Origin of the sequence: Microcella sp. (assembly GCF_040286215.1) — a bacterium.
Classification (GTDB): domain Bacteria; phylum Actinomycetota; class Actinomycetes; order Actinomycetales; family Microbacteriaceae; genus Microcella.
Genome location: NZ_JAVKCK010000022.1, coordinates 1 through 46,077, shown reverse-complemented (window position 1 = coordinate 46,077; position 46,077 = coordinate 1). Strand labels below are relative to the sequence as shown.

Genomic DNA, 46,077 nt, shown 5'->3' with positions numbered 1-46,077 from the left:
TGTAGCCCCACCCCGCTCTCGGCCGCCTGGATGCGGGCTGAGCGAATCCGACCCACCGCCGACTCTCGACCGATAGCGTGGAGCCACACGACGAGGGAAGGTCACCGCATGCGCAAGTACATTCTGAACGGTGCCGTGGTGAGCGCCGTGTTCTCCGCCTGGAACGTCATCTCCACGACGCGGCATGGCCCGCGCGATTGGCGTCTCGCCCTCATGTGGGCGAGCTGGGGCATCAGCGTCGCGATCGCCGTCGGCACCGTCATGGAGGAGAACAAGGCGATCGACGCCCCCGGCATCGACGACTGAGCTGATGCCCTGACGAAGCGCGGCCTGCCGCGGCACGAGAAAACCCCGGCAGCTGGCGAGAGCGAACCGGGGTTTTCGTACACCCCCCGGGACTTGAACCCGGAACCCACTGATTAAGAGTCAGTTGCTCTGCCAATTGAGCTAGAGGTGCATGAGGCCTGAACGGCCGAGAGGAAACACTACCACCGCGGCGGGGCAGCCTCCACTCGGGATGCTCTCAGTGAGCATCCCGCCCGCATTCATACACTGGAACTCTCGCCGCGGAGCCGACCTGCGCCGCGCATCCCATTCACGCAAGGAGCCCCCATGGCCAGCACGCGACTCGAAGCGGGAGCTCCCGCCCCCGCCTTCACCCTGCCTGACAAGGACGGCACCCACGTCTCGCTCAGCGACTTCGCCGGCCAGAAGGTCGTGCTCTACTTCTACCCCGCCGCCTCCACGCCCGGGTGCACGACGCAGGCGTGCGACTTCCGCGACAACCTCGCCTCCCTTGCGAGCGCGGGCTACCAGGTGCTCGGCATCTCCAAGGACTCCGCGGATGCCCTGCAGACGTTCGCCGACGAGCAGAACCTCACCTTCCCGTTGCTGAGCGACCCCGACCTGACCGTGCACGAGGCTTACGCCGCCTACGGCGAGAAGTCGATGTACGGCAAGACGGTCACGGGCGTGATCCGCTCCACCTTCGTCGTCGACGAGCAGGGAGCCCTCCAGCACGCGCTCTACAACGTCAAGGCCACCGGCCACGTCGCGAGCCTCCGCAAGAAGCTCGGGCTCGACTGAGCAGCCCGAGCCTCGCGGCGATCAGCCCCGTAGTGACAGGTACTGGGTGATCGTCGGCGTGAGCGCGAGCACGATGCCCACGATCGAGGGGATGATGATCCACGACGCGATGTCGGGTCGTGGCACGAAACCCTGAAGACTGCCGACGCCGATCGCGAGCTGCAGGAAGTGGTAGACGAGGATGCTCCCGCGCGTCCAGGCGCGCGCCCGCCAGACCCCCGCCGTCATCGCGACAAGCCATATGGCGACGAGCGCCGTGAGTCCGACGAGAGTGAGAGCCGTCGCGGGAAAGTCCGCCTGCCGAACGACGAACTCGACCGTCAGAGCGGCAGTGAGGACGGCGACGAAGCCGGCCTCGAGCGCGAGCAGGATGACGAGCAGGATGACGAGGGGTGTCCGCCGGGTGTCCGACACGAGAACCGTCCTATACAAAGCTATTGATTTGACTCAGGCCCTGTGAGAGCCTATATGCGGTTGATCTGACGCCTACAGTGACGTGGGCGACATCCCTCTCAGTCTCACTCGCCCCCTTTTCGTCGGCGAGTTCACGATGTAGCGCGTCCTCAACCGTCACTCGACGTGCTACGGCAATGCACAAAGGAGCACGTCTTATGGATTGGCGCGACAAAGCCGCCTGCCTGACCGCAGACCCCGAACTGTTCTTCCCCGTCGGCAACACCGGCCCCGCCGTGGACCAGATCGAGAAGGCCAAGACGGTCTGCGGGCGGTGCACCGTGACCGAGACCTGCCTCCAGTACGCCCTCGAGACCAACCAGGACTCTGGTGTGTGGGGTGGCCTCAGCGAGGATGAGCGTCGCGCCCTGAAGCGTCGCGCCGCCCGCGCCCGCCGCGCCTCCTAGTCGCCCGAGCGACCCGCCGAACGGGGCGTCAGCCGAGATCTCCCGTCCACTCGTCGAACGAGTCCCAACCGCCGCGCGGAGAGAAGACTCGGCCGCTGACCAGTAGGGCCGGACCGTCGCCCCCCGGCTTCACGACGCGCCCGATCACCCTGAAGCCTCCCGGAAGCGACTGCCCGGGGGCTGTCGCCGGCGGAAAGGTCGCGAGGAGGGAGTGATCCTCCCCGCCCACGATCACGGACGGCAGCAGGGAGGCATCCACACCGGCCGCCATGCAGACGGCGGCAGCATCGAGGTCGAGACTCACCCCGCTCGCCAGCGCGATGCGCCGTGCGTCAAGCGCGAGACCGTCGCTCAGGTCGAGCATCGCGGTAGCCCCCGCGAGTGCGGCGGCGACGCCGTCCGCGATCGGCGGCCGCGGCGCGAGTTGGGCAGACACGGCGTCAGGATGCTCGGAACGCAGTCGAGCGGCGGCCCCAGCATCCGGTGCCCCGTCGTCATCGACCGCCCGCTCGAACAGCAGGGCCAGCCCCCGCGCGGCTCGACCGAGCGGGCCTGAAACCGCGATCACGTCGCCCACGCGCGCGCCATCCCGCCGCACGGCATCACGGCCCTCCAGGTCGCCGAACGCGGTCACGGCGATCGTCAGGGTGGGTGACACGCTCAAGTCTCCGCCGACGACTCCGCAACCCGGTGCCAGTTCGACGCACGCGTCGCGCAGCCCGTCGGCCAGAGCTTCCAGATCGACGAGGGGCGTATCGGCTGGTGCCGCCAGCGCGATGACGAGCGCCGTAGGGCGGGCCCCCATCGCCGCCACATCGCTGAGGTTCGTCGCCGCAGCCTTGAACCCCAGGTCGTGCATGCTCGACCATGCCAGACGGAAGTCCGGGCCATGGATCATCATGTCTGTCGTCACCACATAGCGGCTGTCCGGTGCCGCAAGCACCGCGGCGTCGTCGCCGGGGCCCAGCACTGCCGCCTCGCTCGACGGCAGTCGAGGGATGATGCGTGCGAGAGCCTCGAGCTCGCCGACCACGCCGAGCACGTCGCCCTCGCCGTTCACACCGCCCTGGCCGCGTGAGGCTCCCGCGGCGTTGCCTGCACGCTGCGCGCTGGACTCGGCTTCGCTCATGCGCTCAACGGTAGCCTGAACGACGATGAAGACCCGCTCCCGCCCCCTCGCCCTCGCGGTCGCCGCACTCGCCGTCGCACCCCTTGCAGCCTGCGCACCGACCGTGCCGCTCGACGCGGCGCCCGAGGCAAACTCGGTGGCTTGCGCGGAGATCTCCGTGCGCCTGCCGCCGACCATCGGAGACCTCGACCGTCGCACCACGAACGCCCAGGCCACCGCCGCCTGGGGTGAGCCTACGGCGGTCATCTACCGTTGCGGTCTGCCCGACATCGGCCCGAGCGACCTGCCGTGCTTCGATGTCGACGGCGTGGACTGGCTGCTCGACGAGAGCGACGCCCCCCGGTACGTCTTCACCACCTACGGGCGCACGCCCACGACCGAGGTGATCGTCGACATCACGTACATCGCAGGGGCGGACGCGGTGCGCGCGGTCAGCGGTGCGGTCGCGGCCACCCCGGCCGAGGCCCGATGCCTCTCCGCCACGGACGTCTTCGGCGGTGGCACAGTCACCCCCGAGTCCGACTAGCGCCCGCTCACACGCGCAGATCTGACGCAGATCGGCGATATGGCGCCAGGCAAACGCCCTTCTGCGCCAGATCTGGCACGAAAGGGCGCGGCGGTTAGGCGCGCGGGCCGTCGAGGCCGACGAGCTTGCCGGCGATGCCGCCTGCGGCTCGCAGCGCGGCGCCTCCGCCGAACCCGGCCTGGGGGAACACGATGCGCCGGTCGCGAGCCTCGGTGAGAGCATCCACGAGAACGGTCGCCGCCGGCTGCTGCGGTGCCCACAGGTACAGAGACAGCGCGCCGGGGATCGAGTTGACCTCGTTCACGAACAGCTCGCCGCTCGCCTCGTCGAGCAGCAAGTCGACGCGCACGATGCCGGTGAGCCGCGTCACGTCGGCGACGAGCTCGGCGAGCTCCCGGGCCCGTGCGTGGACGGCGTCGGGCACCTGCGCCGGAAACTCCCTCGGCGCGCTCGTGAGTCCCGCGTCGTCGCCGGCCCCGCCTGCCAAGTACTTCTCGGCGTAGCTATACAGAGCACTGCCAGCCTCGCCTCGTAGCGGCTTCTCGAGCTGGGTGATCTCCAGACCGGGATAGGTGCGGAAGGCGATGTTCAGGTCAACGAGCTCCGGCCGGTACGGCTCGAGGACGGCCCCCGTACGCAAGTGCACGCTGCTCGCCGCGAGCGCGCGCGCCGCAGCAATGTCCTCCGCGATCTCGATGCCGATCGACGACCCGCCGAAGCGCGGCTTGACGATGTAGGGGCCGTCGAAGGCGGGCTCGGTGAGCGTGGAGACTGCCTCACGGGCAAGGCTCGGGATGCCCGAAGAAGACATGAGGCCGCCGAACGCGAGCTTGTCCATGCCGACCGCGCCCGCGAAGAGCGTGGACCCGGTCGCCGGAACGCCGAGGAGTGAGAACACCGCAGCGGCGCCGCCGCCCTCCCCGACGCCGCCGTGCAAGCAGAGCAGCGCCGCCTCGATCTCGAGTCGCTCGGCGCCGAAGGTCTTGCGACGGTACAGACCGGGGTCGCCGGAGACCCGGGCTTCGAGCGCTGTCGACTCGCGGGGCGCACCCTCCAGGTAGTCTTTCGCCTCGGTGCCGGCGGGAACCCGGAACCAGTCGCCCGTGGGCGACCAGTAGATCGCGACGACGTCGTGGCCGGCCGCAGTCAGCACCCGCTCGGCCTGCAGGCCCGTCAGGATCGAGATCTCGTGCTCGGGGCTCGGGCCGCCGAACACGACGGCCCAGGGGGCGGTTCCAGCCATATGAAGTGGGTTCCGGGTTCAGGGGTAGTGGTCGGGCAGGTCGTTCTCATAGAGGATAACGCCCCGCTCGCCCGCGACCGCGACGGCCTCGGCGACCGCGCGCTCGCGCGAGCTCACAGCATCAGCACCGAGGGCCTCCGACGTGGCCGTGCTCGCGTAGCCGCTGAGCAGGGCGGCGCGATTGGTGCGCGCAACCGCGAACAGCCGTGCTCCGACCGCACCGATGGCCGCCCCGAAGGCGTGGTTGCGCTCCGCCTGCACCGGGCCGAGCTCGACCATGCCCGGCGTGACGACGACGAGCGGCCCGCCACGCTCGGTAGCCAGCGACGCCGCACTCTCCAGCGCCCGCAGCGACCCAACGGGGTTCGCGTTGTAGGTGTCATCGATCACGAGCGCACCGACGGGGGACTGCTGCACTTCAGCTCGATGCTGCGACCCCGGAAGCGCATCGAGACGGGAGGCGATGACGGGAGCCGGCACACCTGCGGCAAGGGCGATGCCCGCGGCGACCGCGACGTTGACGCCGTGGCCCGTGCTCGCAATGGTCACCGGCACTGGTGCAGCGTCGCGGCCAAGCACGATCGTCGCCGACGCATCGCCTTCCCCGGGGGCGAGCACGACGTCTGCGTCGGTACCCGGCACGCAGCTGACCGTGACGACCCGCTTGCCCGACAGCCGATCGGAGGCCGCGAGGGCGGCCAGTCGCGCGTCGTCGATCGGCAGCACGACGGTGCGCGCCCGATCGGTGATCGTCGACTTCTCCTGCAAGATCGCCTCGGTCGTGCGCATCCGTTGCAAGTGCGCCTCCCCGATCACGGTGATCGCGGCGATGTCGGGCGGGAAGTGCTCGCAGAGCTCCGCGATCTGGCCGGGAGCATCCATGCCCATCTCGGCCACGAACATCTCCGTACCCGGTACGAGCTTGTCGTTGACCGACCTCGACAGGCCGAGCCTGTTGTTGAAGGATGCGGGGCTGGCGACGGTCGCGAACGTGCCGCTCAACAGGTGCGCGACATAGTTCTTCGTGCTCGTCTTGCCGTACGAACCGGTGATCGCCACGACGGTGGGGCGAACCTGGGTGAGGCGCTTCTTCGCCGCTGCGACATACCGCTGCGACGCCGCCTTCTCGATCGGCGCGGTGATCGCGAGCGCGAGATCCGTGAGCGGGGCGCTGAGCAGGAGCGTCAGAGCAGGCCCAGCGGGCCCCAGCAGCGCCGTGAGGGCCGCGCCGACAGCGAGATGAACGATGACCCACACCACGAGCAGCCGCTTCACCCGCGACGTCACAGCCAGAGGCTTCGACGTGCCTCGGACACTCAGGCCGAACGGCAGCAGTCCCAGAAGCACGATCGCGGGCAGCGGCAGCGCCTGCAGTACGGGCACGGGCACGAGCACGGAGGCGGCGATCGCCACGACCACGACCGCCGCCGCAGGGCCCGACCCCGGCTCGCGGCGCACCCACAGCCACGCCATGCGCGTTACCGACCCGGGAACGTAGTGCTCCCGCTGCGCCACGCGCACCCAGCGCGCCGCGACGGCGATCGCCGCGATGGCAGCAAGCACGATCGCGCTGACCGTGAACGGCAGGATCAGAGCCGACGCGACGGCGCCGACCATCACTGGTCCCCCGCCGTCTCGGCGATGAGCGCGAGAAGCTCTTCGCGCACGGCGAGCTCCAGGTCCCCCTCGAGCAGGTGCGCGCTGCCCGGTACGACGCGGAAAGGCGACCCGACGCGCTCCGCGGCCCTCCGCCCGGCCTCCGTCGGAGCCGCGGTGTCGTGCTCGCCCCACACGAACCGCACAGGCACAGTGCCTGCGGCGAGCGCGTCCAGCTCGTCGTCGTAGGTCTCGTTCACCACCCGCACCAGGATCCCGCGCAGCGTACCCTGAGCCGCGCGGTAGTCGGCCGATCCGCGCGCGTTGCGCAGGGCATCCATACGCTCGTCGCTCAGCAGGCCGCGGCGATTCGCCCAGCGCGCGAGGCGATAGCCCAGAGGCGGCGCGGCAGGGGCCTGCAACCGCACCAGCGGAACCCCCGTGAGCACCAGTCCCCGCACAAGCTCTGGGCGGCGAGCAGCCACACGGGCAGCGACGCGGCCTCCGAAGGAGTGGCCGACGATGATCACCGGGGCGTACGCGGCGATGGCCTCGGCAACCAGCTCGGCGTAGTCCTCGGTTCCCCACACGTCGTCGGGCACCGGAGCCGGGCCGAACCCGGGAAGGTGCAGGCACACCGCATCCAACCCCGAGACGATCGTGCCGAAGTCGGTGCCGTCGCGCGCCCATCCGTGCAAAGCGACAACAGCCGGAGGGGTCGCCCCGTGCTTCTCGGCAAGGACGCGGCCGCCGGCGAGGGTCGTGATCACGAGAGTCAGCCTACCGAGGCAGCACACCGGGTGCGGCTCGAGCGCGCCTCCGCCCTACTCGCCCTGCGGCTCGTCGGAATCCGTGGCGAGGTGCGGGGCGAGCTCGCGAGGGTCGAGGGTGCCCTCGAGCACGCGCGCCACCTGGGCCACGATCGGCATCGACACGCCCTTCGTGGAGGCGAGCTCGAGAATCGGTCCGACCGAGGAGAGCCCCTCGGCCGTCTGGTTCATCTGCGAGATGACCTGCGCGAACGCGTAGCCCTGGCCGAGCAGTCGGCCTGCTGTGTTGTTGCGGGACAGCGGCGATTCGCACGTCGCGATGAGGTCGCCGAGCCCGGCGAGCCCCGTCATCGTCTCCGACCGCCCGCCGAACGCGACAGCGAAGTCGGTGATCTCGACGAGCCCGCGCGTGATGATCGAGGCCTTCGTGTTTTCGCCGTAGCCCACGCCGTCGGCGATCCCCACGGCGACCGCGATGAGGTTCTTGAGCACCCCGCCGAACTCGGTGCCGACGACGTCGGTGTTGACGAAGCAGCGGAAGTACTCGTTGGAGGCGAGCTGCGCGACGGCGACGGCGGTGTCGCGATGGGCGCTCGAGACGACGGCCGCGGTTGGCTGGCGCTTCGCGATCTCCAGGGCCAGGTTGGGGCCGCTGACCACGGCGATGCGCTCGACGTCGATGCGCAGTTCGTCACGGATCACCTCGCTCATGCGCAGGGCGCTGCCCTTCTCGACCCCCTTCATGAGGCTGACGACCGGCACATCAACCGGAACGATGTCGCGAATCGAGGCGAGATTGGCCCGCAGGCTCTGGCTCGGCACCGAGAGGTAGACCTGCTCGGCTCCCGCGAGCACATGCTCGAGCGAGTCGTGGCCGCGCAGATTGTCGGGCAGATTGATGCCGGGCAGGTAGCCGCTGTTGCGGTGCGTCTCCGTGATCTCCTGCGCGACCTCGCGGCGGCGCGCCCACATGACCACATCGGCGCCGCCGTCGGCGAGAATCTTCGCGAACGTCGTGCCCCACGATCCGGCGCCGAGAACCGCGACGCGGGCAGCATCAGCATCGAGCTGCGGCAACGGCAATCGCACCGCTTCCGTCAGCGGCGGATGCTCGCGCGGAGCTCCCGCGTCACTCAAAGCGGCCCGTCTCGGCCTGGTTGTTCTTCGACGGATCCCACCGCTCCGCGGGCGGGACCTCGTCGCGCAGGTCTCCGAGCAGGCCAGCGACCGCGGCCATCACGCGCTGGGTGCCCTCGGCGAGCGTCGCCGAGTCGAGCGGTCGCCCCTCGAGGTCACTCAGGTCGACGGGGTCGCCGATCTTGCAGTAGACCGTCTTGCGCGGGAAGAAGCTGATCTTCTTCGAGTACCGAGCCATGATCTTCTGGGTGCCCCAGTGTGCGGCCGGAATGATCGGCACACCGGCGGTGAGCGCCATGCGCACCGCGCCGCTCTTGCCGCGCATCGGCCACAGGTCGGGGTCGCGCGTGAGCGTGCCCTCGGGATAGATGATGATCGCGAGTTCGCGATCGACGAGCTGCTGCGCCGCCTTGAGCGGGGCATCCGAACGGCCGCGACCCTCGCGCTCCACCGGGATCTGACCCGACCAGCGCAGGATCGCGCCGAGCACCGGAACGCGGAAGACGGACGCTTTGGCGAGGAACCGGGGCACGCGGCCGAGCTTCCACATGAAGCGGCCCATGATGACGGGATCGATCTCGCTGTAGTGATTGGGGGCGAGGATGAAGGCGCCCTGACGCGGCAGCTTGTGGCCGTCGATGACGGGGTAGCGCGCCATGAGCGTGAGCAACGGCAGGCACAACGCCGCGATCGCGTACCAGAGGGCGGTCTTCTCGCGGCGTCGACGGCGCGCGGGTCGGCCGTGCTCGTCGACGGTCGCGGGGGTGGCGTCAGTCACGGGTACAGGCTAGTGCGTGACGAATTCCGGCGCAGGAATGGTCAGCGCGCAGTGTCGGACGCGACTGCCGAGGGCAGCTCGAAGTCGGCGCCGAGCTGGCGCAGCTTGTCGATGAAGAGCTCGTAGCCGCGGCTGATGATGCCCACATTGCTCACCGTCGACGTGCCCTCGGCCGCGAGTGCGGCGATGAGGTGGCTGAAGCCGCCGCGCAGATCGGGCACGCGCACGTCGGCGCCGTGCAGGGGGGTCGGCCCCGTGATGACGGCCGCCTGCTCGAGCGGTCGACGGGGCACGCGACGCGTGATGGAGGCGAGCCCCGACTGGTGCACGACGATGTTCGCGCCCATCTCGTTGAGGGCCTCCGTGAATCCGAACCGGTTCTCGTACACCGTCTCGTGCACGACCGACTCGCCCTCCGCCTGGGTCAACGCCACGATGAGCGGCTGTTGCCAGTCCGTCATGAAGCCCGGGTGCACATCCGTCTCGATCATGACCGGCTTGAGCGGCCCACCGGGATGCCAGAAGCGGATGCCGTCCTCGAGCACGTCGAACTCGCCGCCGACCTTGCGGTACACGTTGAGGAAGGTCATGAGCTCTTGCTGCGTGGCGCCGCCAACCGTGATGTCGCCTCCCGTGGCGAGCGCCGCGGCCGCCCAGCTCGCAGCCTCGTTGCGATCGAAGATCGCCGTGTGGGTGTAGCCGCGCAGCGTCTCGACACCCTCGATGACGATGACGCGGTTGGGCTCGACGGAGATGATCGCGCCCATCTTCTGCAAGATCGCGATGAGGTCCATGATCTCGGGCTCGATCGCGGCATTCTTGAGCTCGGTGGTGCCCTCTGCTCGCACCGCCGTGAGCAGCACCTGCTCGGTCGCCCCGACGCTGGGAAACGGCAGCTCGATGTCGGCCCCGACGAGCTTCTGCGGCGCGGTGAGGTGGATGCCCTGATACGACTTCTCGACGACTGCGCCGAAGGCGCGCAGGGCGTTGAGGTGGAAGTCGATGGGGCGATCGCCGATGCGGCAGCCGCCGAGGTCGGGGATGAAGGCCTCGCCGAGCTGGTGGAGGAGGGGGCCGCAGAACAGGATCGGGATGCGGCTGGAGCCCGCGTGCGCGTCGATCTCGGCGAAGTGCGCGCCCACGACGTTGCTCGGGTCGAGCGTGAGCACGCCGGGTGCGGACGAGTCGATCGCGACGCCGTGCGCCTTGAGCAACCCGCTCACGACGGCGACGTCGCTGATCTCCGGCACGCCCTTGAGCGTGCTCGGGGTGTCGGCGAGCAGCGAGGCGACCATCGCCTTGGTGACGAGGTTCTTGGCGCCGCGCACCTCGACACGCCCACGCAGCGGCTTGCCGCCGTGGATGGTGATGCTGTCGGAGACAAGACCGACGCGCGCGGCGGCCTTCTGGGAATCCTGAGCGAGCGAGTTCATGCGCCCTTTCCTGATGCGTTGTCGCGTCGCGCCCGCGTCAGCGAGCGGGCAGAGTGGTCGGCCGCCAGCTATCGCGGCGAGCCTCGAAGTCGGTGATGGCCTGCTCGTCGCGCAGGGTGAGCGCGATGTCGTCGAGCCCTTCGAGCAATCGCCAGCGTGTGTAATCGTCGATCTCGAACGTGGCCGTGATGCTTCCGACCCGCACGGTGCGCGCCTCGAGGTCGACCGTCGCCTCCATGCCGGGGCTCGCCTCGAGCTCCGCCCAGAACTGCTCGACCGTCGCTTCATCGACCTGGCCGGCGAGCAGGCCCTGCTTGCCGGCGTTGCCGCGGAAGATGTCGGCAAACTTGGGGCTGATGACGGCGGCGAACCCGTAGTCGCGCAGGGCCCATACGGCGTGCTCGCGGCTGGAGCCGGTGCCGAAGTCGGAGCCGGCGATGAGGATGCGAGCGCCGGCGAACTCCGGCCGGTTGAGGATGAAGTGCGGGTCCTTCCGCCATTCGTGGAAGAGCCCGTCGTCGTAGCCGGTCTTCGTCACGCGCTTGAGGAACACCGCAGGGATGATCTGATCGGTGTCGACGTTCGAGCGACGCAGCGGCACGGCGACTCCCGTGACGGTCGTGACCTTGTCCACTACGCGCTCACCCCCTCGATGCCCGTGAAGGCAGAATCGACGGCGATGCCGTCGGCCAGCAGATCGGCGGGGCTGGAGAGCGTACCGCGGATCGCCGTCGCCGCCGCGACGAGAGGGCTCACGAGGTGGGTGCGTCCGCCCTTGCCCTGGCGACCCTCGAAGTTGCGGTTGCTCGTCGAGGCGCAGCGCTCCCCCGGGGCGAGCTGATCGGGGTTCATGCCGAGGCACATAGAGCACCCGGCGAAGCGCCACTCGGCGCCGAACTCCTCAACGATCTTGTCGAGCCCTTCGGCCTCGGCTTCCAGGCGCACACGCGCCGAGCCGGGAACGACCATGACGCGCACGCCCTCGGCCTTCTTCTGGCCCTTAATGATCGAGGTGAACGCGCGCAGGTCGTCGAGTCGACTGTTGGTGCAGGAGCCCATGAACACAGCATCGACCGGAATCTGCTTCATGGGGGTGCCCGCGGCGAGATCCATGTACTCGAGCGCCCGCTCGGCGGCGGCGCGCTCGTTGGCGTCGATGATGGTCGCGGGGTCGGGAACGCTCTCGTTCAGCGAAACGCCCTGGCCCGGGTTGGTACCCCACGTGACGAAGGGCTCCAGCTCGTTCGCGTCGAGGTAGACCTCGGCGTCGAACACCGCGTCATCGTCGGTGCGCAGCGTGTTCCAGTAGTCGACCGCCGTATCCCAATCGGCGCCCTCAGGGGCGTGCGGGCGGCCCTTCAGGTAGGCGTACGTCGTCTCATCGGGCGCGACCATGCCAGCCCGGGCGCCCGCCTCGATCGACATGTTGCAGATCGTCATGCGGCCATCCATCGAGAGCGCGCGAATTGCGGAGCCGCGGTACTCGAGAACGTAGCCCTGGCCGCCTCCCGTACCGATCTTCGCGATGACGGCGAGGATGATGTCTTTGGCCGTGACGCCCGGCTTGAGCTCGCCCTCGACCGTGATGGCCATGGTCTTGAAGGGCTTGAGCGGCAGTGTCTGCGTCGCGAGAACGTGCTCGACCTCGCTCGTGCCGATGCCCATGGCGAGGGCGCCGAACGCGCCGTGGGTGGAGGTGTGGCTGTCGCCGCACACGACCGTGATGCCGGGCATCGTGAGGCCCAACTGCGGGCCGACAACGTGCACGATGCCTTGCTCGACGTCGCCGAGCGAGTGCAGGCGGATGCCGAACTCCTTCGCGTTGGCGCGCAGCGTCTCGATCTGTTTGCGGCTCGTCGGCTCGGCGATGGGCTTGTCGATCGCGAGCGTCGGGGTGTTGTGGTCCTCGGTCGCGATCGTCAGGTCGGGTCGGCGCACCGGGCGCCCGGCGAGGCGGAGGCCGTCGAAGGCCTGAGGGCTCGTGACCTCGTGCACGAGGTGCAGGTCGATGTAGAGCAGGTCGGGCTCGCCCTCCGCGCCCTCGGCGACGAGGTGGGAGGCCCAGACCTTCTCGGCGAGAGTGCGAGGCCGGTCTGTCGTCGTGCTCACGGAATCGGTCGTCATGGGTTGGCACCCTTCTGGCAGTTCGAATCGAAGCGGCCGCGTCGAGACTCCGCGGCGAGAATGCGACCTGGGGTGATCAGGACTCGCCGCGGCGACGAAGGAGAAGGAACCGCTCGCGCTGCATGGAGCCAGGCTACCACCGGGGGATGCGCGGCTCAGCGCTCCCGCGGCTCGGAAGACGGCACGCGGCGCGAGTCAGAGACGTCGTCCTCCTCATCGCCGAGGCCGGCGCCGATCCCGGAGGTGGGAAGGTACCGACGTTCGCGGCGGATCTTGAGGAGGCTCGCGAAGACCGCGATCGCCATCGCGACGACGATGACAATGAGGGAGGTCCAGGTGTCGATCTCGGGCACGGGCACGTTCTCGCCGTTGTTGATAAAGGGCAGCTCGTTCTCGTGGAACGCGTGCAGCACGAGCTTCACGCCGATGAACCCCAGGATGAAGGCGATGCCGTACTTGAGGTACTCGAGCTTGTCGACGAGGTGCCCGAGCAGGAAGTACAGCTGACGAAGGCCCATGAGCGCGAGCACGTTGGCTGTGAAGACGATGAAGGGGTTCGTCGTGATGCCGAAGATCGCCGGTATCGAGTCGATGGCGAAGATGACGTCGGTGATGCCGATCGCGACGAGCACGATCAGCAGCGGCGTGAACATCCGACGACCGTCGATGCGCGTGCGCACCTTCATGCCGTCGTACTCCTCGCTGATCGCGATGCGTCGGCGCAGGAAGCCGATGAGCCTGCTCTCGCGCTCCTCGTCGTCGTCGCGTCCGCTGAAGGCCTGCTGCGCGGCTGTGACCAGGAGGAACGCGCCGAAGATGTAGAAGATCCAGCTGAAGTTCGCGATGAGTGCCGCGCCGAGCAGGATGAACACGCCGCGGAACACGAGCGCCAGGATGATGCCGATCATGAGCACGCGCTGCTGCAGAAGCCTCGGCACCCTGAACTGGCTCATGATCAGCACGAAGACGAACAGGTTGTCGACCGACAGACTCTTCTCGGTGAAGAAGCCGGCGATGAATTCACCGCCCGCGTCGGGCCCGGAGACGAGGAAGAGCAGGAACCCGAAGACCAGGGCCAGCCCGACGTAGAAGGCCGTCCACAGCCCCGACTCCTTCGGCGTGGGAACGTGCGGTCGTTTGATGATGAGCAGCAGATCGACGATCAGGATCACGCTGAGCACGATGAAGGAGGAGATCTCGAACCAGGCGGGAATCACGTAGTCGCTCATGGTGGCCTTTCGAGGGAGGGGTCAGCGGAGTCCGACGGTCTCTCCCCCACCGCTCAGCGGCGGCGCCGCGCCCGGACCTGACATCGGAGTCGGTCGTGATGACGATCGCGGCGAAACGGGATACTCCCCCTCGCGCGTGACAGCCTAGCGACTCAAGTCGTGCGCGTTCGACACGCGCAGCGAGCCCGCTCTACTGAGGCGCGATGGTGAGGGTCCAGAGGGCGTTGCCCTGCTCCCCATCGAGGTCGATCGTAGAGTCGCCCGCGGCGTACGGCCCCGTCATCGTGGCGATGCCATCGTTGAACACGATGGAGATCGTCAGTATCGACCCGACCACACTCCACGTGTCGCTTGCGTCGTCGTAGCTGGCATCGTTGAAGGCGAAGCCGAGTGTGCGGTCCTCCTGGAATTCCAGCACCCAACTGTCACCGTCCGAGTCCACGCCTTCCCAGGTTGAGCCCGCGAGCGCATCCTCGGCGCTCGCAGTGCCTCCCGTAGTGGGGTCGGTTGCACCCTGGTTGAGAAGGCCGCCGGGGAAGCCGAAGCAGCCGCTCAGGCTGATCGCGAGCGCGACGGTGAGAGAAACGAGCGAAACATCCCGAAGCCTTGTCATGTGCCACACAGTAGACCTCCCGCAACCGCAGAGGAAGAGGGGGTGGGCAGCAACGCTTCGCGCGTTCATAAGAAGAGACCGCCCAGACGATTCCGGGCGGTCTCAGATACGTGACCCCAGCGGGATTCGAACCCGCGTTACCGCCGTGAGAGGGCGGCGTACTAGGCCGCTATACGATGGGGCCGTCACGCAACCAGTCGAGTATGCCATAGCGCGAACATCCCGGCCAAACCGGTGCGGCGACCGCTAGGCGAGCACCCTGAGCGTGCTTTCCTGCATGTGGATGTCGACGGGCAGCGGCGCGATGCGCTCGCCGTCCGCATAGGCGACCACCCCCGCTGACTCGATGCGCACCGACCGGGCGCGATGCACGACGACTCGGCGATCGGTGACGTGGGTTCCCGCGAAGACGCGGGGGTAGATGCGCAGGAACGCGAGCCTCCCGAGGGGTCGCACGAGCACCACGTCGAAGAGTCCATCGTCGAGCAGCGCCCCGGGTGCGACCTTCATGCCGCCTCCGAACGAGAGGTTGTTGGCGACGGCGACGAGCAGTGCCCGCTCGACGTGCTCGACGCCGTCGATCGTGAGCCGGTACTCGAGGGGTCGCAGCCGGGCGAGTTCGATGAGCAGCGCGACGGTGTACCGGCTGCGACCGCGCGGCCAGCGCAGGCGGTTGGCGCGCTCGTTGACGAGTGCGTCGAATCCAGCAGAGAGGATGCACGCGAACCGGGCCCGACCGCCGTCGAACACGATGCGCCCGGCGTCGATGATCCGCGGCGGCCGGTGCAGCGCCGCGGCGAGCGCGGTGATCGCCGCCTCGGTGTCGTCGATCGGGATGCTCAGCCCTCGTGCCATGTCGTTGCCGGTGCCGCTCGGCACGATTCCGAGGGGGATGCGCGTGCCCTCGAGCGCCGTGACGCCCAGGCTGACCATGCCGTCGCCGCCGACGACGACGAGCGCATCAGGCGAGTCGGCGAGCGCGGCGCGCGTCGCGTCGAGCAGTTGTGCGAAGTCGGGCTCGATGAGGCTCGTGACCTCGTGGCCGAGGCCGCGCAGCGTCGTGACGACGGCGGGGCCGATCTCGCCACCGCGGCCGAACGACGCTGCTGGGTTGATGGCGACCACGATGCGGCGCGACGACGATGTCATGCGCTGATTATGGCGCGAAACCGTCGAGCGCCGCCGCCGCGCGCTTTCCCGGTTTCGTGGGTCAGCCGCGGCGCAGCAGTTGAGCGTTGAGCGCGACGACGATCGTGGAGACGCTCATGAGCACGGCGCCGAGAGCCGGCGAGGGCAGGAAGCCGACGCCCGCGAGTACTCCGGCGGCCAGCGGAATGCCGACGACGTTGTAGCCGGCCGCCCACACGAGGTTCTGCTGCATCTTCGCGTACGTGCGTCGGCTGAGCTGGATCGCCTCGTCGACGCCGCGAGGGTCGCTGGAGGCGAGGACGATGCCCGCCGACTCGATCGCGACATCGGTACCGGCGCCGATGGCCACTCCGACGTCGGCACGAGCGAGGGCGGGTGCATCGTTGACGCCATCCCCGACCATCATGACGCTCGTCCCGCCGCGCTGCAGCTCGGCGACGACGTCGGACTTCTGGCCGGGAAGCACTTCGGCGTGCACCTCGTCGATCCCGAGCTCGCGCCCGACCCATTCGGCGACGGGTTGCGAGTCACCGGTGAGTAGCGCCACCCGCACGCCGCGCTTCTGAAGCGCCGCCACGGCCTCGCGGGACTCGGGCCGAATCACGTCGGCGATCGCGAAGAGCGCGAGCACGGCATCCCCGTCGAGGAGGTAGACGACCGTCTGCCCAGCCTCGCCCGCCTCGCGAGCGGCCGAGACGAGGGCGCTCGGCGCTTCGATGCTCTGCTCGGTCACCCAGCGTCCGCTCGCGACCGACAGGGACCGATCGCCGACGCGAGCACTGACACCCTTGCCGGAGACGGCCTCGAACTTCGCACCGCGCCGCTTCTTCAGCCCGCGATCCTGCGCCTCGGCGAGGATCGCGCGGGCGATGGGATGCTCGCTCTTCGCCTCCACAGCGGCGGCGAGCGCGACGGCCTCGTCCTCGTCGACTCCGTCGCCGACGACGACGCGCTCGACACCCTGGCGGCCTTCGGTGAGCGTGCCGGTCTTGTCGAACAGCACGACGTCGATCGAGCGCGCCGCCTCGAGCGCGGCGCGCGAACGGATGAGCAGGCCGCGCTTCGCCCCACGCGAGGTGGAGATCTGCGCGACGAGCGGTATCGCGAGTCCGAGGGCGTGCGGGCACGCGATGACGAGCACGGTCACGACGCGCGCGAGCACGAAGTCGGGCTCTCCCGGGCGGACGATGACCCAGACGATGGCGGTGATGATGGCCGCGGCGATCGCGAGGTAGAACAGCAGCGCGGCCGCACGATCCGCGAGCAGCTGGGTGCCCGACTTCGAGCTCTGCGCGTCGGCGACGAGCTTCATGACGCCGGCGAGCGCCGTGTCCTCCCCCGTCTTCGTGACCTCGACCGTGAGGGAGCCGCCTCCGACGACGGACCCTGCTACGACCGCGTCGCCGGTCTTCTTGGCGATCGGCTCTGACTCCCCGGTCAGCAGCGACTCGTCGACGTCGCTCTCGCCGTCCACGACGGTCCCGTCGGCGGGGATGGCGGAGCCGGGGCGCACGACGACGCGGTCGCCGACGGCGAGATCGGACGCCGCCACGATGCGCGTGTCGTCACCGTCGACGAGCTCGGCCTCGTCGGGGATGAGCGCGGCGAGCTCGCCGAGCGCGTTCTGCGCGCCCATGACAGCCGACATCTCGAGCCAGTGGCCGAGCAGCATGATCGTGATGAGGGTCGCGAGCTCCCACCAGAAGTCCATGCCGTCGAGGCCGAGCGTGACCGCGGCGCTGTAGCCGCAGGCGACGATGATCGCGAGCGAGATGAGCGTCATCATGCCGGGATGCTTCTGGCGCAGCTCGACCCAGGCGCCCTGGAGGAAGACCCACCCGCCGTAGAAGAACAGGAACGCGCCGAGCCCCGCCGAGATGAACTCGCTGCCCGGGAAACGCGGGCCGTCGAGGCCGAGCAGGTTCTGCAGCCCCGGCGAGAAGACGAGGATGGGGACGGTGAGCGCGAAGCTGAGCCAGAACTTGCGCTGGAACTGCGCGGGGTCGTGCCCCGTGTGGTCGCCGTGCGCCCCGTGGCCGTGCGGAGCCTCTTTCGTGGTGGTGTCGCCGTGGTCGTGCGCCACGGTCACTCCCCCCGGTTGTTCTTGAGCTCGAAGACGGCGAGCAGCTCGGCCATCGCCTTCTCGCGCTCGTCTCCGCCGGCGTCGAACATGTCGGTCACGTGCGTGCGCAGATGGTTCTCGACGAGGAGCTTGTTGAGGCTGCGCAGGCTCTTCTGCACGGCGAGGGACTGCGTGATGATGTCGACGCAGTAGTCCTCGTTCTCGATCATCTTCTCGATGCCCCGCAGCTGACCTTGCAGGATGCGCGAGCGGTGCAGCGCCCTTTTCTTGATGTCGTCGATCACACCGTCGACAATACCCCCCTGGGGTATTTGCGGTCAAGGGGTCGCGGACTCCCGGTGAGTACAGTGTGCCCATGATCCTCACCAAGCGCGAGCACGCCTGTCTCGTCCTCGAGCACGAGGGCGCGAGCCTCGTCATCGACCCGGGCGGCTTCACCGCCCCTTTCGCTGTCGAGAACCTCGCCGCGATCATCGTCACGCACGAGCACGCCGACCACGTCTCCCCCGAGCACCTCGATCGACTGCTGGCCGCCGCGCCCGGGCCCGTGGAACTCTTCGCGCCTGGCGGGGTCGCGGCCGAGCATCCCGGTTATCGCTGGACCGTCGTCGAGGCCGGTCAGATGCGCGCGGCCGGCCCCTTCGCGCTCGCGTTCTCCGGCGGGCGCCACGCGATGATCCATCGCAGCATCCCCATCGTCGACAACCTCGGGGTCTTCGTGAACGAGACCCTCTACTACCCCGGCGACTCGTACACGGTGCCCGAGCGGCCCGTCGACGTGCTCGCCGTGCCGTCGAGCGCGCCGTGGTTGAAGATCGGCGAGGTCATGGACTATCTCGACGCGGTACGGCCACGGCGCGCGTTCGCCACCCATGAGCGCGTGAACTCCGAGATCGGCCAGAGAATGGCCAACCAGCGCATCCAGCAGGTGACCGAGCAGCACGGCGGCACCTTCGTCGCTCTGGAGGCAGGGGATTCGCTCGAGCTCGACTAGCGACGCGCCCTATCGACCCTGAGTGAGGCCGAGAGCGGGAAGCCGGTGCAGGCCGAACTCGTGCCGCAGGGCGCTGCGGGCTGCGTACGCTCCACTGAGACCGTGCACCCCCGGGCCGGGCGGCGTCGCCGAGGAGCACAGGTAGAGGCCGGGCACGGGCGTGCGCCACGGTTCGGCGGACAGCGTCGGGCGTGCGATGAGCTGGCGCACCGTCGCGGCACCCGCAGCGATGTCGCCCCCGATGTGATTGGGGTTCTCGACCTCCATCTGCGCCGCTGTGGCGCTCGCAGAGGCGAGAACCACATCACGGAAGCCCGGCGCCCACCGCTCGATCTGGCGTGTGATCGCCTCCGTCTGATCGACCGTGGACCCGCTGGGCACGTGCGTGTACGCCCACAGAACGTGCCGCCCCACCGGCGCCCGCGAGTCATCGATGATCGACGGCTGCGAGACGAGCACGTAGGGGTCATCCGAGTGGTGTCCGCGCGCGACCAGCGCCTCAGAGGCGGCGATGGCCGCTCTCGTTCCCCCGAGGTGCAGAGTCGGGGTCTTCCTCAACTCGGAATCGACCCACGGCACGGGGCCGCTGAGGGCGAAGTCGACCTTCGCCACGCCCGGACCGTAGCGGTAGTCGAGCAGCGCCCGCCGATACCGGTCGGGCAGGGCATCCCCGGCGAGGCGCTCGAGCGCGCGGGGAGTCAGATCGAGCAGCACGGCGTCGGAGGGTGGCAGCTCGGCGAGGGAGGTGATCTCGACGCCGGCCTCGATCGTGCCGCCGTGGGCGAGCAGGTCGTCGACGAGCGCGTCGACGATCGACTGGCTTCCGCCCACCGGCACCGGCCAGCCACCCGCGTGTCCGGCCGTTGCGAGCGCGAGAGCTGTACCGGCGGTGCCGAGCGACGGCATGGGCTGAACGGAGTGGGCGGCCACCCCCGCGAGCAGGGCCGGCCCTGCGTCGTCGCGCCAGCGCAGGTTCCACGCCGCCGTACCCTGCTCGAGGGCACGCAGCCCGAACACGGCGGCCGCGATCAGGTGGTCAGGAACGCGCACGAGGCTCGATCCCGTGAACTGTGCGACTTGGGCGGCGCGCTTCACGAGCGGGGCGAAGAACCGCGCCCACGCCGGACCGTCGACACCGAGGGTGTGGGCCGTGCGATCGAGACTGCGGTAGGCGATCGCCGCCGGGCGACCATCGAGCGGATGCCCGTACGACCGCTCGGGAGTGCGCAGCTCGACGCGCTTCGAGAGCTGGAAGCGGCGGAAGAAGCCCGAGGAAACCGCGAGGGGGTGCACGGCCGAGCCGACGTCGTGACGGAAGCCGGGCAGCGTCAACTCGGCTGTGCGCGCCCCGCCGCCCACGTGTGCGGACCGCTCGTAGACAGTTGTCTGGATGCCCGCGCGCGCCAGGATCACGGCGGCCGCGAGCCCGTTCGGGCCCGAGCCGACGATCGACGCGGCGGGAGGTGCCATGCCTCGAACCTATCGGGCCACCCTGCGGGCCGACGACGATGAGCGCCGCTGGTCAACTGTGAGGTACTCGAGTATCTCGTCGATGTGATTATTGATTGTCGAGAAGTGGCCGCCATCCTCCACACGGTGGAGTACGGCCCGAGGAACCTTACCGGCCCAGTACTCTCCCATCGCCACCGGCACGTTGCGGTCGACACGGCCGAACCAGAGCCCGAGTTCGCCGGTCAAGTCGGCGATGTCGAACCCCCAGGGTCGGTTGTACAACTGCCACTCGAGAACATCCCCGTCGACGCCATGTCGATGCGCTTCGCCCGCGGCAGCCGAGAAGATCTCGATGATGGCCGGGTCGCGTTCGATGAGCTGCACGTCGGGTTGTGGGAGCGCCTGAGTCATGCGTCTCTGCATCGCCACCGGATCGGAGTAGAACGCGCTCATCTGCCTGAGCATGATGGTCAACAATCGCGGTGACCGCCGAGCGGCCCAGAAGATCGCACGCAGGGGTGGCCAGGCTCCCGCGAGCCGCTTCGGCATCTCGGGCGGGGCGACTCCACTGACGATCGCGGCTCGCGTGACCCGCTGGGGTAGCTCGTGCATCACGGCGGCCACGTGCGGAGCGCCGCCCGACAGCCCGAGCACGGCGAACTGGTCGAGGGAGAGGCCGTCTGCGAGCTGGGCCACATCGAGAGGCCAGTCGAGGAAACGACGGCTGGGCTGGTAGTCCGAGAGTCCGAAACCCGGGCGGTCGGGCACGATCAGATCGATTCCTTGCCGCTCCACTGCGTCGGCGAACCATCGCCCTTCCAGACGGGAGCTATTGCCACCCGTGAAGTACAGAACCGGGCTGCCCCCTTCTGGCCCATACCGCGCAAAGCCGAGCTGGCGGCCGTCGGACAACGTCTGCACCAGACTCTCGCGCTCATTCATGACGGAGAACCTGCGTGCTGAGGAGTCGACTGGCTGGCAGCCGCCCGTCGCTGACGTCGCGCTCCCGAGGCGACAACCGCCAGGGCGGCGGCGAGCGCAAGCGCGCTGATCGCGGCTCCGATCGCGAGAGTCACGACGTCGGGCGCGATGATGGACTGGGCTCGAAGAGCCTGCATCGTCACGAGACCCACTACCGCGAGATAAGCGAAGGCAGCCACAAGCACAAGGCCACGTCGCACGAGGGCGTCACGCAGGAGCGCGATGCGGCGAGCGCCGAGCTCCAGCAACAGCGCGAGCAGCGGTATTGCCTGCAGGGCGTGCATGCCGATGAAGTGTGGGATGCGCAGGTCGCCCGCCTCCGTGCTCCAGCCGAAGAACGGCAGCCCGGGGCCGCCATCGGCGACGCCCACGGCGTGCGCCCCTGCGATGCCCTGGAAATCGGCGAGTTGGGCGGCGTTGGGGCTGGTCATGAGGAAAGCGAGGCCCATGCCAAGGAGTGAGATGCTGACGCCAGCCCGGATGGCGGCGCGGCGAGCAGGGTCGGCGCCCCCATGCCGCCACAGGACGATCCCGGCTATCAGCGTCGCGATCCACAGCGTGGTGATGGCCGCGCCCATGATGGAGAAGGCCAGGCTGTTGAGCGGCGTGGACACATTGAAATGACTCGTCGAACCTCCCGCCGCGAGCCCCACGATCAGGATGAGTTCAATCGCGAGCGTCGCCGTGATCACGGTGCCCGCCCACCAGGCAAGGCGGCGCATCCGCTCGAAGTGCCCGATAATCCATGCCCAGGTGACCGCGTACAGCACGCCCGAGATGCCGAATTTGAGTGGCTTCTCCCACAAGTTGACGCCGAGCACCTCACGATCGTCAACGATTCGACCGACGACAGTCACCACGGTGAGCAACGCGAGCGCCACGGCGAGAACGAGCAAAGGTCGGTGCCAGCGATTCGCCGGCAGGTCGAGGCGCCAGTCGGGGTCTCGGGTCTCGGGGCTGCGAGTGAGATCGGTCATCACGACTCCTTGGGATTGTGTGGGCTGAGAAACTCGGCGCCATTGACGGGGTATCGGGTGCCCTCTGGCGAGGGGAAGCGTCGTGCCGATTCCGCTTCTTGCGCAATACGGCGTAACCCTGCGAACAGTGCATCGCCGAGCACGGTGCCGATGACGACCACGTTCGTCATCTCGGCCTCATCGGGTGCTGAGGCGACGGCTGCCAAGTCGGCGGCTGCCACGAGATCAGCGGCCTCGGCGTACTGATCTAGCGCGGCATGGAGTCGGTCCTGACCAAGGCTGGAGTAGGTGTCGAGCACCCGGGCGGCCAGTGCGAGGCCAGGGTTGCGCAATTCGACGTGCCACGCGCGCCTGGCGCAGAGTTCCCCGATCAGCCTCTCGCCCTCCGTCATGCCCGCGTCATCGCTGCCGTCCGAATCCGCAGAGTCAGAGACGAGCGACGCCGGAATCGTGACGGCCCGCTGCGCGACGCCGAAGACCCAACCGAGCGGTATGGACTCATCGTCTACAGCGGCCACCACGGTGCGAGCACGGGCGACATCGAGTCCGCCGACGTCGAGCAAGGCACGCACGAGCCGGACGCGCTCGACATGCGTGTCGTTGTACCGCGATTGGTTTGGGCTTGTGCGCTCGCCTGCAGGCAGCAGCCCCTCGCGCATGTAGTACTTGAGAGTCGGGATGGAAACCCCCGTACGCGAGCTCAATTCGGACATCCTCATGAATGGATAGTAGCACTATCGATAGTGTCACTGTCTATAGCGGATGCCCGGCGGCCGCACGGCTCGGCCCTGTTAGGCGGGCCCGTCGAGCGCGTCCATGTACCGCAGCACGATGCCCTCGCGCAGCGCCCATGGCGAGACGATGAGCGTCGAGACGTCGAAGACTTTCATGGCGGTGCGCAGCAGAACGGCGCCGGCGAGAATCTGGTAGCCGCGCTCGGGCGTGATGCCCGGCAGGTACTGCCGCACCTCCGAGGGCATCTCGCGCAGGGTCGGCTCCCACTCGCGAAGGCCGGTGTAGTGCACGGGGGCTAGCGCGCCGGTGTGCGGGTCCGCAGGGCCTCCGACGAGGCGCGCGAGCGAGCGGATCGTCTTGGAGGTGCCGACGACGCGGGTGGGCGCCGGGCGCTCGGTGAACCTCTCATCGCGCACCGCTGTGAGCTCCGCCCGCGCGTGCTTGCGCAACGCGGAGACCGCCTCGCGGGCGGGCGGGTCATCGCTGAAGAAGCGCAGCGTGCTGCGGGCGGCGCCGAGCGGCAGCGAGACCTGTACGTCGGGATACTCGTCGGCGCCCTGCGCGATCTCGAACGAGCCGCCGCCGATGTCGAACAGCAGGATCTCGCCCGCGGACCAGCCGAACCAGCGGCGCACCGCCAGCATCGTCACGCGCGCCTCCTCGTCGCCGGAGAGCACCTGCAGCTCGACGCCCGCCTCACGAGCGATGCGAGCGAGAACCTGCTCGCCATTGGCCGCCTCGCGGAGCGCCGAGGTCGCCGTCGCCAGCAGGTCGTCGACCCCCATCTCCTCAGCGGTCTGGGCCGCCTCGCAGATCGCGTCGACGAGGACGCGCTGCCCCCGCTCGACGATCGCACCGTCCTCGTCGAGGAAGTCCATCAGCCGCAGAGTGGAGCGTTGCGAGTGGTTCGGCACCGGGCTCGCGCCGGGGTGGGCGTCGACCACGAGCAGGTGGACGGTATTCGAGCCAACATCGATCACACCGAGGCGCATTTCTCGAGAGTACGCGGGTGCGGAGGTCAGGTCGCGTGTGGCTGGGGTACCTGGACTCGAACCAAGAACAACTGAACCAGAATCAGCCGTGTTGCCAATTACACCATACCCCACCGGCGCCAGCCGGAGCCGGGCCGAGTTGCGAGTTTACCCTACCGCCGGAGTGACGAGGTACGAGACCTGGCAGAAGCCGGCACCGAAGCACGTCAGCTCGGCGACCACGTCCATCCCCGCCGCGGATCCCGTGTCGCTCCTGACGACCTCCGCACGACCGCTCTCGCGCGCGTCGGAGATCGCCTGCGCGAGCTCGCGCGCGGGGGGAGCGGTGAAGCCCAGGTCGGGCACACGCTCGCTGACGGCGAGGAAAGCCTCGGTGTAGGTGAGCGATCCGCGCTCCTCGACACGCACCGCTGCGAGCTGACCCGATGAGGTCGTCACCGTGAACTGCGGCGTCGTGAAGAGCGCGCCGTTCGGCTCGGCCTCGGTTGCGATGAGCACGAGGCGGTAGTCGAGACCCGTCGGGTGCGGCCCCACGGTCAGGGCGCCATCTGCGGGCAGCCCGAGCTCTGCGGCATCGACCGGCGGTGAGCTCAGATCGATGCGCGGGGTTCGCGCGGCATCGATGTAGCGCAGGCCCCGCTCGGTGAAGACCGACCAGTTGAGGTCGGTCACCTGGTCGTCGTCAGCGGGGCCAGGGCCGGCGGCCAACCGAGGTCCTGCGATCGCCGCCACGAGCACAGCGCCGACGATGATCAGCAGCAGCAGCGCGGCCGGAATCCAGCGCACCCATTCCGGGCGATGCGGGTTCAGGGTGGCCATGCGTCATTCTCCCACTGAGGATGAGGCCACGCGTCGACACGGTGCCGGACGCTCGGCCTGCGCTCACCTCGCCTCCATCCGGCGGCGACTACCGTAGAGGGGTGCCCGACGCGAGACCCCGACGCCGACGCGCGCTCGTGGTCGCGGGCGCTGTCGCGTTGCTCGTTCTCGTGGCGACCGTGCTGTTGGCCCGATGGTGGCGAGACACCGCGGCGGGAGCCGCCTTCCTCGCCGACTACTCCGGCACGGTCGCGCCCCCTCCCGGCACTCCGGAGGGTTTCCCGGCCTGGTTGAGCTGGACCCACTACCTGAACGGGTTCTTCCTGCTCTTCATCGTGAGCTCGGGCCTGCACATCCGGTCCCGCACGCGGCCCATCTCGTTCGTGACTCGCCGCAACCGCAGGCCGCTGCGCACGGCACGACCGCCTCAGCGGCTGGGCATCCACACCTGGTGGCACCTCGTCGTCGTCGCCCTGTGGATCACGACGGGTCTCGTGTACGTCGTGCTGCTGCTGGCGAGCGGGCACTGGGCGCGCCTGCTGCCGACGGAGTGGGGGGTGGTGCCGAACGCGATCTCGGCGGGCGTGCAGTACCTGTCGCTCGACTGGCCAGTCCACGACAGCTGGCGCAGCTACAACAGTCTGCAGGTGATGTTCTACTCCGCGACAGTGTTCGTCGCCGCACCGCTCGCGCTGCTCACCGGCCTGCGCCTCTCTCCCGTCTGGCCCCGCAGATGGATGCGCGCGACGGGCGTGCTCGGCGACGTCGCCGCGCGGCGCGTTCACGCCTGGGTGCTCTGGTACTACCTCGCGTTCACCGTCGTGCACGTGGGCCTCGTGCTGCTGACAGGCATGCGGGAGAACCTCAACGGCATGTACGCAGGGGTTGAGAACTCCGAGAGCTGGCTCGGGTTTGCCGTCTTCGCCGCGTCGACGCTCGTGATGGTCGTGGCGTGGGCGCTGCTGCGCCCTCCCGCCCAGACGTCGATCGCCGAGCGCGTCGCCGACGTGCGCCGCCTACCCGCCCCGCCCCCCTGACCCCTCGTCGCCAGATCTGACGCGAATGGGCGCCGGGCGACATGGAGAGCGCCCCTACGCGCCAGATCTGGCCCAGAAAGAGGGGACGGTTAGAGGGTGGCGCGGAGGGCGCGGAGGCGCGCGAGAGTGGAGTCTCGACCGAGGAGCTCCATCGACTCGAACAGCGGTGGGCTCACGCGCCGCCCTGACACAGCGACGCGCAGCGGCCCGAACGCCAGGCGCGGTTTGAGACCGAGGCCGTCGACGAGGGCCGCGCGCAGGGCCTCCTCGATCGCCGCGGTCGTGAAGTCTTGCAGCTGCTCCAGCGCCGTGACTCCGGCGTCGAGCACGGCTGCCGCGTCATCCTGGAGGCTCGCCGCCGCATCTGCCTCGATCTCGAGCGCATCGTCGGCCGTGAAGAGGAAGGCGACCATGCCTGGCACCTCGCCGAGCAGCCCCACGCGCTCCTGCACGAGCGGCGCTGCCGCCGCGAGAAGCTCGCGCTCCGCCGGGCGCGGTACATCGCTGAAGAGGCCCGCATCGGCGCAATACGGGATGCTGCGCTCGACGAAGTCGTCGAGACCGAGCATCCTCAGATGGTCGCCGTTGAGGGATTCGGCCTTCGCGAGATCGAAGCGCGCCGGGTTGGGGTTGACGTCCGCGATGTCGAACGCGGCGACCATCTCGTCGATCGTGAAGACATCGCGGTCGTGAGCGAGCGACCAGCCCAGCAGCGAGAGATAGTTGAGCAGCCCCTCGCGGATGAAGCCGCGCTCGCGGTGGTGGAACAGGTTCGACGCGGGATCGCGCTTGGAGAGCTTCTTGTTGCCCTCCCCCATGACGTACGGCAGATGGCCGAACTGCGGGATCGCCTGAGCGATGCCGATCTCGATGAGCGCGTGGTACAGCGCGATCTGGCGCGGCGTCGACGACAGCAGGTCCTCCCCGCGCAGCACGTGGGTGATGCCCATGAGGGCGTCGTCGACGGGGTTGACGAACGTGTAGAGCGGAGCACCGTTGGGGCGCACGACGACGAAGTCGGTGAAGCTGCCGGCAGGGAAGGTGATCTCGCCGCGCACCAGGTCGGTGAAGCTCAGTTCGGTGTCGGGAACGCGCAGGCGCATCGCCGGCGAGCGCCCCTCGGCGCGATAGGCGGCCTTCTGCTCGTCGGTCAGCTCGCGCTCCGAGTTGTCGTAGCCCATCTTCGGGTCGCGGCCGGCCGCGACGTTGCGCGCCTCGATCTCCTCACCCGTCAGGTAGCTCTCGTAGAGATGGCCGGAGGCGGTGAGCTGCTCGATGATGGCGCGGTAGATGCTCGAGCGCTGCGATTGGCGGTAGGGGGCGTGCGGGCCGCCCGTCTCGACGCCTTCGTCCCAGTCGATGCCGAGCCACCGCAGGCCGTCGAGCAGCTGGTGGTAGCTCTCCTCGCTGTCGCGCGCCGCGTCGGTGTCCTCGATGCGGAACACCATGGTGCCGCCCGTGTGGCGCGCATAGGCCCAGTTGAACAGGGCGGTGCGGATGAGCCCCACGTGCGGGGTTCCCGTCGGCGAGGGGCAGAAGCGCACGCGCACGTCGGCGCCAGTGGCGGTGGAGAAGGCGGGGCTGGTCACGGGGAGCCAGTCTAGGCGCTGCGGGATGCCCGGCCGTCGATCAGCCAGGCGCGAGTGGCGCGGCTCAGCAGCGGTAGAAGCCCGCCACGTGGGGGGAGAGCGCTCCGAGCCCGCCGAGCAGCACGAGGTCGTCAGGGTTCTGGGAGCGCAGCGCGGCGTGCGCTGGCGAGGGCACGCACCCAGGGCGCACGGTGAAGAGGGGCGCACCGAGGGCGCCGGCGGCCGCACCGCCCGAGAGTGCGTCGGCGAAGCCGGTGCCCGTCGCGAGATAGCTGCGCGGAGCATCCGGAAAGTGCCCACCAGCGATGAGCGCCGCCGTCGCATAGCGGTCGGTGCCCGAGATGCGCTCGACGACGAGCCCGGCCGAGACGAGCGACTGCTGGATTCCCGAGGAGACAGCACTCGAGCCGCCGACGATGACGACGCGGCCGGTGCCCAGCTGCCGCAGCAGAGCGAGCGTCGCGGCGTCGGCAGTGCGGGACGCTCCGGCCACGAGCACGACCGGGGCATCCACCGACGCGGCGGCCGGGCCAGCGGCGAGAGCGTCGGCGTACCCCGCACCCGTGGCCAGGTAGACGACGGGGGCTCCGGTGCCGCCGTAGGAGTCGAGGGCGAGCCGGCGGGAGGTGTCGTACCGGTCAGCGCCGGACACGCGATCGACGCGCGAGGTCACGCCGCGCAGGGTCGAGATGACCGAGGAGGCAACGACTCCCGACCCTCCGGCGACGACGATGCGGTCGGGATCGAGCCGCCGCAGCTCGCGCAAGATCACCGACGGCACCGAGGAACGCGTCACGAGCAGCAGGGGCGCATCGGCGGCACCCGCGAGGGCCGCTGCGCTCAGGGCGTCCGGAAAGTCGAGCCCGGAGGCCACGTAGACGGTGCTCGCGCCCGAGGGAAAGGTGCGCGACGAGATCTGGGCGGAGGTCGCGAAACGGTCGCTGCCCGAGAGTCGGTGCACCTCACCGGGAGGTGTCGGCGGAGTGCTCGAGTATCGACCGAAATTCTGCGTGTAGTACAGGCGCCCCGTCGAGCTCGCCGCAATGCCGATGCCGATATCGGTGTGGTTGGCGAGCATGTTCGCACGATGACCCGACGAACCCGCCCACGCACCCACGACCGCGCTGGGGCTGTACCCGGCCGCGACGTTCTCTGCTGCGCGCGACCACCCGGCAGGGTACAGCAGGTGAAAGCCATCACGGTGGGACATGCGTGAGGTGCGCGCCTGCTGCACGGACCAGTCCTGGGCGATGTCGTTGAGCGCGGCGTTGAGCCGCAACGCCGGCAGGCCTTTCGAGGCGCGCAGCTCGTTGGTCTGCTGGAGGATGAGGGCGCGCTCAGACTCGTAGCTGCCGGCCGTGGGCAGCGAGCCTGACGCGGTCGCGAGGGAGCCCTGGGCCGCCGCGCCACCGCTGTGCTCCTCCGGCGCGGTCGCCGTCAAGCCCGGCTCGAGGGCGTCGACCTGCGCCGCGGTCGCGCTCACGGGCGCAGCGATGAGGGAGGCGGACAGCGCTATGGTGACGACGACGCGCATTCTCACGGTTCCCCCCGAACCCGCTGCAGCACCCTCGACCTCTCCCCGGTCGAGCCGAGTACAGATCACGCGGTGCCGTGTCGCGACCCCCTGTCGCGGCGTTCCCCCAGTCTAGGTGGCGCGCTCCCCGAAGCCGAGCTGCCGCGCTACCCCCTGTTCGCGGGGCGAACACCGTGCGGCGACAGGACCAGAGCTGCGAGCACGATACCGACGAGCGTCATCGTCACGAAGGACAGCCCCGAGTACCCGAGCCCCGCGAGCAGCGGGCCGGCGAGCGCCCCACCCACAGCACCGCTGCCGCTCATCAGCAGGTCGCTGCGACCCTGGACGATCGGCCGTCGTGCTGGCGCCGCCGACTCGGTCAGCAGAGCAGAGCCTGCGACGGTGCTCGCACTCCAGCCCAGACCGAGGAAGATCAGGCCAGCGACCACCCAGCCCTCGCTCTCGGAGCCGAGACCGGTCATCACCAGACTGGCCAGGAGCATCCCCTGCCCCAGCAGGATCGTCGGCCGCCGCCCGAGACGGTCGGAGAGGATGCCGAAGACGGGCGACAGCGCGTACATGCCAGCGATGTGCAGGCTGATGGTGAATCCCACGATCACAAGGCTGGCACCGTGATCCGCGAGATGAACGGGCGTCATCGCCATGACCGACACCATCGTCGCGTGACTGAGCGCGATCGACAGGAGCGCGAGTCGAATGCCCGAGCGATCGTCCACCGAGGCGACGGGAGGCTGGGCTGGTGTTCCCGAGCGCGCGGCCTCGGCCGCCGTCGAACGATCCTGCTCGTCCTGCCAGGCCGCGGCGAGCGCGAGCGGGTCGGGCCGGAGCCCTACGAAGTAGAGCGCGGCCGCGAGGCACTGAGCAAGAACGGTGAAGAGAAAGGGGCCACTGAGCTCGGGTAGACCGAGCAGAGAACCGAGGCTCTCTCCCGGTCCGATGAGGTTGGGGCCGCTGACCGCACCGATGGTCGTCGCCCAGACGACGAGGGACAGGTCGCGACCACGCGTCGCGGGAGCCGCAAGATCAGCAGCGGCGAAACGCGACTGCAGGTTGACGGCCGTGCCCGTGCCGATCAGCATCACTCCGAGCAGAAGCAGCGGGAAGCTGCTGATGCCAGCGGAAACCATGGCGAGCACCGCACCCACTGCGGCGGCGAGTGCGCCGGTCGCGAGAGCAGGAGCGCGCCCCGAGCGGCGGGCGAGTCGTGCGAGCGGCACGGCCGCGAGCGCCGCACCGAGGGTCACCATCGTCGCCGCCATGCCGCTGTAGGCCGGCGAGCCTGAGATGACCGAGGCGAGGATCGCCCCGATCGACAGGGTCGCCCCCATGCCCAGACCGGCGAGCACCTGCCCCACCATGAGCACCCGCCGGGTGCGGCGCTGCACCGCCGCCACCGTCTCGGCGGTCACCGGCACGGTGCTCGTCATGCCGGGTCGACCCGATCGTCGCGGTTCTTGGCGGGGTTGCTCAGCACACCGAGCCCCTCGATGTGGATCTCGACGGTCTGCCCGTCGACGAAGCCGCCGAGTCCGTTCGGGGTGCCGGTCATGATGATGTCGCCCGGCAGAAGCGTCCACGCATCGGTGATGAAGGCAATGATGTCGGGAATGGAGTGGATGAAGTCGTTGGTGTTGCCCTTGCGCCGCAGCTCGCCGTCGACGAACGTCTCGATCTCGAGGTTTGTGGGGTCGATGTCGGTCTCGATGTAGGGCCCGATCGGCGCGAAGGTGTCGTAGCCCTTCGCACGCGCCCACTGGCCGTCGGCGAACATGACGTCGCGGGCGGAGACATCGTTGCCGATCGTGTAGCCGAACACGACGTCCCTCCAATCCTCGCGCTTGACGCGCTTGGCGATCGCGCCGATCACGATCACGAGCTCGCCCTCGTGCGTGATGCGGCCGTCGACGGGCGGCAGGATGATCGGCTCACCGGGCCCGATGACCGCCGTGTTGGGCTTCATGAAGATCAGCGGCGTCTCGGCCACCTCGTGCCCCATCTCCGCGGCGTGCGCGGCGTAGTTCATGCCGACGCAGACGACTTTCGACCGCGGGATGACGGGGGCGAGGATGCGCGCCTGCGCGAGCGGCACGCGCTCCCCGGTCGTCTCGAAGCCGTGGAACATCGGGTCACCCGTGAGGACGACGAGGTGATCATCGTCGACGATCCCGAACTGCGGGGTCTGTCCGTCGGTGCTGAATCGCGCGATCTTCACCGCATCACCCTACTGCCGCGCGCGTGCCGATTCGATGCGAACGCATCGCTCCCGGATGCTCCGCTCAGGCATTCTGCTTCTTGAGGCGCGAGGCCGCTCGGGCGCGCAGAGTCTGATCGAGCTCGACCTTGCGGATGCGCACCTTCTCGGGCGTGACCTCGACGCACTCGTCCTCTCGCGCGAACTCGAGGCACTCCTCGAGCGTGAGCTGCCGGGGAGGTGTCAGTCGCTCGAGCTCCTCGGCCGTGGAGGAGCGGATGTTGTTGAGCTTCTTCTCCTTGGTGATGTTGACGTCCATGTCGTCGGCGCGCGAGTTCTCGCCCACGACCATGCCCTCGTAGACTTCCTCGGTCGGGTTTACGAAGAACGTCATGCGCTCCTGCAGCGTCATCATCGCGTTGCTCGTGACGACACCGGCGCGGTCCGCGACGATCGAGCCATTGTTGCGCGAGAGGATCGACCCCGCCCAGGGCTCATAGCCGTGGAAGATCGCGTTCGCGATGCCCGTACCGCGCGTGGTCGTGAGGAACTCGGTGCGGAAGCCGATGAGGCCGCGGCTCGGCACGAGGAACTCCATGCGCACCCAGCCCGTACCGTGATTCGTCATGCCCTCCATGCGGCCGCGACGGGCCGCGAGCAACTGCGTGATCGCGCCGAGATACTCTTCGGGCGCGTCGATCGTGAGCTCTTCGAAGGGCTCGTGGAGCTTGCCGTCGATCTGCTTCGTGACGACCTGGGGCTTTCCGACGGTCAGCTCGAAGCCCTCGCGGCGCATGTTCTCGACGAGGATCGCCAGAGCGAGCTCCCCTCGACCCTGCACCTCCCAGGCGTCCGGCCGCCCGATGTCGACGACGCGAATCGACACGTTGCCGATGAGCTCACGGTCCAAGCGATCCTTGACCATGCGCGCCGTGAGCTTGTGCCCCTTGACCTTGCCGACGAGCGGCGAGGTGTTGGTACCGATCGTCATCGAGATGGCGGGGTCGTCGACGGTGATCGCCGGGAGCGGACGGACATCCTCGGGGTCGGCGATCGTCTCGCCGATGGTGATCTCCTCGATGCCCGCCACCGCGACGATATCGCCGGCCATGCCCGACTCGGCGGGGTAGCGCTCGAGCGCGCGCGTCTTCAGAAGCTCGGTGATGCGCACGTTCGAGTGGGTGCCGTCGTGACGCACCCACGCCACCGTCTGGCCCTTCTTGAGCGTGCCGTTGAAGATGCGCAGCAGCGCGATACGACCGAGGAACGGGCTCGCGTCGAGGTTGGTGACGTGCGCCTGCAGGGGGTGCTCGTCGTCGTAGACCGGCGCGGGGACGTGCTGCAGGATCGCCTCGAAGAGCGGCTCGAGATCGTCGTTGTCGGGCAGCTCTCCGTCGGCGGGACGATTGCGGCTCGCCGCCCCGGCTCGACCCGAGGCGTAGATGACCGGCAGGTCGAGAATGGCGTCGACGTCGAGGTCGGGCACCTCATCCTGCAGGTCGCTCGCGAGACCCAGCAGCAGGTCGTGCGTCTCTTCCTCGACGGCTTCGATGCGCGCGTCGGGGCGGTCGGTCTTGTTGACGAGCAGGATCACGGGAAGCTTGGCGGCGAGCGCCTTGCGCAGCACGAAGCGGGTCTGCGGCAGTGGGCCTTCGCTCGCGTCGACGAGCAGCACGACACCGTCGACCATGCTCAGCCCGCGCTCGACCTCGCCCCCGAAGTCGGCGTGGCCGGGGGTGTCGATCACGTTGATCGTGATCTCTTGACCGTCGGCGTGCTTGCCCTTGTAGGTCACCGCCGTGTTCTTGGCGAGGATCGTGATGCCCTTCTCGCGCTCGAGGTCGTTCGAGTCCATCGCCCGATCCTCGAGGTGGGCGTGCGCGGCGAAGGAGTCGGTCTGGCGCAGCATGGCATCGACAAGGGTGGTCTTGCCGTGGTCGACGTGGGCGACGATCGCCACATTGCGCAGGTCGGTGCGGGTGGCGAGTGCCATGGTGAATCAGTCCTTGGTGGCTGCGCGCTGCTCTCGACGCTCCCGCTGCGCCACTGGGTCGGGCAGGGGAACAGCGGCGATGAGGCGCTGAGTGTAGGGATCTTGGGGGTTGCGCAGAATCTGATCGCGCGAACCCTGCTCGACCAGTCTACCCCGGTGCATCACCGCGATCCGGTGAGCAAGAATGTCCACCACCGCGAGGTCATGACTGATGAAGAGGCAGGCGAACTGCAGCCGCTGCTGAAGCTCCTGCAGCAAGTCGAGGAAGCGCGCCTGCACCGATACGTCGAGCGCGCTCGTCGGCTCGTCGGCGACGAGAAGCTCGGGAGTCAGCGCGAGGGCGCGCGCAATGCCGACCCGCTGGCGCTGCCCACCGGAAAGCTCGTGCGGGTAGCGGTTGCGGTAGCTCCTGGGCAGCTCGACGGAGTCGAGCAGGTCCTCGACGCGCGTGTTGAGGTCTGCACCCTGGGCCTCCCCGGCGAGGTAGAGCGGTTCGCCGATGCTCTCGCCGATAGGCATGCGGGGATTCAGGCTCGAGCCGGGGTCCTGGAAGACGATGCCCGCCTTCCGGCGCAGCGGCCTCAGGTCGCGGGCGCTCGCCGTCGAGATATCGATGCCCGCCGAGACGAGCCGCCCCTGCTTGATGGGCAGGAGCCCGACAGCAGCGCGCCCGAGCGTCGTCTTGCCGGAGCCGGACTCCCCCACGAGGCCGACGATCTCACCGGGGTAGACCTCGAGAGAGATGTCGTCAGCGGCGAGGAACGCCGGAACTCGACCGCGCTTCGGGTACTCGATCGAGACGCTCTGGAACGAGAGCGCAGGCTCGGCAGAGCGCGTGGCGCCCACGGTCGACCCCTCCTCGGTGAGGTTGACGCCGAGGTGGGGCACGGAGGCCAGGAGCGACTGCGTGTACGGGTGCTGAGGCCTCTGGAAGATGTCGAGAGCCGTGCCCTGCTCCACCGCCTCGCCATCCTTCATGACCAGGATCGAGTCGGCGAGGTCGGCCACGACACCCATATCGTGCGTGATGAGCACGATGGCGGAGTCGAGCCGCGTGCGCAGGCTGCGCAGCAGCTCGAGAATCTCGGCCTGCACGGTGACGTCGAGCGCGGTCGTCGGCTCATCGGCGATGAGGAGCACGGGGTCGCAGGAGATCGCCTGAGCGATCATGGCGCGCTGGCGCTGGCCGCCGGAGAGCTGGTGCGGGTACTTGTGGAACGCCGTGGCTGGGTCGGGCATGTCGACCTTGTCCAGGAGCTCGATCGCGCGCTCTTTCGCCTGGGCCGGCGTGAGGTCGAAGTGCGTGCGGAGGGTCTCCACGATCTGGAAGCCGACGGTGTAGACGGGGTTGAGGGCCGTCATGGGCTCCTGGAAGATGACGGCGATCTCGCTGCCGCGCACCTTGCGCAACTCGTTGGCGCCGAGCCCGGCGAGCTCGCGCCCCAGCAGCTGGATGGAGCCGGTGACGCGCGCGGTCGTCGGCAGGAGGCCGAGGAGCGCCATCGAGCTCGAGCTCTTGCCCGACCCGGACTCGCCGACGATCGCGAGCACTTCGCCGCGCTGCACCCGGTAGGTGAGCCCGACTGCCGCAGGGTAGTACTCGCCGTCGACCCAGAAGTCGACACCGAGGTCGGCGACCTCCAGCACGGTCTCGACGGCGGTGGAAGCGGTGGGGGTCACGGGAAGTCCTTCCGCGGGCTGTTCGTCAAGGGGTCTGCGACACTGAGTGCATGCGATTTCAGCCTGCGAGCTTTCGCCCGGCGTTCGGCCGAGTGCTCACCGTCGTCATTCTCGGCGTCGCGCTCGCAGGCCTCGCGGGCTTCGTCGTCGCGGGCGATCTCGAGGGTCTCGGGCGCTACGGCTGGTGGTTCGTGCTGCTCGGCGCGCTCGCGGTGAGCCTGTTCTGGACTCCGCGCGTGGAGGTGCTCGAGCACGCCATCATCGTGCGCAACCCGCTGAGCACCTGGCACGTGCCCTGGCCGGCCGTGCAGGTGGTGGACACGAAGTACGCCTTGACTCTCACCACACCCGCTGGTCGCATCGAGGCGTGGGCCGCGCCGGCCTCCGGCCGCTACACGGTCTTCCGTCTGAGCCCGCAGGACACCCAGGTGAGCGCCTCTGCGCGCGTCGCCGGATCGATCCGGCCCGGCGACACTCTCTCGAGCGAGAGCGGCGCCGCCGCGAATCACATTCGACGCCACTGGGAGGAGCTGCGCGATGACGGTCTGCTCGACAGCCCGCTCGAGCCCGGCTCGCTGAGGCGCACCTGGCACCCGGTGACGGCCGCGACGCTGATCGCTCTGACGGCGCTGGGCGTGCTCGGCGCGGTGCTCTAGGGAACGCTCGCCGCCGATCACGGGATGCTCGGCTCGCGCCGCGCTCATCACTGGGTCCTCCCCGCCGAGTCGTCGTCCGTCTCGGGCCGCGGCCCGACGCTGCCGACCGAGGTACCGCCCGCCTGGAAGCCGAGGCCCCGCGTGGCACTCGCCGAGGCCGCACGGCGCATCGACTCGCGGTTCTGCTTCGCGAGCTTGCGCGCGTTCGGCAGGCGCTTCTGGCGCGGGTCGAAGGCGTCGCGCAAGCCGTCGCCGAGGAAGTTGATGCACAGCGCGATCGCGATGATGAAGACGCCCGGCCACCAGAACAACCAGGGCCGGGTGCCGAACGCCGCCTGGTTCTCGCTGATGATCTTGCCGAGCGAGGTGTCGGGCGGTTGCACACCGAAGCCGAGGAAGCTCAGGGCCGTCTCGAGAAGGATCGCCGCCGCCATGAGCAGCGTGGTGTTGACGATGATCACGCCGATGGCGTTGGGCAGGATGTGCTTGAAGATGATGCGGCGATCGCTGGCTCCGGCGACGCGGGCCGCGTCGACGAACTCGCGCTCGCGCAGGCTCAGTACCTCGGCGCGCACGAGTCGCGCGAGACCGGTCCACGTGAAGAGGCCGATGATGATCGCAAGCACGAAGGCGCCGAGGCCGCCGAAGGCGCTGCCGAGCACCGCGCCGACGACGATGAGTGGGATCGTGATGACGATGTCGGTGAAGCGCATGAGCACTGAGTCGACCCATCCGCGGTAGTAGCCGGCGATCGCGCCGACGACCGTGCCGATGGCGGTGGCGATGAGCCCGACGACGACCATGATGACGACCGATTGCTGCGTGCCGCGCATCACGACGGCGAAGATGTCGCGGCCGATCTCGTCCTGACCGAACGGATGGTCGCCGATGCGTATGCCCTCGCCGCCGAGGAACGCCGGCAGGAGGCTCATGGTCGGCGCGCCGCCGTTCTGCGGGGTCGGAATATCGGTCCACGACCACTGCCACCACCCGGCGGTCTTCACGGCGAGATCGAAGACCGCGAAGTCGAAGCCCACCGAACTGAACGCGAGCACGACGATGAACGTGAGGACGATCATGGAGATCACGGCTCCGCGGTGGCGGAAGAAGCGGCGCCGGACGATCTGACCCTGGCTGAGGCCCTCGACCTCCTTGAGCTCGATCGAGTTCTCGGCGTCGGTGACACCCGAGTTGGCGTCGCCCGGTGCGGGGCTGGGGGAAGCATTCATCAGGACACCCGAATTCGCGGATCGAGAGCGGCATAGGCGAGGTCGGCGAGGAGGTTGAACAGGATCGCCAGACCGCCGACGACGACGAAGAAGGCCATCACGGGGTTGGGGTCGACCTGATTGAGGCCGTTGATGAACAACTGGCCCATGCCCGTCCAGCCGAACACCGTCTCGGTGATGACGGCCCCTCCGACAATGCCACCGATGTCGAAGGCAACGATGGTCGCGATCGGGATGAGGGCGTTGCGGAAGGCGTGCCGCACGACGACAGTGCGCTCGGTGAGCCCCTTCGCCCGCGCGGTGCGGATGTAGTCCTGGTTCATCACTTCGAGGAGGCTCGAGCGGGAGTACCGCGTGTAGGTCGCGAACGAGATCAGGATGAGGGCGATCGTGGGCAGCAGCAGGTGCGTGTAGATGTCGACGCCCTCGACCCACAGCGAGCCTTCCAGGTTCGGTGTCGAGGAGCCGATCGTCGCGATCGGTCGACCTCGGATGCGTCCGGACGCCGAATAGTCGTCCCACACGATCATGAAGCGGTCGAGAAGGATCGCGAGCGCCGTCACGACCCCGGTGAATACGGTGATGCGCATGATCGGGCCGCGGTCGTGCCCGCCCATCAGTCTGCCGACGAGCAGGCTGACTCCCACAGCGGCGAGACCGAGCAGGGCGAGCATCCACCATTCGGTGATGAAGAACGAGACGTAGTACTGGAAGGGGAAGTAGACCACGAGACCGATGCCGGCCGTCACGAGCGCGGCCCGTAGCGCCCGTCGGTTCTGCAGGCCGGTGATGAGCAGCGTGAATCCCACGGCGGAGCCGATGCCGGCGATGGCGACCCCGACGATCGTGAGGCCCGGCACGGTGAACCAGTCGACGAGGTTCATGATGACGAGGATCGAGACCGTCGCGCCGACGGCGATGACGAAGGTCGTGATCTTGCGCTTCACCGCACCGGGAATGATCGAGGCCCACAGGAGACCCGAGGCGGCGCTCAGGAGGGCGATGAGCCAGAGGGGCAGCTGCGGGTCGTCCTGGAGGAAGTCGTTGAACCCGATGGCGATGTACTGCTTGAGCAGCACCGCGACCCAGAAGATGGGCAGGGAGAAGAAGAGGAACGAGATGAAGGTGACGGTGTAGTCGTACCCGCTGTACTGGCGCAGCGCCGTCGTGATGCCGACGATGAGGCCGAGGATGATGGCGAGGATCGTCGCGATGGTGACGAGCTGCAGTGTCGAGCCGATGGCCTGCTCGAGAAGCGCGTTGACGTCGCGGCCTTGCACGCTGGTGCCGAAATCGAGTCGCAGCACGCCGAACAGCCAGATGAAGTACCGCAGAGGCGGCGCGACATCGAGATTGAGGAGCCGCGTGCGCGACTCGATGAGCTGCTCCTTGTTGGGTGCGCTGCTCGCGCGGAGATCCTCAAGAGGGTCTCCCGAGAAGGCGACCAGGTTGTACATGAGGAAGGTCGCCGCCAGAAGGACGAAGACCGAGGCGATGAGACGCCGGATGACGAATGTGGCCATGGAGCTGGCACCCTACCTATTCACGTTCCCTGGGCTCCCTCAGCGCGAGGCGCTGGAACCACCGTAGTGATTCCAGCGCCCGCACTGAGGACTGACACGAGTCAGTCGGTGGTGGTGCTACCGACTAGTTGCTCTCGGTCGGGGTCCAGTCCCAGACGTTCCAGAAGATCGTCGGGGAGAGGGGACCCGGGTTGACGTTCTCCACGCGGTCGGAGTACGCCGTGACGCCGGGGAACTGGAAGATGGTCAGACCGTAGAAGTCGTCCATCAGCAGCTTGTCGATCTGCAGCTGGATGTCGATCTGAGCCTCGGGGTCGAGGGTCACGTCCAGCTCGCTCAGCAGAGCGTCAACCTCAGCGTTGCTGTAACGGTTGAAGTTGTTGATGCCGTCCGAGCGGAAGGTCGCCGAGCTGTTCGTCACACCGAGGCTCGTCGACTGCCAGCCGAAGAAGGTCGCGTCGTAGGCGCCCGGCGTGCCGAGCAGACCGCCCCACTCGGGGCTGCCGCAGTCCTCGATCACGAAGCCCGCCTCAGTGGCCGAAGCCTGGATGAGGGCGAACTCGTTGACACGGCGCGGGTTGTTCGACGCGTACAGGATGCAGACGGCGGGGTCGGTGACGCCGGCCTCAGCGATGAGCGCCTGGGCGCCCTCGATGTCGACCTCTCCGAAGTTGGCCTGCATGCCGTTGTTCTCGACGGTCTCGTCATAGCCGGGTGCGCCCGGGAGGAAGAGCTGCGAGTTGCGCACCTCGGCCTCGGGGTTGAGCGGCTTGATGAGCGTGTCGACGATCTGCTGACGGGGAACCGTCTTGAGGAAGGCCTCGCGCAGCAGCGGGTTGTCGAACGTGCCGTTCTTCGAGCCCTCGAACGTGAGGTCGATGTGCTCGTAGACGGCTTCTTCGCCACCAAGGACGGTCACACCGTCGAGCGCTGCGAGAGCGTCGGCGACGTCGGCCGTGGCCTGGGGGCTGATGATGTCGACCTCGCCGTTGGCGAGAGCCTGCACCGCGGCGAGCGGGTCGGGGATGAACCGCACCGTCACCTCTTCGATCTCGGGCAGGTTGTCACCGCGGTAGTTCTCGTTCGCCGAGAGGGTGATGAACTGGTCAGCCACGAAGTCGGTGATGACGTAGGGGCCGCTGCCGATCACGAGATCGGTGTCCTCCGGCATCTCGCTGAAGTTGAAGCCCGAGTTCCAGAACGACGAGATGGCGGCGAGCGCCTCGGTGTCGTTGTTCTGCACGGCGTCGATGAGAGCCTGCTTGGCCTCGGATGCGTCCTCGATGCCGAGAGCCTTGCCCGCGGTCACGTGGGCCGGCATGCCGACACCGAAGATGAGCTCCCAGTCGACGAAGAACTCGTCGTAGACCAGCGTGATGGTCTTGCCGTCGATCTCGGGAACCTGCGAGACGAGCTCGAGGCCGGAGCCGATGGACCCGTCGAAGAACACGACGTCGGTCGGGTACTCGTCGGTGAACTCCCCGGTGTCGGGGTCGGTGAATTCGCTCGGGTCGAAGTCGGGGGTGTTGAGCACGCCCGAGTTGGCAACCCATTCGAGCAGCATGTCAGCGGCGTCGACAGGCGTGCCGTCAGACCACTGCGTGTCCTCGTTGATCGTGTACTGGACGGTCAGCGGGTCCTCCGAGAGGATCTCGTAGGTGCCGAACGACTCGTCACGCACGAGCGCGGGCTCGTTGTTGTAGTAGTTGAAGCCTGAGTTGGACATGTACACGATGTTCGCGTTGGCCGTGGCGTTACCGAACGACGTGTCGGGGTTGTACGAGTAGAACGCCTGGTTCCACGCGACACTGATGGAGCTACCCTCGACGACCTCGGACTGCGGCGCTGCGCAAGCCGAGAGAACGAGAGCGCTCGCCGCGACCGTGGCCACTGAGGCCCCGATTCTGCTGATTCGCAATTTTCCTCCTGTGCAAGATGGTTACGTGCGGCACCGACCTCCCGGTCGGCGACGCACGCGTGTTGGCTCTGACCATAGAGATGCTCAGCCATCCCCGCCAAACTGGCACGGCATTCGTTACGCGGCGGTGATCAAGTTCGCCGAAAAGCCGCGTTCGTACCGCATTACTGCGTGAAACGCTCGTACCTCACACGAATATTGTGCGCAGTGGCGCATCCTTGACGGTTTGCGCTCCTTCTCGGGGCGGACATCCGCTCGCCCGCAGCCACCCCTGGTCACCGGAGCCAAAAGGCAGACCGTGTTGTCCACTCTTTCTTGTGGAAAGCCCACAAATCACGCAGTCGCGCGCGCTCATTCGAGCGATCTCTCGGCAGCGTGCGGCACAGTCGAGCCATGACCGCAGACGCGCCACCCTCCGTGCCGGAGCCGGCTCCGCTCACGCGAGGGCGACTCCGCATCGAGATCCTCCTCGTGCTCGGGCTCTCCCTCGGTGCGAGTGCCGTGTACTCGATCGTCTCCATCACCAACCGGCTCACGCGAGAGGTGCCGCTCTCGCAGCAGACGGCCACGATCAACGCTTCACGTGACTCTCGCGAGATCTTCGACCTGGTGTACCAGTTGCTCAGCATCGCCTTCGGCCTGGTGCCCGTCGCTCTGGTCGCCTGGTTGCTGTGGAGCGCGGCGCGACCCCACCTCCACCGCCTCGGCCTCGATGCCACTCGGCCGTGGCGCGACCTGCGCGACGGCGTGGGACTCGCGCTGCTCGTCGGGGTGCCGGGCCTCGCGCTCTACCTGGGCGGGCGCGAGCTCGGCCTGACCGTCACGGTCGTGCCGACCGCGCTCGACGAGTACTGGTGGACCGTGCCCGTTCTGCTGCTGGCCGCGTTGCGCGCGGGCCTGGTGGAGGAGCTCATCGCGGTCGGCTATCTGTTCGCGCGGTTGCGCGACCTGCAGTGGAGCCCCTGGGCCATCATCCTCGCGAGTGCCCTGCTACGCGGCACCTACCACCTGTACCAGGGCTTCGGTGCGTTCGTCGGCAATGTGGCGATGGGCATCCTGTTCGGCTGGCTGTACACCCGAACCGGCCGCGTGGCGCCCCTCATCGTGGCGCACACCGCGATCGATGCGGCCGTCTTCGTCGGCTACCCCGCCACCGCGGCGGCCTTCCCCGACCTCTTCGGTGTTCCCGCTTAGGCCGGGCTCTCCGCGAAGCTCTCGATCGGCGGGCACGCACAGACCAGGTTGCGATCGCCGAAGGCCTGGTCGACGCGGCGCACAGGCGGCCAGTACTTGTCGGCGCGCGTCGCTCCGAAGCCGCCGTCGACGGTCGAGCCCGCGAGGGTGGCCGGGTAGGCGGCGAGCTCGCGTGAGTACGGGTGCTGCCAGTCGCCCACGATGACGCTCTCGGCCGTGTGCGGGGCGTTGACGAGCGGGTTGTCGTCGGCGGGCCACTCCCCTGTGGCGACCGCGTCTGCCTCGTGCCGAATCGCAATCATCGCCTGGATGAACCGCTCCAGCTCGGCGAGATCCTCACTCTCGGTCGGCTCGACCATGAGGGTGCCCGACACGGGGAACGACATGGTGGGCGCGTGGAACCCGTAGTCGACGAGGCGCTTGGCGACGTCGTCGTTGGAGATGCCGGTGCGCTCCTTGAGCGGCCGCAGATCGAGAATGCACTCGTGCGCGACGAGGCCGCGCTCGCCCGCATACAGCACCGGATAGTGCTCCCGCAGGCGGAGGGCGACGTAGTTGGCAGCGAGCACGGCTGTCGCGGTGGCCTCAGTGAGCCCCTCGGCTCCCATCAGTCGGGCGTATGCCCACGAGATGGGCAGGATGCTCGCGCTGCCGTAGGGCGCTGCCGAGACCGGTGCACCCCGGTGCTCGACGGTGCCGACGGAACCGGTGCGCATATCGAACGGCGGGTGCGCGTTCATCTGGGCGAGAGGATGCCCTGGCAAGAACTCGGCGAGGTGCGCCTTCGCCGCCACCGGGCCGACACCCGGCCCTCCCCCGCCGTGCGGGATGCAGAAGGTCTTGTGAAGATTGAGATGGCTCACGTCGCCGCCAATGTCGCCGAATCGGGCGCAGCCGAGCAGCGCGTTGAGGTTGGCTCCATCGATGTAGACCTGCCCGCCCGCGTCGTGCACCGCCGCCGTGACGTCGAGGATGTCGTGCTCGTAGACGCCGTGCGTCGAGGGGTACGTGATCATGAGCGCCGCCAGATTCTCGCCGTGCTCCGCGATCTTCGCCCGCAGGTCGCCCAGGTCGACGTCGCCGCTGCCGGTCGTGGCGACGACGACGACGCGCATCCCCGCCAGCACCGCGGAGGCCGCGTTGGTGCCGTGCGCGCTGGACGGAATGAGGCACACCGTGCGGTGGGTATCGCCGCGCGAGCGGTGGTAGCCGCGAATCGCGAGCAGGCCTGCCAGCTCGCCCTGGCTGCCGGCATTGGGCTGCAGGGAGACGGCGTCGTAGCCGGTGAGCTCGGCAAGCCAGTCCTCGAGCATGCCGATCATGACGAGCGAGCCCTGCACGTCCTCCAGCGGCGCGAAGGGGTGCAGACCGTTGAACTCGGGCCAGCTGACGGCAGCCATCTCGGTCGCGGCGTTGAGCTTCATCGTGCACGAGCCGAGCGGGATCATGCCGCGGTCGAGCGCGTAGTCGCGATCGGCGAGGCGCTTCAGGTAGCGCATCATCGCCGTCTCGCTGCGGTGAGCGTGGAACACCGGGTGCGTCATGTAGGTGGACTCGCGGTGCAGCGCAGACGGGATGCGGCCGGTGCCGTGCTCCCTCCAGCCGTGCGACCCGTGGTCGTGCGAGCCGAACGCGCTGACGAGGTCGTGAAGGTGCGCCACGGTGGTGGTCTCGTCGACCGAGATGCGGAGCGTGTCGTCGCCTTCCTGCCAGACCAGCAGATCGCGGTCTCGGGCGGCCGACGCGAGCGCGGCGGCCCGGCCCGGAACACGGACGGACAGCGTGTCGAAAAAGTCGCCGCTCTCCAGCTCGAAGCCCGCCTCCCGCAGCATGTCACCCAGTAGGAGGGCCTTCTGGGCGACGCGTTCGGCAATGCGGCGGAGTCCATCGGGCCCGTGGTAGACGCCGTACATCGACGCCATCACGGCGAGCAACACCTGGGCCGTGCAAATGTTCGAGGTGGCCTTGTCGCGGCGGATGTGCTGCTCACGGGTCTGCAAGGTCAGTCGGTACGCGGGGCGGCCGTCGGCGTCTCTCGAGACACCGACGAGGCGGCCCGGCATCTGCCGCTCGAGGCCCTCGCGCACGGCGAGATAGCCAGCGTGCGGGCCGCCGAATCCCATGGGCACGCCGAAGCGCTGGGTGGTGCCCACGGCAACGTCGGCTCCCAGTTCCCCGGGGGGAGTGATCAGCGTGAGAGCGAGAAGGTCCGCGGCGACGATCGCGAGGCCGCCGTGCTCCTTCATCTGAGCAATGACGGCGGACGGGTTCCAGATGCGGCCGGAGGCGGCCGGGTACTGCACGAAGACCCCGAAGGCCTCAGGGAGCTCTGCGGGGTCGGTCTCGGCAAGGGGTAGGAAGGCGAGGTCGATGCCGAGCGCCTCGGCACGCCCCACGAGCACGGCGCGGGTCTGCGCAAAGAGGTCGCTGTCAACGAGGAAGGTGTTCGAGGGGCTCTGGGAAGCGCGACGCGCCAGCAACATGCCCTCCACGACGGCGGTGGCCTCGTCGAGCATGGAGGCGTTGGCGGTGTGGAGGCCAGCAAGCTCACTGACCATGGTCTGGAAGTTCAGCAGTGCCTCCAACCGACCCTGCGAGATCTCCGGCTGGTACGGCGTGTAGGCGGTGTACCAGCTGGGGTTCTCGAGCACGTTGCGCTGAATCACGGCAGGGGTCACCGTGCCGTAGTAGCCCTGCCCGATGAAGCTCGTGCGCACCGTGTTGTGGTCGGCGATCGCCCGAAGCTCCTGCAGCACCTCGGCCTCGGTCGCGGGCTGGGGCAGGCTGCGCAGCGGGCTGGACTGGCGGATCGCCGACGGCACGGCCGCATCCATCATCGCGTCGAGGCTCGGGTACCCGAGTGCGTCGAGCATGAGTTGGCGGGCGTCGGAATCTATGCCGATGTGACGGTCGGCGAAGGCGTGGCTCACGGGGGACGATGCTCCTTGTGATTCGGCGGGTCGGTCAGACGCCTATGAGGGCGCGGTACTCATCGGGCGCGAGCAGAACGGGGCGCCCGCTGACACGGATCTTCACGAGCCAGCCCTCCCCGTAGGGGTCAGAGTTGATGGTCTCGGGGGCGTCGACGACACCCTGGTTCGCCTCCACGACTTCACCGTCGAGGGGCGCGTACAGCTCGCCCACCGACTTGGTCGACTCGACTTCGCCGACGATCGCGCCCGTGGCGAGGGCCTCGCCCACGGCGGGCAGCTCGACATAGACGACGTCACCGAGGGAGTCCGCGGCGTACTGCGTGATGCCCACGGTGGCGACATCGCCCTCGAGCCGAACCCACTCGTGCTCGGCGGTGTACTGCAGGTCGGTGGGAACGCTCATGGTCTAGGCCTTTCGACGGTAGAAGGGGAGGGCGACTACGGTGGCGGGCACACGGGTGCCGCGTATGTCGACGTCGAGCACGGTGCCCGGCGTGCGGTGGTCGGGGTGCACGAAGGCCATCGCGATGGGATGACCGAGTGTCGGCGAGAGTGCCCCACTCGTGACCTCGCCCACGGTGTCATCGCCGCGCAGCACGGCGTACTTGGCGCGCGGCGCACGCTTGCCGTCGGTGCGCAAGCCCACGAGCACGTGAGCATCCTCCGGCGGCCCAGCCTCGATCGCGTCCTTGCCGACGAAGCGAGGCTTGTCGGCGGCGACGACGCGGCCGACGCCCGCCTGCACCGGCAGTATGTCGCGGCTCAGCTCGTGACCGTACAAGGGCATGCCCGCCTCGAGCCGGAGCGTGTCGCGCGCGGCGAGCCCGCACGGCACGAGCCCGTGCGGCGCTCCGGACTCGAGAATCGCGCGCCAGAGGTAGACCGCCTGATCGTTGTCGACGTACAGCTCGAAGCCGTCTTCGCCCGTGTAGCCCGTGCGCGCGACGAAGACCGCGCTCTCGTTCCAGAGCATGCCCATGGCGGAGTAGTAGCCGAGGGAGTCGAACGTGCGGCCGCGCGAGAGATCGTCCCGCAGTGCCAGACCGTCGGTCTCCTCCAGAATGCTGCGTGCGGCCGGTCCCTGCACGGCGATGAGTGCCGTGTGCTCGGTGAGGTCGACGAGCTGCACCTCGAAGCCTGTCTGACGCTCGACGAGGGACTGCACTACAGCGTCGCGGTTCGCGGCGTTCGCGACAACCAGGAACTCGGCCTCTGCCGACGCGTAGACGATGAGGTCGTCGATGATGCCACCATCGTCGCCGAGCATCAGAGAATACTTGGCCTTGAGCAACGGCACAGTCGAGAGTCGGCCCGCCAGGGCGTAATCGAGAAAGACACCGGCATCCGCGCCGGAAACAGCGATCTCGGCCATGTGCGAGAGATCGAACAGCCCGGCAGCGGTGCGTACGGCCGCGTGCTCGGCCAGGTCGCTGCTGTAGCGCACGGGCATCTGCCAGCCAGCGAAACCGGTGAAGGATGCTCCGAGAGCGACGTGCTCGTCGTGCAACGGCGAAACGTGCAACGGCGAGGGTCTTGCTACGGGGGCGGAAGAGTCGGACACGGAGTTCTCCTGACGCGCGGCGGCCGGTGGAACTCCCCCTCTGTCATGGTGCCTGAGAGCTTCGCTCCACCCACACCAGGGGTGCCGGTCGTGGGTGTCGCTTTCACCGTGGGCGAGGGACTGCGACAGTCGTCGATCCCTGCTTTTCAGAGTGGCCTGGTCGAGCGGTACAGCGGACCTGAGAGATTGGCGGGGAGGCTTGCTCCTTCGGTGCACGAGCGGCGACGAATCGCCCCGTGCTCTCCCGCCCGACGTTGTGGCCGAGTGTGAAATTGTGCGATCAGACTACAACCCTTGGGTGCCGATCGGGTGACGACACAGGCCATGCCG

At 68.6% G+C, this 46,077-nt stretch carries 41 protein-coding genes, 3 tRNA genes and 2 riboswitches; of the genes, 8 read left to right on the top strand and 36 right to left on the bottom strand.

Going from position 1 to position 46,077, the window contains the following annotated elements; all coding sequences use genetic code 11:
- A partial coding sequence (locus tag RJQ01_RS11505; protein ID WP_350476866.1) for a hypothetical protein occupies positions 1-306 on the top strand: 306 nt, incomplete at its 5' end.
- Positions 307-384: 78 nt separating this feature from the next.
- Here the strand turns inward: RJQ01_RS11505 and RJQ01_RS11500 are convergent.
- Positions 385-457 (bottom strand) — tRNA-Lys (locus tag RJQ01_RS11500).
- A 155-nt stretch (positions 458-612) separates the two neighbouring features.
- Here RJQ01_RS11500 and bcp point away from each other — a divergent pair.
- Positions 613-1,086 carry a thioredoxin-dependent thiol peroxidase gene (gene bcp, locus RJQ01_RS11495; RefSeq protein ID WP_350476865.1) on the top strand — a complete coding sequence of 158 codons (474 nt, stop codon included), beginning with the start codon at positions 613-615 and terminating at the stop codon, positions 1,084-1,086.
- Between the two features lie 21 nt (positions 1,087-1,107).
- Here bcp and RJQ01_RS11490 read toward each other — a convergent pair whose 3' ends face one another.
- On the bottom strand, positions 1,108-1,500 hold the full coding sequence (locus RJQ01_RS11490; RefSeq protein ID WP_350476864.1) for a hypothetical protein: 393 nt from the start codon (positions 1,498-1,500) through the stop codon (positions 1,108-1,110).
- Between the two features lie 197 nt (positions 1,501-1,697).
- On the opposite strand from RJQ01_RS11490, the gene RJQ01_RS11485 reads away from it, so the two are divergent.
- Positions 1,698-1,946, top strand: coding sequence for a WhiB family transcriptional regulator (locus RJQ01_RS11485; RefSeq protein ID WP_293172174.1), 249 nt, complete (start codon positions 1,698-1,700; stop codon positions 1,944-1,946).
- A gap of 28 nt (positions 1,947-1,974) precedes the next feature.
- Here RJQ01_RS11485 and thiL read toward each other — a convergent pair whose 3' ends face one another.
- Complete coding sequence (gene thiL, locus RJQ01_RS11480; protein ID WP_350476863.1) at positions 1,975-3,075, bottom strand: thiamine-phosphate kinase; 1,101 nt, start codon at positions 3,073-3,075, stop codon at positions 1,975-1,977.
- A 25-nt stretch (positions 3,076-3,100) separates the two neighbouring features.
- On the opposite strand from thiL, the gene RJQ01_RS11475 reads away from it, so the two are divergent.
- Positions 3,101-3,601, top strand: a complete 501-nt coding sequence (locus RJQ01_RS11475) for a DUF3515 family protein (protein ID WP_350476862.1) — start codon at positions 3,101-3,103, stop codon at positions 3,599-3,601.
- A 94-nt stretch (positions 3,602-3,695) separates the two neighbouring features.
- Here the strand turns inward: RJQ01_RS11475 and RJQ01_RS11470 are convergent, their stop codons facing one another.
- The 14 genes from RJQ01_RS11470 to RJQ01_RS11405 all read right to left on the bottom strand — a co-directional run bounded on the left by RJQ01_RS11470 (position 3,696) and on the right by RJQ01_RS11405 (position 18,040).
- Entirely contained in the window at positions 3,696-4,844 is a 1,149-nt protein-coding gene (locus tag RJQ01_RS11470; RefSeq protein ID WP_350476861.1) for a D-alanine--D-alanine ligase family protein, read from the bottom strand.
- Between the two features lie 18 nt (positions 4,845-4,862).
- Entirely contained in the window at positions 4,863-6,461 is a 1,599-nt protein-coding gene (locus RJQ01_RS11465; protein ID WP_350476860.1) for a Mur ligase family protein, read from the bottom strand.
- On the bottom strand, positions 6,461-7,210 hold the full coding sequence (locus tag RJQ01_RS11460; protein WP_350476859.1) for an alpha/beta fold hydrolase: 750 nt from the start codon (positions 7,208-7,210) through the stop codon (positions 6,461-6,463). Before RJQ01_RS11460 ends, RJQ01_RS11465 begins: the two co-directional genes overlap by 1 nt.
- A gap of 54 nt (positions 7,211-7,264) precedes the next feature.
- Positions 7,265-8,299, bottom strand: coding sequence for an NAD(P)H-dependent glycerol-3-phosphate dehydrogenase (locus RJQ01_RS11455; protein ID WP_502885266.1), 1,035 nt, complete (start codon positions 8,297-8,299; stop codon positions 7,265-7,267).
- Positions 8,300-8,339: 40 nt separating this feature from the next.
- The gene (locus RJQ01_RS11450) at positions 8,340-9,125 is read right to left on the bottom strand and encodes a lysophospholipid acyltransferase family protein (protein WP_350476858.1); all 786 of its coding nucleotides are present in this window, start codon (positions 9,123-9,125) and stop codon (positions 8,340-8,342) included.
- A gap of 41 nt (positions 9,126-9,166) precedes the next feature.
- A complete protein-coding gene (gene murA / locus RJQ01_RS11445; RefSeq protein ID WP_350476857.1) occupies positions 9,167-10,558 on the bottom strand; it encodes a UDP-N-acetylglucosamine 1-carboxyvinyltransferase in 1,392 nt (463 codons plus the stop codon).
- 37 nt (positions 10,559-10,595) lie between these two features.
- Positions 10,596-11,192 (bottom strand): 3-isopropylmalate dehydratase small subunit, encoded by a 597-nt coding sequence (gene leuD, locus RJQ01_RS11440; RefSeq protein WP_350476856.1) that lies wholly within the window; start codon positions 11,190-11,192, stop codon positions 10,596-10,598.
- Complete coding sequence (gene leuC / locus RJQ01_RS11435) at positions 11,192-12,682, bottom strand: 3-isopropylmalate dehydratase large subunit (protein ID WP_350476855.1); 1,491 nt, start codon at positions 12,680-12,682, stop codon at positions 11,192-11,194. The genes leuD and leuC overlap by 1 nt, the downstream gene beginning before the upstream one ends.
- 155 nt (positions 12,683-12,837) lie before the next feature.
- Entirely contained in the window at positions 12,838-13,911 is a 1,074-nt protein-coding gene (locus RJQ01_RS11430) for a TerC family protein (protein WP_350476854.1), read from the bottom strand.
- A 190-nt stretch (positions 13,912-14,101) separates the two neighbouring features.
- Positions 14,102-14,524, bottom strand: a complete 423-nt coding sequence (locus tag RJQ01_RS11425; RefSeq protein WP_350476853.1) for a hypothetical protein — start codon at positions 14,522-14,524, stop codon at positions 14,102-14,104.
- Between the two features lie 111 nt (positions 14,525-14,635).
- Positions 14,636-14,708 (bottom strand) — tRNA-Glu (locus tag RJQ01_RS11420).
- A gap of 62 nt (positions 14,709-14,770) precedes the next feature.
- Entirely contained in the window at positions 14,771-15,673 is a 903-nt protein-coding gene (locus RJQ01_RS11415) for a diacylglycerol kinase family protein (RefSeq protein WP_350476852.1), read from the bottom strand.
- A 61-nt stretch (positions 15,674-15,734) separates the two neighbouring features.
- Entirely contained in the window at positions 15,735-17,756 is a 2,022-nt protein-coding gene (locus tag RJQ01_RS11410; protein ID WP_350476851.1) for a heavy metal translocating P-type ATPase, read from the bottom strand.
- A 2-nt stretch (positions 17,757-17,758) separates the two neighbouring features.
- A complete protein-coding gene (locus RJQ01_RS11405; protein WP_350476850.1) occupies positions 17,759-18,040 on the bottom strand; it encodes a metal-sensitive transcriptional regulator in 282 nt (93 codons plus the stop codon).
- Between the two features lie 71 nt (positions 18,041-18,111).
- Between RJQ01_RS11405 and RJQ01_RS11400 the strand changes: the two genes are divergently transcribed.
- Positions 18,112-18,750 carry an MBL fold metallo-hydrolase gene (locus RJQ01_RS11400; protein ID WP_350476849.1) on the top strand — a complete coding sequence of 213 codons (639 nt, stop codon included), beginning with the start codon at positions 18,112-18,114 and terminating at the stop codon, positions 18,748-18,750.
- Between the two features lie 9 nt (positions 18,751-18,759).
- Here the strand turns inward: RJQ01_RS11400 and RJQ01_RS11395 are convergent, their stop codons facing one another.
- From RJQ01_RS11395 to RJQ01_RS11365, 7 genes are all read right to left on the bottom strand, one after another.
- Positions 18,760-20,220 carry a phytoene desaturase family protein gene (locus RJQ01_RS11395; RefSeq protein WP_350476848.1) on the bottom strand — a complete coding sequence of 487 codons (1,461 nt, stop codon included), beginning with the start codon at positions 20,218-20,220 and terminating at the stop codon, positions 18,760-18,762.
- 9 nt (positions 20,221-20,229) lie between these two features.
- Positions 20,230-21,144, bottom strand: coding sequence for an alpha/beta fold hydrolase (locus RJQ01_RS11390; protein ID WP_350476847.1), 915 nt, complete (start codon positions 21,142-21,144; stop codon positions 20,230-20,232).
- The gene (locus RJQ01_RS11385) at positions 21,141-22,160 is read right to left on the bottom strand and encodes a hypothetical protein (protein WP_350476846.1); all 1,020 of its coding nucleotides are present in this window, start codon (positions 22,158-22,160) and stop codon (positions 21,141-21,143) included. The genes RJQ01_RS11390 and RJQ01_RS11385 overlap by 4 nt, the downstream gene beginning before the upstream one ends.
- Complete coding sequence (locus RJQ01_RS11380; RefSeq protein WP_350476845.1) at positions 22,160-22,879, bottom strand: MerR family transcriptional regulator; 720 nt, start codon at positions 22,877-22,879, stop codon at positions 22,160-22,162. Before RJQ01_RS11380 ends, RJQ01_RS11385 begins: the two co-directional genes overlap by 1 nt.
- Before the next feature lie 72 nt (positions 22,880-22,951).
- On the bottom strand, positions 22,952-23,887 hold the full coding sequence (locus RJQ01_RS11375; protein WP_350476844.1) for a Ppx/GppA phosphatase family protein: 936 nt from the start codon (positions 23,885-23,887) through the stop codon (positions 22,952-22,954).
- A 38-nt stretch (positions 23,888-23,925) separates the two neighbouring features.
- Positions 23,926-24,000 (bottom strand) — tRNA-Gln (locus RJQ01_RS11370).
- Between the two features lie 34 nt (positions 24,001-24,034).
- Positions 24,035-24,706, bottom strand: a complete 672-nt coding sequence (locus RJQ01_RS11365) for a hypothetical protein (protein WP_350476843.1) — start codon at positions 24,704-24,706, stop codon at positions 24,035-24,037.
- 101 nt (positions 24,707-24,807) lie between these two features.
- On the opposite strand from RJQ01_RS11365, the gene RJQ01_RS11360 reads away from it, so the two are divergent.
- Positions 24,808-25,743, top strand: coding sequence for a cytochrome b/b6 domain-containing protein (locus RJQ01_RS11360; protein WP_350476842.1), 936 nt, complete (start codon positions 24,808-24,810; stop codon positions 25,741-25,743).
- 89 nt (positions 25,744-25,832) lie between these two features.
- Here RJQ01_RS11360 and gltX read toward each other — a convergent pair whose 3' ends face one another.
- The 6 genes from gltX to RJQ01_RS11330 form a co-directional block, all read right to left on the bottom strand.
- Positions 25,833-27,332 carry a glutamate--tRNA ligase gene (gene gltX, locus RJQ01_RS11355; protein WP_350476841.1) on the bottom strand — a complete coding sequence of 500 codons (1,500 nt, stop codon included), beginning with the start codon at positions 27,330-27,332 and terminating at the stop codon, positions 25,833-25,835.
- Between the two features lie 64 nt (positions 27,333-27,396).
- Positions 27,397-28,866: a cell wall-binding repeat-containing protein gene (locus RJQ01_RS11350; RefSeq protein WP_350476867.1), complete on the bottom strand. Its 1,470-nt coding sequence runs from the start codon at positions 28,864-28,866 to the stop codon at positions 27,397-27,399.
- A gap of 146 nt (positions 28,867-29,012) precedes the next feature.
- Complete coding sequence (locus RJQ01_RS11345) at positions 29,013-30,296, bottom strand: MFS transporter (protein ID WP_350476840.1); 1,284 nt, start codon at positions 30,294-30,296, stop codon at positions 29,013-29,015.
- Complete coding sequence (locus tag RJQ01_RS11340) at positions 30,293-31,081, bottom strand: fumarylacetoacetate hydrolase family protein (protein ID WP_350476839.1); 789 nt, start codon at positions 31,079-31,081, stop codon at positions 30,293-30,295. Before RJQ01_RS11340 ends, RJQ01_RS11345 begins: the two co-directional genes overlap by 4 nt.
- A gap of 64 nt (positions 31,082-31,145) precedes the next feature.
- A complete protein-coding gene (typA, locus tag RJQ01_RS11335) occupies positions 31,146-33,053 on the bottom strand; it encodes a translational GTPase TypA (RefSeq protein WP_350476838.1) in 1,908 nt (635 codons plus the stop codon).
- A 6-nt stretch (positions 33,054-33,059) separates the two neighbouring features.
- Positions 33,060-34,733, bottom strand: a complete 1,674-nt coding sequence (locus tag RJQ01_RS11330) for a dipeptide ABC transporter ATP-binding protein (protein WP_350476837.1) — start codon at positions 34,731-34,733, stop codon at positions 33,060-33,062.
- Between the two features lie 50 nt (positions 34,734-34,783).
- On the opposite strand from RJQ01_RS11330, the gene RJQ01_RS11325 reads away from it, so the two are divergent.
- A complete protein-coding gene (locus RJQ01_RS11325) occupies positions 34,784-35,389 on the top strand; it encodes a PH domain-containing protein (protein ID WP_350476836.1) in 606 nt (201 codons plus the stop codon).
- A gap of 47 nt (positions 35,390-35,436) precedes the next feature.
- Here the strand turns inward: RJQ01_RS11325 and RJQ01_RS11320 are convergent, their stop codons facing one another.
- The 3 genes from RJQ01_RS11320 to RJQ01_RS11310 all read right to left on the bottom strand — a co-directional run bounded on the left by RJQ01_RS11320 (position 35,437) and on the right by RJQ01_RS11310 (position 40,032).
- The gene (locus RJQ01_RS11320; protein ID WP_350476835.1) at positions 35,437-36,618 is read right to left on the bottom strand and encodes an ABC transporter permease; all 1,182 of its coding nucleotides are present in this window, start codon (positions 36,616-36,618) and stop codon (positions 35,437-35,439) included.
- Positions 36,618-38,141 carry an ABC transporter permease gene (locus RJQ01_RS11315; protein ID WP_350476834.1) on the bottom strand — a complete coding sequence of 508 codons (1,524 nt, stop codon included), beginning with the start codon at positions 38,139-38,141 and terminating at the stop codon, positions 36,618-36,620. The genes RJQ01_RS11320 and RJQ01_RS11315 overlap by 1 nt, the downstream gene beginning before the upstream one ends.
- A gap of 124 nt (positions 38,142-38,265) precedes the next feature.
- Positions 38,266-40,032: an ABC transporter family substrate-binding protein gene (locus RJQ01_RS11310; protein WP_350476833.1), complete on the bottom strand. Its 1,767-nt coding sequence runs from the start codon at positions 40,030-40,032 to the stop codon at positions 38,266-38,268.
- Between the two features lie 420 nt (positions 40,033-40,452).
- On the opposite strand from RJQ01_RS11310, the gene RJQ01_RS11305 reads away from it, so the two are divergent.
- Complete coding sequence (locus RJQ01_RS11305; RefSeq protein ID WP_350476832.1) at positions 40,453-41,253, top strand: CPBP family intramembrane glutamic endopeptidase; 801 nt, start codon at positions 40,453-40,455, stop codon at positions 41,251-41,253.
- Here RJQ01_RS11305 and gcvP read toward each other — a convergent pair.
- The 3 genes from gcvP to gcvT are packed head-to-tail and all read right to left on the bottom strand — an operon-like array spanning position 41,250 to position 45,747.
- Positions 41,250-44,183, bottom strand: a complete 2,934-nt coding sequence (gene gcvP, locus RJQ01_RS11300) for an aminomethyl-transferring glycine dehydrogenase (protein WP_350476831.1) — start codon at positions 44,181-44,183, stop codon at positions 41,250-41,252. The genes RJQ01_RS11305 and gcvP overlap by 4 nt on opposite strands.
- 34 nt (positions 44,184-44,217) lie before the next feature.
- Positions 44,218-44,589, bottom strand: coding sequence for a glycine cleavage system protein GcvH (gcvH, locus tag RJQ01_RS11295; protein ID WP_350476830.1), 372 nt, complete (start codon positions 44,587-44,589; stop codon positions 44,218-44,220).
- Between the two features lie 3 nt (positions 44,590-44,592).
- Positions 44,593-45,747: a glycine cleavage system aminomethyltransferase GcvT gene (gene gcvT, locus RJQ01_RS11290; RefSeq protein ID WP_350476829.1), complete on the bottom strand. Its 1,155-nt coding sequence runs from the start codon at positions 45,745-45,747 to the stop codon at positions 44,593-44,595.
- Positions 45,748-45,780: 33 nt separating this feature from the next.
- A riboswitch (glycine riboswitch) is annotated at positions 45,781-45,902 on the bottom strand.
- Positions 45,903-46,004, bottom strand: a riboswitch (glycine riboswitch). It abuts the riboswitch before it with no gap.
- Between the last annotated feature and the right edge of the window lie 73 nt (positions 46,005-46,077).

Excerpts from the sequence above, each read along its gene's own strand:
- RJQ01_RS11365 (WP_350476843.1), bottom strand. The coding sequence starts at position 24,706 with ATGGCCACCCTGAACCCGCATCGCCCGGAATGGGTGCGCTGGATTCCG.
- RJQ01_RS11395 (WP_350476848.1), bottom strand. The coding sequence starts at position 20,220 with ATGGCACCTCCCGCCGCGTCGATCGTCGGCTCGGGCCCGAACGGGCTC.
- RJQ01_RS11400 (WP_350476849.1), top strand. The coding sequence starts at position 18,112 with ATGATCCTCACCAAGCGCGAGCACGCCTGTCTCGTCCTCGAGCACGAG.
- RJQ01_RS11430 (WP_350476854.1), bottom strand. The coding sequence starts at position 13,911 with ATGAGCGACTACGTGATTCCCGCCTGGTTCGAGATCTCCTCCTTCATC.
- RJQ01_RS11485 (WP_293172174.1), top strand. The coding sequence starts at position 1,698 with ATGGATTGGCGCGACAAAGCCGCCTGCCTGACCGCAGACCCCGAACTG.
- RJQ01_RS11325 (WP_350476836.1), top strand. The coding sequence starts at position 34,784 with ATGCGATTTCAGCCTGCGAGCTTTCGCCCGGCGTTCGGCCGAGTGCTC.
- RJQ01_RS11350 (WP_350476867.1), bottom strand. The coding sequence starts at position 28,866 with ATGCGCGTCGTCGTCACCATAGCGCTGTCCGCCTCCCTCATCGCTGCG.
- thiL (WP_350476863.1), bottom strand. The coding sequence starts at position 3,075 with ATGAGCGAAGCCGAGTCCAGCGCGCAGCGTGCAGGCAACGCCGCGGGA.
- RJQ01_RS11415 (WP_350476852.1), bottom strand. The coding sequence starts at position 15,673 with ATGACATCGTCGTCGCGCCGCATCGTGGTCGCCATCAACCCAGCAGCG.
- RJQ01_RS11475 (WP_350476862.1), top strand. The coding sequence starts at position 3,101 with ATGAAGACCCGCTCCCGCCCCCTCGCCCTCGCGGTCGCCGCACTCGCC.
- RJQ01_RS11465 (WP_350476860.1), bottom strand. The coding sequence starts at position 6,461 with ATGGTCGGCGCCGTCGCGTCGGCTCTGATCCTGCCGTTCACGGTCAGC.
- RJQ01_RS11385 (WP_350476846.1), bottom strand. The coding sequence starts at position 22,160 with ATGACCGATCTCACTCGCAGCCCCGAGACCCGAGACCCCGACTGGCGC.
- murA (WP_350476857.1), bottom strand. The coding sequence starts at position 10,558 with ATGAACTCGCTCGCTCAGGATTCCCAGAAGGCCGCCGCGCGCGTCGGT.
- gcvH (WP_350476830.1), bottom strand. The coding sequence starts at position 44,589 with ATGAGCGTTCCCACCGACCTGCAGTACACCGCCGAGCACGAGTGGGTT.
- RJQ01_RS11425 (WP_350476853.1), bottom strand. The coding sequence starts at position 14,524 with ATGACAAGGCTTCGGGATGTTTCGCTCGTTTCTCTCACCGTCGCGCTC.
- RJQ01_RS11315 (WP_350476834.1), bottom strand. The coding sequence starts at position 38,141 with ATGGCCACATTCGTCATCCGGCGTCTCATCGCCTCGGTCTTCGTCCTT.
- leuC (WP_350476855.1), bottom strand. The coding sequence starts at position 12,682 with ATGACGACCGATTCCGTGAGCACGACGACAGACCGGCCTCGCACTCTC.
- typA (WP_350476838.1), bottom strand. The coding sequence starts at position 33,053 with ATGGCACTCGCCACCCGCACCGACCTGCGCAATGTGGCGATCGTCGCC.
- RJQ01_RS11305 (WP_350476832.1), top strand. The coding sequence starts at position 40,453 with ATGACCGCAGACGCGCCACCCTCCGTGCCGGAGCCGGCTCCGCTCACG.
- bcp (WP_350476865.1), top strand. The coding sequence starts at position 613 with ATGGCCAGCACGCGACTCGAAGCGGGAGCTCCCGCCCCCGCCTTCACC.
- RJQ01_RS11320 (WP_350476835.1), bottom strand. The coding sequence starts at position 36,618 with ATGAATGCTTCCCCCAGCCCCGCACCGGGCGACGCCAACTCGGGTGTC.
- RJQ01_RS11345 (WP_350476840.1), bottom strand. The coding sequence starts at position 30,296 with ATGACGAGCACCGTGCCGGTGACCGCCGAGACGGTGGCGGCGGTGCAG.
- RJQ01_RS11375 (WP_350476844.1), bottom strand. The coding sequence starts at position 23,887 with ATGCGCCTCGGTGTGATCGATGTTGGCTCGAATACCGTCCACCTGCTC.
- RJQ01_RS11380 (WP_350476845.1), bottom strand. The coding sequence starts at position 22,879 with ATGAGGATGTCCGAATTGAGCTCGCGTACGGGGGTTTCCATCCCGACT.
- RJQ01_RS11390 (WP_350476847.1), bottom strand. The coding sequence starts at position 21,144 with ATGAATGAGCGCGAGAGTCTGGTGCAGACGTTGTCCGACGGCCGCCAG.
- RJQ01_RS11470 (WP_350476861.1), bottom strand. The coding sequence starts at position 4,844 with ATGGCTGGAACCGCCCCCTGGGCCGTCGTGTTCGGCGGCCCGAGCCCC.